This window comes from Pauljensenia sp. UMB3104 (assembly GCF_030217285.1).
In the GTDB taxonomy this organism is placed as follows: domain Bacteria; phylum Actinomycetota; class Actinomycetes; order Actinomycetales; family Actinomycetaceae; genus Pauljensenia.
The window spans coordinates 1-57,671 of sequence record NZ_JASONN010000005.1; the positions used below are offsets into that span (position 1 = coordinate 1).

The 57,671-nt window shown below is 66.0% G+C and carries 44 protein-coding genes, 1 pseudogene and 1 riboswitch (1 of these 46 running past the window's edge); of the genes and pseudogenes, 11 read left to right on the forward strand and 34 right to left on the reverse strand.

Annotation, left to right across the window (positions count from 1 at the left end; all coding sequences use genetic code 11):
* The 8 genes from QP415_RS03895 to QP415_RS03930 all read right to left on the reverse strand — a co-directional run.
* The coding region (locus tag QP415_RS03895; RefSeq protein WP_285098847.1) for a S8 family serine peptidase at positions 1 to 539 on the reverse strand (539 nt) is incomplete at its 3' end.
* Between the two features lie 179 nt (positions 540 to 718).
* Complete coding sequence (locus QP415_RS03900) at positions 719 to 2,350, reverse strand: hypothetical protein (protein ID WP_285098849.1); 1,632 nt, start codon at positions 2,348 to 2,350, stop codon at positions 719 to 721.
* A gap of 140 nt (positions 2,351 to 2,490) precedes the next feature.
* The gene (locus tag QP415_RS03905) at positions 2,491 to 2,889 is read right to left on the reverse strand and encodes a hypothetical protein (RefSeq protein ID WP_285098850.1); all 399 of its coding nucleotides are present in this window, start codon (positions 2,887 to 2,889) and stop codon (positions 2,491 to 2,493) included.
* 55 nt (positions 2,890 to 2,944) lie between these two features.
* Positions 2,945 to 3,487: a hypothetical protein gene (locus tag QP415_RS03910; RefSeq protein ID WP_285098852.1), complete on the reverse strand. Its 543-nt coding sequence runs from the start codon at positions 3,485 to 3,487 to the stop codon at positions 2,945 to 2,947.
* 200 nt (positions 3,488 to 3,687) lie between these two features.
* Positions 3,688 to 5,235: a DUF2079 domain-containing protein gene (locus QP415_RS03915; RefSeq protein ID WP_285098853.1), complete on the reverse strand. Its 1,548-nt coding sequence runs from the start codon at positions 5,233 to 5,235 to the stop codon at positions 3,688 to 3,690.
* Complete coding sequence (locus QP415_RS03920; protein WP_285098855.1) at positions 5,232 to 6,080, reverse strand: glycosyltransferase; 849 nt, start codon at positions 6,078 to 6,080, stop codon at positions 5,232 to 5,234. The genes QP415_RS03915 and QP415_RS03920 overlap by 4 nt, the downstream gene beginning before the upstream one ends.
* 91 nt (positions 6,081 to 6,171) lie before the next feature.
* The gene (locus QP415_RS03925; RefSeq protein ID WP_285098857.1) at positions 6,172 to 7,053 is read right to left on the reverse strand and encodes a DUF5926 family protein; all 882 of its coding nucleotides are present in this window, start codon (positions 7,051 to 7,053) and stop codon (positions 6,172 to 6,174) included.
* A 340-nt stretch (positions 7,054 to 7,393) separates the two neighbouring features.
* Positions 7,394 to 8,992 carry a xylulokinase gene (locus tag QP415_RS03930; protein ID WP_285098859.1) on the reverse strand — a complete coding sequence of 533 codons (1,599 nt, stop codon included), beginning with the start codon at positions 8,990 to 8,992 and terminating at the stop codon, positions 7,394 to 7,396.
* A gap of 255 nt (positions 8,993 to 9,247) precedes the next feature.
* Here QP415_RS03930 and relB point away from each other — a divergent pair, with 255 nt between their 5' ends.
* Both relB and QP415_RS03940 read left to right on the forward strand, forming a co-directional pair.
* The gene (gene relB / locus QP415_RS03935; RefSeq protein ID WP_048677697.1) at positions 9,248 to 9,490 is read left to right on the forward strand and encodes a type II toxin-antitoxin system RelB family antitoxin; all 243 of its coding nucleotides are present in this window, start codon (positions 9,248 to 9,250) and stop codon (positions 9,488 to 9,490) included.
* Positions 9,474 to 9,737 carry a type II toxin-antitoxin system RelE family toxin gene (locus tag QP415_RS03940; protein WP_082157776.1) on the forward strand — a complete coding sequence of 88 codons (264 nt, stop codon included), beginning with the start codon at positions 9,474 to 9,476 and terminating at the stop codon, positions 9,735 to 9,737. Before relB ends, QP415_RS03940 begins: the two co-directional genes overlap by 17 nt.
* A 1-nt stretch (position 9,738) precedes the next feature.
* On the opposite strand, the gene QP415_RS03945 is transcribed toward QP415_RS03940, so the two are convergent.
* The gene (locus tag QP415_RS03945; protein ID WP_048677698.1) at positions 9,739 to 10,338 is read right to left on the reverse strand and encodes a TetR/AcrR family transcriptional regulator; all 600 of its coding nucleotides are present in this window, start codon (positions 10,336 to 10,338) and stop codon (positions 9,739 to 9,741) included.
* A 127-nt stretch (positions 10,339 to 10,465) separates the two neighbouring features.
* Here QP415_RS03945 and QP415_RS03950 point away from each other — a divergent pair, with 127 nt between their 5' ends.
* The 3 genes from QP415_RS03950 to QP415_RS13750 all read left to right on the forward strand — a co-directional run bounded on the left by QP415_RS03950 (position 10,466) and on the right by QP415_RS13750 (position 13,607).
* Entirely contained in the window at positions 10,466 to 11,626 is a 1,161-nt protein-coding gene (locus QP415_RS03950) for an alpha/beta fold hydrolase (protein ID WP_285098863.1), read from the forward strand.
* A gap of 85 nt (positions 11,627 to 11,711) precedes the next feature.
* The gene (locus tag QP415_RS03955; protein ID WP_285098865.1) at positions 11,712 to 13,016 is read left to right on the forward strand and encodes an AAA family ATPase; all 1,305 of its coding nucleotides are present in this window, start codon (positions 11,712 to 11,714) and stop codon (positions 13,014 to 13,016) included.
* 180 nt (positions 13,017 to 13,196) lie between these two features.
* Positions 13,197 to 13,607, forward strand: coding sequence for an RloB family protein (locus tag QP415_RS13750; RefSeq protein WP_442953463.1), 411 nt, complete (start codon positions 13,197 to 13,199; stop codon positions 13,605 to 13,607).
* Between the two features lies 1 nt (position 13,608).
* On the opposite strand, the gene QP415_RS03960 is transcribed toward QP415_RS13750, so the two are convergent.
* Complete coding sequence (locus QP415_RS03960; RefSeq protein WP_285098866.1) at positions 13,609 to 14,526, reverse strand: HAD-IIB family hydrolase; 918 nt, start codon at positions 14,524 to 14,526, stop codon at positions 13,609 to 13,611.
* A complete protein-coding gene (gene serS, locus QP415_RS03965; RefSeq protein ID WP_048677705.1) occupies positions 14,523 to 15,800 on the reverse strand; it encodes a serine--tRNA ligase in 1,278 nt (425 codons plus the stop codon). The genes QP415_RS03960 and serS overlap by 4 nt, the downstream gene beginning before the upstream one ends.
* Positions 15,801 to 16,054: 254 nt before the next feature.
* Between serS and QP415_RS03970 the strand changes: the two genes are divergently transcribed.
* Positions 16,055 to 17,350 carry a diacylglycerol/lipid kinase family protein gene (locus QP415_RS03970; protein WP_285098868.1) on the forward strand — a complete coding sequence of 432 codons (1,296 nt, stop codon included), beginning with the start codon at positions 16,055 to 16,057 and terminating at the stop codon, positions 17,348 to 17,350.
* A 675-nt stretch (positions 17,351 to 18,025) separates the two neighbouring features.
* Here QP415_RS03970 and pheA read toward each other — a convergent pair.
* The 3 genes from pheA to QP415_RS03985 all read right to left on the reverse strand — a co-directional run bounded on the left by pheA (position 18,026) and on the right by QP415_RS03985 (position 22,088).
* Complete coding sequence (gene pheA / locus QP415_RS03975; RefSeq protein ID WP_285098869.1) at positions 18,026 to 19,033, reverse strand: prephenate dehydratase; 1,008 nt, start codon at positions 19,031 to 19,033, stop codon at positions 18,026 to 18,028.
* Positions 19,034 to 19,202: 169 nt separating this feature from the next.
* Complete coding sequence (locus tag QP415_RS03980; protein ID WP_285098871.1) at positions 19,203 to 21,458, reverse strand: DUF6541 family protein; 2,256 nt, start codon at positions 21,456 to 21,458, stop codon at positions 19,203 to 19,205.
* Between the two features lie 3 nt (positions 21,459 to 21,461).
* Positions 21,462 to 22,088 carry a DedA family protein gene (locus QP415_RS03985; RefSeq protein WP_048677730.1) on the reverse strand — a complete coding sequence of 209 codons (627 nt, stop codon included), beginning with the start codon at positions 22,086 to 22,088 and terminating at the stop codon, positions 21,462 to 21,464.
* Between the two features lie 113 nt (positions 22,089 to 22,201).
* Here QP415_RS03985 and QP415_RS03990 point away from each other — a divergent pair, with 113 nt between their 5' ends.
* The gene (locus tag QP415_RS03990) at positions 22,202 to 25,243 is read left to right on the forward strand and encodes a flippase-like domain-containing protein (protein ID WP_285098872.1); all 3,042 of its coding nucleotides are present in this window, start codon (positions 22,202 to 22,204) and stop codon (positions 25,241 to 25,243) included.
* 162 nt (positions 25,244 to 25,405) lie between these two features.
* Here QP415_RS03990 and QP415_RS03995 read toward each other — a convergent pair whose 3' ends face one another.
* The 6 genes from QP415_RS03995 to QP415_RS04020 all read right to left on the reverse strand — a co-directional run bounded on the left by QP415_RS03995 (position 25,406) and on the right by QP415_RS04020 (position 39,605).
* Complete coding sequence (locus QP415_RS03995; RefSeq protein ID WP_285098874.1) at positions 25,406 to 26,788, reverse strand: Fic family protein; 1,383 nt, start codon at positions 26,786 to 26,788, stop codon at positions 25,406 to 25,408.
* Positions 26,789 to 26,942: 154 nt separating this feature from the next.
* The gene (locus tag QP415_RS04000; protein ID WP_285098876.1) at positions 26,943 to 27,410 is read right to left on the reverse strand and encodes a protease inhibitor I9 family protein; all 468 of its coding nucleotides are present in this window, start codon (positions 27,408 to 27,410) and stop codon (positions 26,943 to 26,945) included.
* A gap of 154 nt (positions 27,411 to 27,564) precedes the next feature.
* The gene (locus QP415_RS04005; RefSeq protein WP_285098878.1) at positions 27,565 to 31,389 is read right to left on the reverse strand and encodes a S8 family serine peptidase; all 3,825 of its coding nucleotides are present in this window, start codon (positions 31,387 to 31,389) and stop codon (positions 27,565 to 27,567) included.
* 232 nt (positions 31,390 to 31,621) lie between these two features.
* Positions 31,622 to 35,431: a S8 family serine peptidase gene (locus QP415_RS04010; RefSeq protein ID WP_285098880.1), complete on the reverse strand. Its 3,810-nt coding sequence runs from the start codon at positions 35,429 to 35,431 to the stop codon at positions 31,622 to 31,624.
* A gap of 225 nt (positions 35,432 to 35,656) precedes the next feature.
* Positions 35,657 to 37,492: a hypothetical protein gene (locus QP415_RS04015; RefSeq protein ID WP_285098881.1), complete on the reverse strand. Its 1,836-nt coding sequence runs from the start codon at positions 37,490 to 37,492 to the stop codon at positions 35,657 to 35,659.
* A 382-nt stretch (positions 37,493 to 37,874) separates the two neighbouring features.
* Entirely contained in the window at positions 37,875 to 39,605 is a 1,731-nt protein-coding gene (locus QP415_RS04020; RefSeq protein WP_285099010.1) for an alpha/beta hydrolase, read from the reverse strand.
* Positions 39,606 to 39,806: 201 nt separating this feature from the next.
* On the opposite strand from QP415_RS04020, the gene QP415_RS04025 reads away from it, so the two are divergent.
* Positions 39,807 to 40,139 carry a DUF2185 domain-containing protein gene (locus QP415_RS04025; protein WP_285098882.1) on the forward strand — a complete coding sequence of 111 codons (333 nt, stop codon included), beginning with the start codon at positions 39,807 to 39,809 and terminating at the stop codon, positions 40,137 to 40,139.
* Positions 40,140 to 40,159: 20 nt separating this feature from the next.
* Here the strand turns inward: QP415_RS04025 and QP415_RS13755 are convergent.
* Positions 40,160 to 40,291: pseudogene (locus QP415_RS13755) on the reverse strand (class I SAM-dependent methyltransferase); the annotation flags it as partial.
* Positions 40,292 to 40,360: 69 nt separating this feature from the next.
* Here QP415_RS13755 and QP415_RS04030 point away from each other — a divergent pair.
* Complete coding sequence (locus QP415_RS04030) at positions 40,361 to 40,693, forward strand: immunity protein Imm33 domain-containing protein (RefSeq protein WP_285098884.1); 333 nt, start codon at positions 40,361 to 40,363, stop codon at positions 40,691 to 40,693.
* A 20-nt stretch (positions 40,694 to 40,713) separates the two neighbouring features.
* Here the strand turns inward: QP415_RS04030 and QP415_RS04035 are convergent, their stop codons facing one another.
* The 6 genes from QP415_RS04035 to QP415_RS04060 all read right to left on the reverse strand — a co-directional run bounded on the left by QP415_RS04035 (position 40,714) and on the right by QP415_RS04060 (position 48,349).
* Positions 40,714 to 41,544 carry a class I SAM-dependent methyltransferase gene (locus QP415_RS04035; RefSeq protein WP_285098885.1) on the reverse strand — a complete coding sequence of 277 codons (831 nt, stop codon included), beginning with the start codon at positions 41,542 to 41,544 and terminating at the stop codon, positions 40,714 to 40,716.
* Complete coding sequence (locus QP415_RS04040; RefSeq protein WP_285098886.1) at positions 41,541 to 43,064, reverse strand: phospholipase D-like domain-containing protein; 1,524 nt, start codon at positions 43,062 to 43,064, stop codon at positions 41,541 to 41,543. The genes QP415_RS04035 and QP415_RS04040 overlap by 4 nt, the downstream gene beginning before the upstream one ends.
* Positions 43,065 to 43,068: 4 nt before the next feature.
* Positions 43,069 to 43,668: a hypothetical protein gene (locus QP415_RS04045; protein WP_285098887.1), complete on the reverse strand. Its 600-nt coding sequence runs from the start codon at positions 43,666 to 43,668 to the stop codon at positions 43,069 to 43,071.
* A complete protein-coding gene (locus tag QP415_RS04050; RefSeq protein ID WP_285099012.1) occupies positions 43,665 to 46,109 on the reverse strand; it encodes an ATP-binding cassette domain-containing protein in 2,445 nt (814 codons plus the stop codon). The genes QP415_RS04045 and QP415_RS04050 overlap by 4 nt, the downstream gene beginning before the upstream one ends.
* 10 nt (positions 46,110 to 46,119) lie before the next feature.
* Positions 46,120 to 46,719: an ECF transporter S component gene (locus QP415_RS04055; RefSeq protein WP_285098888.1), complete on the reverse strand. Its 600-nt coding sequence runs from the start codon at positions 46,717 to 46,719 to the stop codon at positions 46,120 to 46,122.
* Positions 46,720 to 46,749: 30 nt separating this feature from the next.
* Positions 46,750 to 46,851, reverse strand: a riboswitch (TPP riboswitch).
* A 28-nt stretch (positions 46,852 to 46,879) separates the two neighbouring features.
* Positions 46,880 to 48,349 carry an amino acid permease gene (locus QP415_RS04060; protein ID WP_285098889.1) on the reverse strand — a complete coding sequence of 490 codons (1,470 nt, stop codon included), beginning with the start codon at positions 48,347 to 48,349 and terminating at the stop codon, positions 46,880 to 46,882.
* 163 nt (positions 48,350 to 48,512) lie between these two features.
* Here QP415_RS04060 and QP415_RS04065 point away from each other — a divergent pair, with 163 nt between their 5' ends.
* Positions 48,513 to 49,079: a DUF2218 domain-containing protein gene (locus QP415_RS04065; protein WP_285098890.1), complete on the forward strand. Its 567-nt coding sequence runs from the start codon at positions 48,513 to 48,515 to the stop codon at positions 49,077 to 49,079.
* 697 nt (positions 49,080 to 49,776) lie between these two features.
* Here the strand turns inward: QP415_RS04065 and QP415_RS04070 are convergent.
* The 7 genes from QP415_RS04070 to QP415_RS04100 form a co-directional block, all read right to left on the reverse strand.
* Entirely contained in the window at positions 49,777 to 50,466 is a 690-nt protein-coding gene (locus QP415_RS04070) for a hypothetical protein (RefSeq protein ID WP_016460629.1), read from the reverse strand.
* Between the two features lie 331 nt (positions 50,467 to 50,797).
* Complete coding sequence (locus QP415_RS04075; protein WP_285098892.1) at positions 50,798 to 51,277, reverse strand: toxin; 480 nt, start codon at positions 51,275 to 51,277, stop codon at positions 50,798 to 50,800.
* Between the two features lie 238 nt (positions 51,278 to 51,515).
* Positions 51,516 to 52,106 (reverse strand): DUF2249 domain-containing protein, encoded by a 591-nt coding sequence (locus QP415_RS04080; RefSeq protein ID WP_285098893.1) that lies wholly within the window; start codon positions 52,104 to 52,106, stop codon positions 51,516 to 51,518.
* An 82-nt stretch (positions 52,107 to 52,188) separates the two neighbouring features.
* Positions 52,189 to 52,644 carry a RidA family protein gene (locus QP415_RS04085; protein ID WP_003791248.1) on the reverse strand — a complete coding sequence of 152 codons (456 nt, stop codon included), beginning with the start codon at positions 52,642 to 52,644 and terminating at the stop codon, positions 52,189 to 52,191.
* A 195-nt stretch (positions 52,645 to 52,839) separates the two neighbouring features.
* Positions 52,840 to 54,771, reverse strand: a complete 1,932-nt coding sequence (locus QP415_RS04090) for a carbohydrate-binding domain-containing protein (protein WP_285098897.1) — start codon at positions 54,769 to 54,771, stop codon at positions 52,840 to 52,842.
* A gap of 97 nt (positions 54,772 to 54,868) precedes the next feature.
* Positions 54,869 to 55,690, reverse strand: a complete 822-nt coding sequence (locus QP415_RS04095) for a polyphosphate polymerase domain-containing protein (protein ID WP_285098899.1) — start codon at positions 55,688 to 55,690, stop codon at positions 54,869 to 54,871.
* Positions 55,691 to 55,790: 100 nt separating this feature from the next.
* Complete coding sequence (locus tag QP415_RS04100; protein WP_048670814.1) at positions 55,791 to 56,333, reverse strand: DUF4956 domain-containing protein; 543 nt, start codon at positions 56,331 to 56,333, stop codon at positions 55,791 to 55,793.
* A 689-nt stretch (positions 56,334 to 57,022) separates the two neighbouring features.
* Here QP415_RS04100 and QP415_RS04105 point away from each other — a divergent pair.
* Positions 57,023 to 57,671 carry the 5' portion of an SDR family oxidoreductase gene (locus tag QP415_RS04105; protein ID WP_285098903.1) on the forward strand. The gene runs 260 nt beyond the window's last position, so 649 of the gene's 909 nt are visible here — the first part of the coding sequence; its start codon is at positions 57,023 to 57,025; its stop codon lies beyond the right edge, outside the window.

A 57,671-nucleotide genomic window follows, 5' to 3' on the forward strand; every position in this document is an offset into this window, starting at 1 on the left:
CCAATACCAGCAGCAACAACACCCTGACCCCACGACGAATAACTCGCCAACTGTCCACTGGCATCAATCGCAGACACGCCTACAGTCCCAGACCACCGAGCGTAGGACGCATCATTCTCGTCCTTCGCATCATTACCCGCCGGCCCCACGATGATGACACCCTGGGCCATCGCCCGGGTAATCGCCCACTTCTGGTGCTTTGAATCCTTACTGTTGTCGGACCGCGAGATTGAAATGATCTGTGCCCCATCGTTGATTGCCATCTCAATGGCACCATATGGAGTACCTTTACGGCTGGACGTGTCCTGTTTACACTCGTCTGACTTCGTTGTTTGCTTTGTCGGTACTGAGTACGCAATAAGAGTGGCATCAGGGGCCACCCCATAGTTTTTGGACACCAGGATGGACGCGATGGCAGTCGCGTGAGTCTTCGAGGCATTGTCCTCTTTATACGCGCATGGAGTTTTGACCGTGATGTTAGTCCCCGCCAGCTCAGGAGCGCTGGTATCGACAGTGCCGTCGATCATCGCGATGGTCACGCCCTGACCCGTGTACCCCTTCGCACGCGCCTGATCCAGCTTGTAATACGAGACATAATCCTGCGTCGTAATCGTGTCATCAGCCCGAGCCGAAGACGGAGACACAGCCACAGCACCCGCGCTCAACGCAAGAGCACAGGCAGCGGTGATCAGGGCACGCGCAGACTTGTGAGAAGTGGTTACCACTGGCGCAGGTCCCATCCGTCGTCCTCACGCTTGACGGGAGTAATCGTGCGGTCCGTCCCATAGGTCTGAGACAAGGGATTGACATAACCGGCGGGCAGATCATCCTCATCATCATCCACCGTGAAAGCCACATACTTACGCTTGCGGCCCTTCTTATCATCCTTACCCATACCAGCACCCGCGCCAGCACCACCCATGAAGCCGCCACCAGCACCAGCACCTCCACGACCGGCAGCACCAGCCGCACCAGCCGCGCCACTACCACCGGCGCCGGTCGTGCCGGTCACGCCAGAGGCACCCGCACCGGACGCACCATTAGCACCAGCCACAGAGGCGGGGGGAGTGTAAGAACCAAAACCCGAACCCGAGTAGGACCCCACGCGCAGGTTCGAAGCGCCCATGGCGCCCGCCGAACCCGTCGTGCCGGTAATACCACGCAGACCGGCCGCACCCATGCCACCAGCAGAACCAGACGCGCCGCCAAAGCCCGAGCCCATGCGAGCCGCGCCGCCCAGGCCACCAAAACCTGAGCCCATGCGGGCCGCGCCGCGCATACCCAGTGCGCCCGCGCCCAGCACGCCAGCACCACCCAGACGACCAGCCGTCGCCGCGTCAGCGGCAGCGCTGCTGTTCAGGCGCCACAGGGGGTGACCGGAGTCCGCAGCGGGAGCGGGGGTGTGTCCGCCCACGACGCCGTTGCGATACGTCGTACCGTTAACCCGCGTGTGCAGCAGGTCAGTGTCCATGAGGTCCTGCGGGTCAGTGATCGGGTTCGTGCGCGATCCCAACTCACCGTACGGGAGCTCCTTGGTGGGGACAGTACCCGAGGCGATCACGCGGTTACGAGCCGCAGCAGCGTCGGCCTCGCTCCACCACGGCTTATCAAAGCCACCCGGATAACCCTCACCATTACGACCACCCGCACGACCAAAACCATTCTCCGGCGAATAACCACCGCCACCATAGCCGTGGCCGCCACCACCGGTATTACCGGTGCCACCGCCGCCGTGAGTGCCGTCGTCGCCGTCCCCGTGCTTATCCTTGTCCTTGGTGGGGTCTTCAAATCTATTGCCATCGTCAGGATCACCCATGTCACCGAGTTTCCCGTCAAGCTCGCCATTCAGCGTGTCAAGAATGCGCTTGCAGGCCTCCTCGCGTTGGGCGTTGTTCTGCGCCTCGACGCCCTCCACGTACGCTGCACCCGTCGTGAAGCGAACCGGTCCGACGGAAAAGCCGCCGCCGGGCTGGCTGGAGGGGACGGAGACGACGGGCAGATACCCCATCGCCGCGGTGACCGGATCCACCAGAGTGTCGGACACGTTTCCCGCCTCGTCGAGGGCCTTCGCCATGACCTCGCGGCCGCCCTGGTAGGTGTCATACTTCGCCTCGTAGCGGGCGCGGTAGCCCTCGATACGATCGATCGACTCGTTCACCCACTTCTCCATAGCCTTAGCGGCCTCCCCCTGGAAGCCGTGGCCGTCGCGGTAGGCCTTCAGGCGCTCGACGGCCTGATCGAAGCCCTTGATCGCCTTCTCGTGCTCGTCGTTCCACGCGTCGAGATTCTTGTTCTCCTCGGCGGCCTTCATGAATTCCTTGAGGCGCTGATAGTACGGAGACGAAACCATGAGTGATTCCTTTCTACCTGCCGCGGGGCGGACGCGGCTTTCGACCCACTCACCGTGGGGATTGTATGTACGGCATTCTGCGTGAACGGAGACTGCCCGTTGATTGTGGGAGGCGAAGACGCCAGCTGCTACGCCACGTCCTACAAGTACTTTTTCTTCTTCAGCTGCTCTTTGAGCGCTTCCGCTTCGTTGGATCCGGCGACCTTCCCCAGCATGTCGTTGACCTTGCTCAGGGACTGCTCGTTGTCCCACTCCGCGTTCTCGGCCTCTTTCATGGTCTCGCGCATGTTGGTATCGAAGGTCGAGATCAGATCGTTCTCCTTGCGCAGGATATCGGAGATCTCCTCGAACATGTCGGTCACGGATTCCCGGAAGGTCGAGGGGCCGCTCTCGTCACCCCATGCGGAGCGCGTCTGGGCCGCGCCCTGGGCGTAGGACGCATCCGCCGTACTGCTCACCGCCTCGGAGCTCTCCGGAACGTTGGAGGCCGCAGCTTCCTGAGCCGACTGGTCGTAGCCGTAGTCCGTAGACCCTGACATGCTGATCTCCTTGCACTGATGGGATGGTGAGGCGCCTGCGCGCGCGGGATGCTTGTTACTTGACGGTGAAGCGGCGGACCAGGGGCTGGTCGGTAATCTCGGGATTATCGATCTTGAGGGTCCACACGTAGACGAGGTTGGAGCCGCTGCCTTCGATATCGATCGTCCAGGACGAGTAGTACTCGCAGCCCTGATCGACGCACAGGTCGTAGCTATCCTGCCCCAGGCGCCAGTAGTCGGCGGCCGACATCATCCCGTAGACGCGGTCGTCCTTGTTGACCACGACGGTGCCCTTGGGGTCCAGCTTGAACTTTTGCAGGCCGATGACGGCGGGCTCGGAGCCGATGAGATCCCGGCCGACCATGTTGTTCAGCGCGTTGGCCTTCTCGAGGATCTTGCTCTTCTCAGAGTCGGAGGCGGAGCTCATCTGGCTGATGAGGTCCTGCTTGATGCCTTCGGGGATGTTCTTCATCGAACCAATGTCCGAGGAGTTGGAGCCTCCGCCACCGGGCAGGGTGATACAGCCGGTGAGACCAACGGCTGCCAGCAGCAGGGACGAGGCCGCTGCGAGCGTGCGGCGGGACGCGAGAGGGGACATGGTTTTTCTCCTACTTTCAGACTGGTCAATCATAAGCGAGGTGCGGGCGTCCGTGTCAACAATTGATCACACCTGGAGGGCGGGTGGTGGCGTCACCGGCGCCCACCGTGGATTTATAACCCACAGTTAAAATTGGATGATCATTCGATGCCGGGGCGAGCCGCGAGGCACCACGATGCCGCATCACGAGGTGTGCCGCATCACGAGGTGCGCCGCGCGACGCGGAAACCCTGCTTGGCGTAGACGGTCTCGTAGCTGTGGCCCGGGTGGGCGCTACTCCCCCATGACTCGGCGTCGACCTGCACGCCGCCCCACGCGTAGGAGCGCGTGTCAATGACGACATACTCCGGAGGGGTATCCATCTGCCCGGTCGTGCCCACCCAGTAGACGTCGCGCCCGGGCACGAGTCGCGCGAGCAGCGTCGTGTCCGTCTCGACGCTCGCCCCCTCGGGCACCGCGTCGAGCGCACCTTGGGCCGCCGCCATGCGCGGATCCTCCGTGAGCGAGGGCAGCTTCCACAGAGGCAGGGACGAGGCCGTGAGCACCAGCGACACAGCGGGCACGCACGCGGCGACCCACGCGGCCACGCGCCACCCCCGCCTCGGCGATGCAAAAGCCCCCTGGTCGGCGCGGAGGTCACGCAGCGCGTCCTCTCCCACCGCCTCCGCGAGCGCCGAGGCAGCCGCCGACCGAGAGGGACGCTCCGGCGCGAGCCACTGGTTCATGACGTCGAGCAGAGAGCACGCAGCGATGGGCACGAGGACCGCGTTGTAGTGCCAGGAGTCCCAGCCGTAGTAGGCCTCGACGGAGCCCGCGAAGCGCCACGCGAGCGTCGGGAGGACCAGCGCGAACCAGGGCGAGGCGCTGCCCACGACGCCGGCCCCCGCGAGAAGAACGAGGAGCGTCACAAGCTTGACAGAGGGGGTCGTCAGGATGTCCCACAGGGAGGGGATGGCGCGCGCGGCGGTGGTTCCCGCAGTCGGCGTGCCCGCCCCGGTCGCGGCCCCATCGAGCGAATAGGCCCACGTGCCCGCCGGGTTCATCGCCGGAAGGAGCACCTTCACCGTCACCACGAACGCGACAATGCCGAACAGGGCGTACGCGAGCGAACGCAGCACGCCGGAGCGTCCCTCACCCCGCCGCCGCCACGCGAGAGCGAGGCCCGCGACGAATATCGTCAGCCCCAAATCCTCCTTGACAAGGACGAGGGGCGCCAGCCACGCCATGCACGCGCCCCAGCGCCGCTCGACGAAGGCGACGCCTCCGAACGCCAACAGCGGGACGGCCAGGCAGACCTCGTGAAACTGAGCGGCGACCGCACCCTGCAACCCCCACCCGAGCCCGTAGGCGAGCCCCACGAGGAGCGCGCCCCCTCGGCCGAGGAGACGCTGCGCGAGGCGCGCAATCGGCAGCACCGATACGGCGATCAACACATCCTGGACGACCAGGAGCGTCAGCGCGGAAGGAAAAAGACGAAAGATCGGCCCCAGCAAGGCCAGAAGCGGGTGGAAGTGATCGCCCAACAGGTTATAGCCCGGACCCTTAATGGGAACGATCGGCGCCTCGAAGCGCGAGTACGCCTGAACCGCCTCGGTGAAGATGCCCAGGTCCCAGGAGGGGGCGACGAGCGCACGCCACTGCGCCACCGAGTAGCAGACATAGAGCGCACCGACGGCGCAGGCGATGACGGTGGGTAGCCACCAGGTCGCGACCACGCGACCGACGGCTAATCGATCCGGGCCCTTCACCCGACCATCTCCGCAGGCCGCGCGGCGGGAGAGTCACCGGCCTCCGCCTCGTCGCGAGCCGAGGCCGGCGCCGGGTAGGGCACGCCGATCCCCTGCTCATGGTCGGCGCGGCGCTTCGAACGCGCGTCGGAGTGGAACAGCTGGCCGACCGTTGCGCGCACGGCGTCGAACATGCGCGCCGGGCGGTTGAGCGAGCCCAGCGAGCGGTCCGCGCCCGAGTGCGTGAAGTTGCAGGGCACCTCCATGACGGACAGCCCCGCGCGCAGCACGCTGATGGTCATCGCAGCCTCGAGCACGTAACGGCCCGCGAAAGGCATGGCGGCGTCGATGGCCTCACGCGTCAGGCAGCGCTGATAGCTGAGGGGGTAGTGGCAGTTCCACCCGGTCTTACGGCGGATGAGGCGGCGCGCCATGCCCGGCCCATAGCCGGAATACTCGCGCCCCGTCGCGGGGACGGCGATCGCCATGTCGGCCTGGCGGGCGAACACGGCCTCGACGAGGGCGGTGGCCTCGACCGCGGACTCCCCCAGATCGGGAGAGAGAAGCAGGATGTGGCGGGGCGGGCCGTCGGGGCGGTCGCGCATGGCGGCGACCTTCACGCCGGTTTCGATAGCCGAGGCGCGCCCGCGCTCGACGGAGTGACGCACGACGACGGCGCCCGCGGCTCGCGCGGCACGTCCGGTGTCGTCCGTGGACCCATCGTCGACGACAATGAGGAGGTCAACGCTGGGTATGGCGCGGCACGCGCGCACGGTGGCCGCAACGGCGCGACCGACGTTGTGTGCGGCGATGACTGCAGCGACGCGCTGCGGGTGGGAACCTCGTGATCCTGCGGGATAGTTCACGACTAACAGTCTACGGGCGGCGGGGCGCATGTGCGCTCCACCGCCCGTAATGTGAGCGACAAGCCGATCTAAACGGCAGGTAAAATTGTGCTCAGCGGATCGTTACGGCTCGGGAGACGAGGCCCTGGCGTGCGCGGCGCTCCTTGTCGTCCAGGCGCTCGGTGACCGTCAGGGCCTCCGCGAGTGCCTTGGCAAGGGCCTGCGTGCCGGGCGCAACGTCGGAGGCGCTGGCACCCTCGGGCAGCTCGAAGACCGGGACGATCAGGCCGCACGCGCGGAAGGAACCCACGTAGCGCGACCCCTCACCGACGTTGGCCTCGCCGCGCGCAGCCAGGCGGGCGAGCGCGTCGAAGAGCTTGGCCTCGTCGTTGTCCGTCAGGAAACGCACGAAGTTACGGTTCATCTCGCACCAGTACGCACCGGGGACGCCGGGCACGGGCTCGGTCGGGATGATCTCGTCGCGGTTCTGCTCGAGGGCGCGACGCGTCTGGTCGTCGATCTCCTCGGCCGGGTCGAACCAGAAGGAGAAGTCCTCCTCGAGCTTCATGTCCGTGAAGCTGTCGAGGTCGAGGATGTCCTGGAGACGCTCGGACGGCTCGCGCACGTCGATCGAGATGACGCCCTCGTCGCCCGCTTCCTTCGCGGCGATGGCCGCGAGCAGCGCGGCGCCCGCGTCGTGGCTCAGGTCCGCGGAGTTCGAGCGGGTCTGCAGCGCAACGAGGATGCGGCCGTCGGGGCGCACCATCGCGGGGTGCCCCTCGGGCAGGAGAGTAACAAAGTCGAATTCGACGGCGCCGTGGTCGGCGTCGGTGCGTGCGGTCAGCGTGGCCGCCGGGATGAGCTCGCGCATGGCGACCAACTCGATCTCCTTCGGCAGACCCTCGTAGGGGCGCGCGACGAAGGGAATCGGCGGGCGATACGCCTTGAGCTTGGCGGGATCGGTGACCTTCTTACGGCGGCTAGCTTTACCCATGGGAGTAATCGTAGCGGGTTTCCCACAAACGACGAGGCGCAGGCTGGGCGAGCCGGTCCGCTCACGTCGCCCCACCCTCCCCTCACTTGGCCCCTCCCCCCTAAATGTCGCATGCAATTTGGTTCCCCTACCTTTTATTAGGTATCGAGAATTGCCCGGAATTCCAACGATCTGATTTCAATGTTTGAAATAGGTCGAGGGGAATTGCATGCGACATTTTTGGGTAAACATGTGTCCGGGCAGCACCTGGGCAGCGTTAGGGCAGCGTTCGGGCAGCATCTGGCAGCGCGGGGCGCGGGAACTCGGGCGCGGGGCGCCTCGTCAGCGGTCCCGCGCCTCGTCAGCGGCCCCGGGCGATGACCTCCACGCCGGGCAGAGACGCGCGGTAGGCATCGAGGAAGCGCTCGTAGCCGGCCACGCCCTCGGCGGTGGGTTCGAGGGTGGAGACCGAGGCGCCGGCGAAGACGCGCTCGGAGAGGTAGTCCGGCAGGGCGGGCACGGCCTCGTCCCCAGCGACGACCGCACGGTAGCGCGCGAGGACCGCGATGCCCCACGCTCCACCCTCGCCCGCGGTGTCACCGACGGACACGGGGATGTTCAGCGAGTCGGCGAGGATCTGCTGGGCGACGCCGGGCGTCTTAAAGAGGCCGCCGTGCGCAAACAACGAGTCGAGGCGCACGCCCTCGGCGCTCAGGATGTCGACGCCGATGCGCACGGCCGCGAAAATGCTCATGAGCTGGGCGCGCACCGCGTTCGCCAGGGTCACGCGCGCGTCGGCCGTGTGCGTGAATACCGGCTGCGCGGCCTCCTGGCCGACGAGCGGCTCGGCCGACAGCGTGTTGTAGGCCATGACGCCGCCCGCGTCGGCCTCGCCCGTGAGCGCGTGGTTGTAGAGCGCGTCGTAGATCGCCGAGACACTCACGTCGGCGCCGACGAGGCGCGCAAAGTCCGCGAACCAGCCCACCCACGCGTCGATCTCGGATGCGCCGTTGTTCGAGTGAACCATCGCCACGGGTGATCCATCGGGCGTGGTCACCATGTCGATCTCGGTGTGCAGCTCGGTGAGGGAGCGCTCGAGGACAGCCATGAGGAACACCGAGGTACCGCACGAGATGTTGCCGGTGCGCTGCGCGATCGCGTTCGTGGCAATCATGCCGGTGCCCGCGTCACCCTCCGGCGGACACATCGCGATCCCGGGCTCGAGCGTCCCGGTCGGGTCGATGACCGCGGCACCCTCGGGGGTGAGCGCGCCCGCGTCCTCACCCGCGCTCAGCACGGTCGGCAGCACGTCGCGCAGGCGCCACGGGACCCGGCCGGCGAGCAGGGCCTCGTACTGATCGAGGTAGGACTCCACGTACGTGCCCGTCGTCGAATCAATCGGGAACATGCCCGAGGCGTCGCCGATACCGAGGACGTGGTGGCCCGTCAGCTGGTGATGGACCCAGCCGGCCAGGGTCGTCAGGCGGGCGACGCGCGGGGCGTGCTCCTCGGAGTCGAGGACCGCCTGGTGCAGGTGGGCGATCGACCAGCGCAGGGGGATATTGAACCCGAAGAGGCGGGTGAGTTCGTCGGCCGCGCGGCCCGTGTTCGTGTTGCGCCACGTGCGGAAGGGAGCGAGCAGATTATCGTCGGCGTCGAAGGCGAGGTAGCCGTGCATCATGCCCGAGATTCCGATCGAGCCGTAAGACGTCGGGGTGACGTCGTAGCGCTCGCGCACGTCGGCGACCAGGGACGCGTAGGCGCTCTGCAAACCGGCGACGACCTCGTCGAGGCTGTAGGACCACAGGCCTCCCTCCAGGTGATTCTCCCAGCCGTGGCCGCCGGTGGCGATCACCTCGTGGTCGGGGCCGATGAGGACGGCCTTGATGCGGGTCGAACCGAATTCGATGCCGAGCGCAGTGTCGGCGGCGGCGATGGCGGCGCGGGGGTCAGTGCTCACGGATGCTCCTTGGGTCTTCATTGACGAGGCGGGGGCCGGGAATGCGTTAACGGTAACACTTTCGCGCACGCACCGACGGGGACGTACGACCGTTTATCGGACACTCTGCACGATATTTACAGATTTATGCCTTGTTGACAGCGTTGCTATCCCATCAGCCTGATGCTCCCACCCACCCATCTCCCTCACCAATAAGCCCTTCCAACTGCCGCCTCAGGGGAGTAGACTACGCGTAGTCACATTTGAGGAGGACACATGTCTACCGCACGGGTTGCACGCTCCGTCAAACTCGATCCCGAGATCGACGCCCGCCTCACGGCCCTCGCCCAGCGGACCGGCCGAACGAAGTCGTTCTACATGAATCGCGCCATCGAGTCAGCACTCGAAGAGATCGAGCTGGCCTACTCACTGCAGGCGGAACTTGAGGACATTCGCGCCGGACGAGTCGCATCGGTGAGCCTCGACGAGGCGGTGAAGACCCTTGGCCTGGAGGGCTGAGCTGTCACCGCGCGCGCTGAAACAGCTCAGCAAGCTCGACAAGCCGACCGCGAGACGCATCATCGACTACCTCCGCGAGACCGCGAGCGGCGAAGATCCCCGCTCACGCGGGAAGGGACTGACCGGCAACCTTTCAGGCTTTTGGCGATACCGTGTTGGCAACTATCGAATCATTGCGTCCATCGAAGATGATGAGCTATTGATCCTCGCCATCAATATCGATCACCGGTCACGCATCTACCGCTGACCTACTGAGCACCGAAACCCTCGATGAAGAGCTCTCGGGCGCGGTCGATCGCAGCGAGCTCCTTGTCCGTCAGGGGCTTCGTAGCGCTGCGCTCGATGAAGGTCAGGACAACGGAAGCGTAGACGTCGGCGGCGAGCGGCAGCACCTCGTCATCCACGCGACCACGCGCCCAATCGGTAAATACCGAACAGCACGTGCGATAAAGCTGCTCGTGCAGGTCACCATCGCCGCCCACGCGGATAGCGAGCAGGGTCGTCAGGGCGTGGCCGTTGCGCGCGTAGACATCGGCAAGGTGGCGGGCGACGGCGCGGGCGTCGCGCCCCTCGCCGAACCACAGGCCCTCGAGCGCCGGGGTGATCTCGTCGAGGAGGAAGGACACAACCTCCGCGAGCAGCGCGTCCTTGTCGGTGTAGTGATCGTAGAAGGTCGTGCGCGACACCATCGACGCGGCACAAATGTCGGTGACGCTCACGTGCGCGTACGGCTTGGCCTGACACGCCTTGACAAGGCCGGAGCGGATCGCCCGACGCGTCTTGCGAATGCGCAGGTCCAGGTTCTTCTCTGCCTCGCGCCCGTGCTTTTCCGTGCCCCGCAGGAACATGTCTCTCCGATCAATTTTCCACTATCAATGCGCTTATCCTACGTATAGCGGTCGCCCCGTCCGGTATCCAACACTCCGTTTGTTATTGTTCAGTCCACCGCACCCGGGCAGCGGATACGGTCGAGACATGTTCACCGAATACACCGGCAATCGCCAATTCGACCTGCAGCTCAACCGGACCTTCGCAACGATCCTCGACCGTGCGGGTATGGAGACGATCGCAGCCACCACACTCCCCCGCCTGCGAACGACGAGCCAGATCACGAAGCTCGCCCAAGGCCTCGCCGAGCGCTTCTCCTCCGAGGGCGACGCGGATGCCGCGTGGCACCTCTACGAGCTCGCGGCCTTCTACCTCGGTGCGGACGACCCGCGCAAGCGGCGCTTCATCGACGCCATGTCGGCCTCCTTCGACGAGGCCCACCGAGGCCTCGCACTCACCCGTCACGCAGTGCCCTATCGTGGCGGGGAGCTGACCGCGATGCGCTGGGAGGCGGACCCGACGGACCGTGCGCAGGCCTCGGCAGGTACCCCAACCACGCTCATCATGATGAACGGTTTCGACGGATACGCGGAGGAGATCATCGACTTCGCGTCCCACTTCCCCACCCGCCCATTCGACATCATCGCCTTCGATGGTCCAGGCCAGGGGCACACGGTCCTGGCGGGCATGCCGCTCGAGCCACAGTGGGAGCGCCCAACGAACACGGTGTTGGACTACTTCGGCATCGAGAGCGCCGCGGCGCTCGGCGTGTCCTTCGGCGGGTATCTCGTCACGCGGGCGGCCGCCCACTGCCCGCGCATCAGCCACGTCATCGCCTTCGACATGATGTACCGGCTCCTTGACGGCCTGACGGTGCCACTGCCTCGTCCCCTGCGCCCCATCGCGGACGCGGTCGTCGCGAACCCGAGGCCCGCGTGGCTCATCGACGCCGCGCTGAGGACTGCCTCACGGCTCAGCGCGGACCTGTCGTGGAAACTGCAGCAGGCCTCGCATCTGACCGGGCTGAGCAGGCCGAGCGAAGTCCTGCGGGCGTTTGACGACTACACGATGGAACCCCTCGAAGGCCGGATCACTCAGCCGTGCCTTGTGTTTGCTGGCGACGCGGACCAGTACGTGCCCTTCGAGCGCCTGGGCGACGTGCGCCGAGCCTTGGAAAACTCGGCGTCCCTGGACGTGCGCGCATTCCGCCACGCGCAGGACCCGGACATGGCGCAGCACTGCCAGATCGGGGACCTTGACCGCGCCTTCGCGATGATGGGCGACTGGCTCAGCGGGCAGCACCAATGAAATCACTCCGCAATTCAATTAGGGTATGAGCACTTCATTTTCGATAACTTTTATCGAAATCGGATCGATGATGTAGCATATCCCTATGCATCTCCTACGATTCACGTTTGAGAACCATCGGTCGTTCCGCGATGAGGCCACCCTCGACCTGACACGGCCCACACTCAAGACGCTCCGCCCCTCCAAGGGCACAGAGTGGACCGACCACATCCACCACGTTGACGGCATCTACGGCGCAAACGCTTCCGGCAAGACTAACGTTCTCGATGCGCTCCATTACATGCTTGGAGTCATCGGCTCCTCGGCAACATCGTGGCTCGATGAGCCACAGTTCCCTCGAGCCCCCTTTGCGCTTATCCCGGAACAGATGACAGCTCCCGCTACCTTTGAACTCGAGTTCATCTACTCCGGGCAACGGTACGACTATCGCTTTGCGACGGACAGTGACGGCATCACCGAAGAGTCACTGCATGTCGTGAGTACTCGATGGAAAGAAGTGTACTCCCGCAACACTGACGGGCGTGTGAAGGGCCTGAAGGGGATCACTCGAGTTGCGAGACGCGAACTCGCACTTTCCCGCGCCGCCCAGTTCAACCATGCATCAGTAACGCCAATCTGGGAAGCTCTCATGCGTGGATTCGACCTTTATCACGTCGGAGACGGGGAAGTTAACGCACGCATTGATCGCATCGCTCGACAACTGAAAGAACGGAGTTTAAACCTCAGCGCCCTCGTTACCCTCGCGCAAATCGCAGACACAGGCATCACGCATGTCGAGGTGGAGGAACACGCAATTCCCCCGCGGTTCGCCCAGCTAGTCGCCCAGATGCTGGCGCCTGCCTCCGACGACAGTCAGGAACAGGCTAGTGATAGCTCGTCAGACGAAGTAGAAGACATCAGCAACTACATTGCACGCAACCTCCTATTTCGGCACGGAGAAAGCAGCGGAAGACTCAGAAGCTCCGATGAATCAACCGGCACCATGGCATGGCTCGCACTCGGGACAGCTGTCGTTAATGCCCTACGAAAAGGCTGTGTACTTGTTGTTGACGAACTTGGTTCAAGCCTTCACCCTCAACTTTCCCGCCTCATCATCGACTGGTTCGATGACCCTGAGGTAAACACAACAGGCGCACAGCTCATCTTCACCAGCCACGATATGACCCTGCTCGATGCGGGCCGTGGCAGCAGAGCCAAGCGCGAGCAAGTGTGGTTTGTTGAGAAGGGCAGCAACGGAGCAAGCGAGCTCTTTAACCTTGATGACTTCACACTCCAGAAGGGCAGCAATATCGTCAAACAATACCTGGAGGGGCAGTTCGGAGGCGTGCCTTACACAGCGCCCTCCCTGATTCACAACCTACTGAACAGAAACACCGAGGAAATACGGTGAGACCTCATGGGACGGCCCGGTACACGCAAAACACGTAATCCTAAGAATGTGAAGATCCGCTACGCAGTATTTACCGAAGGTCTCGTCACCGAACGGCAGTACCTGGAGCTTCTATACCAACAGATTCGCCCTAAGCACGCGACAATCAAAATTCACGCCATCGGCGGATAACCGTCACGAGTGCTCAAGGAATGCAATAAAGCACTGCGAAAAGACGATTTCGACCATGCAATCCTTATCGTCGATGTTGACCAACACCAGAGACTCGATGAAGTATTGACTAGTTGCAGAAATTCATCTGAAGTTGACGCTATCGTCTCCAACCCTTGCTTTGAGCTCTGGCTCCTCTGGCACACACAAAATCAAACGGGGTACATCGAATCACGGGGTTGCGTCAATCTTGCTCACCGCGCCAAAGTGACGGACGAGAAGGCTCTCACTACCCAGTTCCCTCACGCCAACTACGAAGCAGCCATAGAACGGGCGCGCAAAGCGTGGCCAGGCCTTACCCCCAACGAAAAAGGACCCAATCCTTCCTCTGCTATGCCATGGTTCATCGATCTGCTGGTATCTCCCCCGAAGGAGAAGTAGCTCAGCGGGCAGTGACCCCGCAGCGACGCATGATCGCGTGCATGACGGCGGCGGCGCCGTCGTTTTCGACGGCGGCCGTCACATGATCGGCGTGGGAGCGCACCTCGTCGGAGGCGCCCCCCATGGCGACACCGAAGGCCGCCCATTCGATCATCGCAATGTCGTTCGTACCGTCCCCGACGGCGACGGTCCCCGCCGCGGGAACGCCCAGTCGCGCCCGCAGGGACTCCAGCCCGGTCGCCTTGGTCACGCCAAGGGGCTCGATGTCCGCCCACGACGTCCAGCCGACGAACACCTCGTGCGTGCGCGACACGTCGAGGGACGACAAAATCCGATCGAACTCCTCGCGATCCACGTCGGCGGCGCGCACGACGATCTTCGGGGTCGGCGTGGAGGCCAGCTCCTCCATCGACACGATGCGATGCTCGGTGCCCTCGATCTCATTGTTCGGGAACGGGGCGGAGAGCAGAATGTCGGGGTGCGGCATCGACGCGAACACGGCACCCGGAATGGCAGAGGCAATCTCCTCCAGGCACGCCCCCGGAACGAAGGTGCGCTCCTCGACGATTTCGCACTTCCCGCCGTTCACGCGCACGAGCGTCGCGCCGTTATTACACAGCGCCCACCCGTCCGTGAAGTCGAGGGCCCCCAGGACCGGGATGACGCCCTCGAGCGCACGCCCCGACGCGATGAGCACGTGGGCGCCCGCGGCGGCGAGGCCGTGGATCCCCTCGAGCACACGCGGCGTCGCCCCCGCGGGGGTCAGGATCGTGCCATCGATGTCGAGCGCGACCAGCACCTGGCCCGCCGACGTCGGAAAGTCGGCGGGCAGGGCGGCCGAGGCCTCGTCGAGGAGAACCTCGAAGGGGCGAGCGACTTCCCCGGTGGAGGGGACCGTCAGGAAGCGCTCTTGGCTCATCGAGCGACCGGGGTCAGGACCTCGAGTCCACCCAGGTAGGGGCGCAGGGCCTCGGGCACGTAGATCGAGCCGTCCGCCTGCTGGTGGTTCTCGAGGAAGGCGACGATCCAGCGGGTCGTGGCCAGCGTGCCGTTGAGCGTGGCGACCGCAGCCATGCCATCCTCGCGGCGCTCGCGAATGCCGAGGCGGCGCGCCTGGAACGTCGTGCAGTTCGAGGTCGAGGTGACCTCCATGTAGCGCTCCTGGGTGGGCAGCCAGGCCTCGCAGTCGAACTTGCGGGCGGCCGAGGTGCCCAGGTCGCCGGCGGCCGTGTCGATGACGCGGTAGGGCAGCTCGACCTTGGCCAGCATCTCCTCTTCCCACGCGAGGAAACGCTGGTGCTCCTCGGCGGCGTCCTCGGGGCGGCAGTAGCTGAACATCTCAGCCTTGTTGAACTGGTGGACGCGGATGATGCCGCGCGTGTCCTTGCCCGCAGAGCCGGCCTCGCGGCGGTAGCAGGTGGACCAGCCCATGTAGCGCTTGGGGCCGGCGCTCAGGTCGAGGATCTCGTCGGCGTGGTAGCCGGCGAGGGCCACCTCGGAGGTGCCCGTCAGGTACAGGTCGTCGGCGGGCAGGTAGTAGATCTCGTCGGAGTGCTCGTTGAGGAAGCCGGTGCCGCCCATGATCTGCGGGGTGACCAGCGTCGGGGTCATCATCGGCACGAAGCCGTTGGCGAGCGCCTGATCCATCGCCATCGTCATAATGGCCAGCTCGAGGCGGGCGCCGATGCCCTTGAGGTAGTAGAAGCGGGCGCCGGAGACCTTCGCGCCGCGCTTGGTGTCGATCGCGTCCAGGCCCTCGCCAAGCGCGAGGTGATCCTGGGGCTCAAAGCCTTCGGCCACGAAGTCGCGGGGAGCGGGTCCCTCGTGGCGCAGGACCACGAAGTCGTCCTCACCGCCGACGGGCACACCGTCGAGAACGAGGTTCGGCAGGAGGCGGGCGAGGCGGTCGGCCTCGGCGTCGGCGGCGTTCGCGGCGGCCTCGGCGGCCTTCACCTGCTCGGCGAGTTCCTTGGCCTTGGCCAGGATCGCCGGGCGCTCCTCCTTGGAGGCGCGACCCACGGACTTAGAGACCTCTTTCTGGGTGGCTCGCAGCGTCTCGAAGGCCTGGAGGGCCTCGCGACGGGCGGCGTCGGCCTCGATGATTTCATCGACGAGGCCGGGGTTGGCTCCGCGGGCGCGCTGGGAGGCGCGGGCGGGTTCGGGGTTTTCACGCAGGGCACGCACATCAATCATGCGTCCCATCCTATGCCAGGTGGCATCCCGTGTCCCATATCGGGCCAGCTATGAATTCAACACACCAGGTCAGGGTTATGCACAAACCACATGCCTGATATCCTCAAAACCCTGAAAGTTATCCACCTTTGGTGCATAACCGTGTGGACAAGATGATGCTAGGCGCACACCAGGCAGGCGCTTATGACACGAAGTACAACGAAAAGCCACTTAACAGTCCGTCCACAGGGCACCCGCAGGCTACGCTTGTGGATATGGACGCAACACCCTGGGTACTCGCCGCGGTCGCCGGAGCCGGAGCGATCGGAGTCGCGCGCCTAGCAACCGCCCTCAGCCGTCGGCGCCGCCGCCGCCAAGCCCTCGAAGTCCCCGCCTCCGTGGACGACCCCACACGCGGACGGCCGCGTCCCTGGATCATCATGAACCCCTCCAAGCACGAGGATCCCCAGGCCTTCAAAGACCGCATCAACCGCAAGGCCAAGGAACTGGGCATCGACCACGTGCACTGGCGCGAAACCACCCGCGAGGACCCAGGCACCGGCCAGGCCGTGCGCGCCCTTGAGGAGGGTGCCACCGTCGTCATCGCCGCCGGCGGAGACGGAACCGTCCGCGCCGTCGCGGCCGGCATGGCCGGATCCGGCGTACGCATGGGCATCATCCCCGTGGGCACGGGCAACGTCCTGGCCGGCAACCTGTCCATCCCCGACAATCCCGCGCAGGCCCTCGCCGTCGCACTCGACCGCAACCACCGCGCCGTCGACCTGGCATGGGTACGCGTCGAAGACACCACGCAGGAATCCGATCAGCCCGCCGAAGGCGGCCTCCGCCTCGCCGCGCACGCCGCGCTGCACCCCGAGGACACTCTTCAGGACGAGGCTGCCCCGGCCTCGTCGAACGAGCCGCGCGCGGACGAGTACGCGTGCCTCGTCGTCGCGGGGATGGGCTACGACGGCGAAACGATGGCCGACACGGATCCCGAGCTGAAGAAGCGCATCGGGTGGATCGCCTACGTGTGGGCGGGCCTGGGAGCGATGGGCGCCCCGCGCATGAAGGCGCGCCTGACCCTGCGCTCCCCCGCCGCGGCCGCTCCGGACCCCCTCGGGATCGGCGACCAGATCTCCGGTTCCATCGTCCACGAGGCCGGGGACGTCGCAGACGAGGTCACCAAGATCGAGGCGCGTTCCGTCATGTTCGCCAACGCCGGCGAGATGAAGATGCTCATCCTGGCGCCCGACGCGAACCTGTCGGACGGCCTCATCGACGTGATCGCCGTCGACGCACAGGCTGGCCTGCTCGGATGGGCGGACGTGACCTGGAAGATGCTCGGTCAGCTGATCGGGCTTCGCCCCGTGAACCTGCCCGTCGCGACGGGCACGGTCGCCTTCCGCCAAGCGAAGGGCGCATCAGTGACGAGCAAGGAAGCCCAGGTGTGCCAGGTGGACGGGGACGCAATCGGCGTCGCCCGCACCATGCACGTTCGCATGCAGGCGGGCGCCCTCGACATCGCCGTTCCCGCCGAGCGCACGTGGATGGAGCTGCTGCCCAGCTGAGCCCGCTTCCTTACGCGATGCGCGCCGCGCACGAGCTTGTTACCAAGTAGCAGTGCACTACTGAGCGCAGCGTTGCACTACTTGGCATGGCATTCCACTAGATAGGAAGCAGTGCAATGCCCCCACAACTAGTGCATTGCTGCTGCATCTAGTGCAGCGCTGCAGGATCTGCGCCCTTTGGACGCCGGCAGGAGGTATGCCGGCGATAAATTCCACGACGACGCTTGTGACCGATGAGGTGTTACACCCGATCGGGAAGATTCAACCCCTTCTGATCGGGTGGAATCTTCCCGATCAGGTTGAATCTCCCCAAAACGGGTTGAATCCCGACGATGGGACGCTAGATTTCTCGTTGTACCTCGACCAGGTATCTAGTGACGCCTCGATGCGGAGCCTCGAGGCTAAGGCTCGCACATCTCCAACACCAACCCACTGCACATCTCCACGATCTGCCTTGTTTCTCAGTGGTGTTACACCACTTAACGGGGTATTACACCAGCTCGGAGGTGGTGTAATACTCCCTAACTGGTGTAATACTCCCTAAGTGGTGCAGACCTGCCCGATACAGCTCGGTTGACAGTTCGTTGGAGCGGCAGATGCTGTGACCCGGCTTATCCCTCAGCACTGCAGACCTGCCGGGGCGGCACCTATTGGATCCGCGCGGCAACCCGAGCGTCAGGCCAGCGGCCAGGACGGCGCGCTGCCCGCAGCCTCGCCCGTGCCATCCCCGCCGTGCAGCAGGTCCGCGACCCACGCGCGGCCCGCGCGGAAGGCCTCGTCCGTGGTGCCCGGAGCCACCGCCGCGCGCACACCATCAACGCGCGGGTAGGACCCCATGAAGCGAACCTCCGGCGAATAGCGGTGCAGGCCAACGAGGGCCGCCTGGACGCGCTCCTCGCGGATGTGGCCGACGATGTCGATGCTGAACGTGTAGTTGCCGAGGCCGTCGCCGCTCGGGCGCGACTCGATGCGCGACAGGTCGACGCCACGCGCCGAGAACTGCTCGAGGAGGGTCAGCAGCGCGCCCGACTCGTTGACGGGCAGGGCCACCTGGATGGTCGTCTTATCCGCGCCGGTCGGCGGAGGCACCACGCCGGGGCGGGCCACCAGGACGAAGCGGGTGATCGCACCCGGGTTGTCGGCGACGTCGGTGAACAGGGCCTCCAGGCCGTAGGTGTTGACCGAGACCGCGTTGCACAGGGCAGCATCGAAGGAGGCATCGCCGTCCGAGAGCAGCTCGGCGGCGGCGGCCGTCGACGTGGCGGGCACGTGAATCGCGCCGGGGAACGTCTCTTCGACCCAGCCGCGGCACTGCGCCCACGCGTGCGGGTGGGTACCAATGCGGCGAATATCCTCGGCGCGCGTGCCCGGCAGGACGGCCAGCTGGAAGACGACATGCACGTGCATCTCGGCAACAATGACGAGGGGATCGCCGTGCGAGAGGGAATCCAGCGTCGCGTTGACGCCGCCCTCGATGGAGTTTTCGATCGGGACGACGGCGCGGTCGGCCTCGCCGCGACGCACGGCCGCGAGCGCCTGCGGGGCGCTCGTCATCGGCATGAGGACCGCGCCGGCGGGAGCAACCTGGTGGACGGCCTGTTCGGTAAACGTGCCGAAGGGGCCGAGGAAGGCGATACGAAGCTTGTCACCGAGGGGCGCGGGGCCGGGAATGTTCGTCGTCATGGTGTCAAGGGTAACGAGAGCATCGCGCGCGGCGCCGCCTCGTTTCAGCGCCGGGGGCGCATTGTGGCCAATCGCGCGGGATTCGAGGGGCGCGCGGGCATCGTGCGAGCACGCCCCGGGGACAAGCACGCCCCGGGAACGAGCACGCCCCCGAGCAAACGTCACCGTCTCAGTTGCCGCTCCCGGGGACACCGGTCGCGAAGGCCTCGCGTCCGCCGCCCGGCGTGATGTCGCCGCACGCGGTGATCTTCCACAGCTTCGCGGTGCCGCCCGCGTCGACAAGCTCAAACCCGCTGGACGTGTCGACGCCGTAGAGACCCGGGTTACGGGTGGAGCGCATGAAGTTGTAGTAGGCGCCGTCTTCTTCCTCGTAGAAGTGCGTGATGCCGAGCTTGCGCACGACCTCGCAGACCTCGGGGTCGGTCGCGATGTCGTGGAAGCGCTGGGTGAGGACTTTCTGCGAGGCGCCGTCCGCGTTGACTGTGCTCAGCTGCGGGAAGACGGCCTTGCGTCCGCCGAGCATCTCGGAGTAGGCGGCACCCGCGATCGGGTCGCCGAGGATGAGAGCGTTGGGCGCGGTCGTGTACTTCATGCGGCGCGCCATGGCGAGTTCGCCGGTGGTGGCCATGCCGGGCTTGCCCAGGTGCGCGGGGTCGTACACGTAGGCGACCGCGGTATTGCGGGCGTCGATCGCTCCGAAGCCGGATAGGACGAGGATGAGGAGGCCGACGCCCACCTGGATCGGCCAGCGCGGCGCTTCGATCTCGTCGTCGACGCCGCGTTCGGCGAGGATGCGCTGCAGGGACCTGGTCCACGCGGCGTGCAGAGCGTGGATGATCGCAGCGGCGCCGACGGCCATGAGGACCGTCAGCGCAATGTCTTCGACGCCCATGATGCGGCGGGCGTCCTTGTACCAGGGGGCCAGCAGGTACGTGCGCAGCGCCGAGTTGGGCGCGTACGCGAGGCCGGTCAGGCCCGCGAGGATCAGGTAGGAGACGAGCGGCCAGCACGGCAGGGGCAGCGCCTCTTCCTCGTCGGACGAGGCCGGGGCCCCCTCGTCCGCGCCCGTCTCCTGCGTGAGTCCGGCCTGTTCGGCGGCGCGCTCGAGGGGGTCGGGGCGGCGCCAGAGCGTGTGCAGGCGGGCGGTCGCGGCGATGCCGGCGATGAGGAGGAGCAGCTGGATGAGGGTCCAGTAGGTGGTGCTGGGCGTGCTCGTGAAGGGCGGGTAGGGCAGGAACGCGTGGGCGAAGGCCTCGCCCCAGCCGTTTCCGTTGCGCGGGTATTTGCCCATCGCCTGGATCTTCGACGACGACAGCGCAAGGAGCGGGGCCGCGACGACGCCGAGCGCGAGGGCACCCCACGCGAGGGCGGCGAGCTGGCCTCGGCCATCGCGCTCGTAGGCCCGGCGGGCGAAGGAGAGAATCGACGCCAGGAGCGGGGCGATGAGGAGGGCGAGGAGGGAGAAGGCGGCGCTCGGGTGGGCGCCGACGAGGCCGAGGGCGCCGATCAGCAGGAAAACACCCTGGGGGATGCGGCGCATGAACGCGCGTACCCCGTCTCCGGCGCGCAGATCCGTGGTAAAGCGTCGACCGACGACGATCGCGGCCGCGGCGAGCCCGGGAACCAGCGCGGTGCCGGTCGAGTTGGGCCACTGGTTGTACATGGTGAGCGCGTCGGCCGGCATGTTGAGCAGCATGCCGCCGATGACCGGCGCGGCGAGGAGAGCGCTGCGCGAGGCGGTGAGCACCGAGACGAGCGCTGCCAGGCCGATCACCCACACGGCCATGAGTGCCAGCGAGGAGACGTTGGCGGTCTGGACAACCGAGTCGTAGCGCGCAAAAAGCGCGACGAAAGCGTGCCAGCCCGTGGGGTAGTAGACGCTCCTGCCGCCGTAGAGCTCGTGGAGGCCACCGAAGGGGCTCGCATCCTTTCCGTACAGGATCGCGTGCACGCCGTTCTGGTGGAACGTCGGGTCCCACTGCTGGACGGGGTTGGCCGGGTCCGCGCCCGCAAGAAGCGGCCACGCGGCCACGAGGAAGCCGACGAGGATCGCTCCCCACGTGGAGGCGCGGACCGCAGCCTGCGCGCCGCCGATGGGAACGCGTACGCCGATGGCCTCGCGCAGGGGAACTCCCCGCAGTGAGAAACCGCCGTTACTGCGGTGGAAGAAGCTCAATGCCCACGCGGCGGCGCCACCGATGGCGCTCAGGCCGAGGACTGGCAGGGCGGTGGAGGGTTCCCACTCAATGTCGAGGGCCGGGTAGGCCGCTGACAGGGCCGTGACGAGGCCGAAGGTGAACGCGGGTGCCGCACCGATCGCGACGAGCGACGAGCGCCCCCCGGCCCGCAGCCACATGAAGCCCGGCAGCACCAGGGCGACCATCATGGCCAGCAGGGTCGGAAGCAGCATCCACCAGGCCAGCACGGCTTACTCCTCCTCGGATGCGGCGCGGCGCTTACCGATCATCTCGATGATGACGGGCAGGACCGACGCGAGGATGATGACGCCGAGGATGAGCGTCAGGTTGTCGTGCACGAAGGGAACGTTGCCCAGGAGCGCACCCACGAGGATGAAGCCCGCGCCCCAGATGACAGAACCGAGCGTGTTGAAGACCAGGAACTTCGCGTAGGGGTAGCGGGCCATGCCCGCGGCGATCGGGATGAACGTGCGCACGAAGGGAATAAAACGGCCGATGACCAGCGAGCGGCCTCCGTAGTTCGTGAAGTAGTGCTCCGCCTTCTCCAGGTGCTCCGTCTTGAGGATGCGGGCGTCCGGCTTGAAGAAGCGCCGTCCCCACTTGGCGCCCAGGAAGTAGCCGATTTGCGCGCCGATGAAAGCTGCGACGACGACGAGGAGGATCAGGGTCGGCAGGTGCAGGCCGAGGCGGTCGTGGAGCAGGCCCGCGGTGAACAACAGGGACTCACCGGGCAGGACCGGGAACAGGACACCGGACTCGATGAGGACGATGAGCATCGTTCCCCACAGCACCCACGGCCCCATGGCAACGAGCAGGGTCTCGGGATTTTTAAACCACTCGATAACGGTGTGCAGCATCGACGGATCTGATGCGGTCACGAGTGTCGACCAGGTCACGATAGGGCCCTTTTCTGCCGGGAATGTATCACCCTAACCCTACCTTTGTTGACCGCGATTATAGGATAGGCAACATGAGGAAGCGCAAGGATTCACACGACGGCTCGCCGGTCGCTGACACAAACCTCCTCTTCGTCCCATCATCATCTGACGATTCCGCAGAGAACGGGGTCGACGCCCTCATGGGAATGATCGACGAGGCAGGGGCTCAGCCCGCGCCACCGCCACCCCCCGAGGTGCCCGCATCGGAGGCACGCACGGAGGTCATGGCGCCCGTCGTCGTGCCGAACGCGACCACCGCCCCGGTCACCATGCCCCCCAGCATTCCTCCCAGCCACGCAGATTCCGACCAGGGCACCCCGGCCTCGTCGATGATCGCCGACAGCGGCGTCACAGTGCCTCCCCCGCCCGCCACCACCGATTCCGATAGCGCCGCCGACACGCACGAGCCCGCCCCGGCCTCGTCCACGCCCGTAGCCACGGACACCACCAACACCACCAACACCGCGGATGCGCACGGCGCCGAGGAAGACGCAGCCACCCCCGCGAGCGCGTCCGAGGAGTCGGAGAAGACCCCCTCCCCAGCCACCGGCGAGATCGCGGCGAACCTGCCGGTGCGCCGCATGCGCCTGCCCCGCCCCGTCTACATCGCCGACCGCATCACGAGCGTGCGACGCCGCCGCGAGGACGCCGTCGACGTCGTCATCTCCCTCGTCGCGATTTTCTTCATCTGGACGATCGGCGCGCTCGCCAGCGCGACCACGCGCGGCGTCACCATGGACGTCCTCAGCTTCCAGCTGGTCCGCAAGATCCTCATCCTGCCGGTGAGCATCACCGAGGGCCTCATCATTTTGACCACGCCGATCCTCGTGATCGTCTCGCTCGCGCTGCGCAGACGCCTCCAGGCGATCATCCAGGTCCTGGCCACGAGCCTCGTGGCGGCAGTCGGCGGCTGGATCATCATCCTGCTGACGGGACTGCTCCCCTCGGAACTGACCGCGCCGCTGAGCGTGGACCGCGCGCTCGCCACCCAAGGCTCCCAAACCGGTATCGCGATTGCGATCAACCTGGTCATCGTCACCCTGTGCGCCCTGTTCACCTCCGCGGGCGAGGCCCAGTCGATGAAGGCCATTAAGTGGGGCTGGACCGGCCTGTGGATCATCCTCATCCTGGGCGTGCTGCGCTCCTCCATGACGCTGCCCGTCGCCTTCATCTCCGTCTTCCTGGGCCGCGCGTTCGGCTCGGGCTCGCGGTGGATCATGGGCTACGACGACCAGCGGGCCAAGGGCGCGAAACTCGTCGAGGCGCTCCTCGGCATCGGCATCACACCCTCGCGGATCGTGCGCACCGACCTCGACACCACCGAGGAACCCCTAGCGACCTGGGCCGTCGCCGAAGACTCGCGCGGCCACCTGACGCAGATGCCCGCCGACCTGGGCGACATGGGCGTCACGGTCACGCGCCACCCGGGCCAGGATCACTACCGCCACTACCAGGCGTGGAGCGACACGGGCCTCGCCTACGAGCTCATCGCCATGGATCCCGGCCAGGAACTGACCGGCACCCTCCTCGAAATGTGGAACAACCTGCGTCTGCGCGGTATCAGCCGGTGGGTCTCCCCCTCGCTCAAGGCGCAGGCCGAGCGCTCCTCGTTCACGACCCTGCAGGCGCTGCGTGCGGGCGTGTTCACGCAGGAGCCGATCGGGATCGCCTCGGCCTCCGACTCGATCATTCTGGTCATGTCCGCGCTGCCGCCGACGACGCCGCTGACGGAGCTCGGCGAGGCCGCGACGGACGAGGTCTTGGACCGCGCGTGGGAGCAGCTGCACTTCGCGCACGCGCGCGGCATTTCGCACCGCGCCCTCACTCCCGAGGCCGTGGTCGTCGACTCGTCCTCGGACGTGTGGCTCCTCGACTGGGATTCCGGCGAGGTTGCGACCACCGAGCTCAACCAGTCGATCGACATCGCGCAGATGCTGGTTCTCACGGCCCTGGCCGTGGGGCCGCAGCGCGCGCTCGAGGCCGGACGGCGCTGCGTCGGGGAGGAGACGCTGATCGCGTGCGCCCCCGTCATCCAGAAGCCTGTTCTTCCCGCATCCATCAACCAGCGCCTGCGCCGTTCCGACCTGCTCAGTGAGCTGCGCGCGGCCCTCGTGGGCGACTCCGAGGCGGAGACAGCGCCGACGGCTGACCTGCAGCGCTTCCGCCCGCGCACGATCTTCACGATCGCGGTGGCGTTCATCGCCGTCTTCATCGTCGTGGGCTCGCTGAACTTCAGCGACATCGTGACCACGGTCAAGAGCGCGAACCCGTGGTGGATGCTCGCTTCCGCGGTGCTCGCCTGCCTCATCTGGGTCGGGTCCGCGGTCCCGCTTGTTGCCCTGTCGCCTGAGAAGCTGAGCCTGCGAGAGACCCTCATCGCCCAGGTCGCGGCCTCGATCATTACGATCGTGGCCCCCGCCGGCGTGGGCCCCGCTGCCCTGAACCTGCGCTACCTGCGCAAGCGCCGCGTCCCCACCGCGATGGCGGTGACGACCGTGACCCTCATGCAGATCTCGCAGGCGCTCATCACGATCATCCTGCTGCTGCTCGTCATGGTGATCGCGGGTTCGTCGCTGTCCGTGTCGGTCCCCTACGGCACCATCCTGGGTGTCGTCGCGGTCGTCATGGTCGCGGTCGGCGTCATCGTCGCGGTGCCGAAGGTGCGCCGCTGGATCTGGTCGAAGATTCAGCCGACCTGGCAGCAGGTCTACCCGCGCCTCCTGTGGATCATCGGCCAGCCGCGTCGCCTCGCAGCGGTCGTGGGCGGCAACCTGCTGATGAACATCGGCTACGTGGGCGCGTTCTGGACGGCGCTGCTCGCCATGGGTGGTTCGCTGAACTTCTCCACGGTGTCGATCACCTACCTGACGGCGAACGCGGCCGGCTCGTTCATCCCGTCGCCGGGCGGTATCGGTACCGTCGAAACGGCGCTGACCTCGGGCCTGACGGTCGCGGGCATCTCCTCGTCGGTGGCGATCGCGACGGCCCTGCTCTACCGTCTCGTCACCTTCTACGGCCGCATCCCCTTCGGCTGGCTGGCCATGAAGTACATGGAAAAGAAGGACATGATCTAGGGCGCGGACAGACGCGCGCGGATCCGTCACACTATCCATTTACTTCAAATTAAGTCTCAATTTGAAGTAAATGGAAGCAATGCCTTCTCGACGAACATATCCACAGTCGCACCCTGACGACTGCCACCGCATCGCGGCAACCCTCGACCCCCTCCCCTCTTGTCAGTCACCGTCCCCTTCAAGGGCACAATCAACCCGACGCTGAAGATCTGACACCGGATACCACTCGAAGCTCCGGCCGCGCCGAACACGTCTCAAATAGCCCTCATCCTCGAGTCCACGCAGGTCGGCGTGCGCAGTCTGAGGAGTGACCCTGTATTTGTTGGCATGCGCCGCTGCTGTCACTGTCATCATGGGATCACGCAAGGCTTCTTCGATGACGCCGATCTGACGGTTCGTGAGTGTCGTGGCGCGCAGGCGATGCTTCACCTGATCCAGCTCCTTGGATTTCTTTGCCAGATAATCGTGCAGCTCGCGGATTCCACGCAGAATTATCCGCGCATGCCAGATCAGGAAGTAGGTAAGGTCGCCCTCATCCTGCTCGACTTCAAGGAATGAGCGAGCGTACTGTGCGGGCGCTCTATGCAGTAGTCGGGACACCGGAACAAAGTCCATCAGAAAGAAGCCCTCACGCAGCATCACCCACTGCGCAATGACGCGGGCCGTGCGACCGTTACCATCAACGAAGTAGTGGTCGTATCCCATCATGAAGTGAACAATGAGCGCCCTGACGAGGGGCGGCACATATTGCGTCGCATACTCACCTTCACCATTCACGAAGGAACACAGACGCTCCAGGCGCTCGGGCAGCTCCGATGCGGACGGCGGAACATGGAGCGGCTGCTCCTCGCTTTCCGTCCCGTAGATGCGAACCCTACCCTCCCCCTCCCGCTGGAGGCGGCCAGCATCGTCCGGATCATCGAGCGTCCCCTCAGTCACGATCCGATGAACCTCACAGATAAACTCTGGAGTGAGCTTATCCGTGAGACGCCCCCGCACAAATTCGAGGGCGAGAAAATTGTTTCGGATCATCCGCTCCGACCGCGTCTGCGGGCGCCTCCCCTCCCGGAGCATCTTTTTCGCATCGCGCCTCGACGTGGAGGCTCCCTCCATCTGGGAGGATGTGATCGCCTCCTCGTACAGGGAGTTGATGAGGTACCTGTCTCGCGCAACCTCCGTTGCTACCTCCCCGGGGAGCTCGACCTGACCTCGCGCCTGAGCGGTAATATCCTCATTCAGGCTCAACAGCACATCGGGCAGATTAAAGGTCAAGGGTGTTGCGTCCTTCATCGTGAAGGGCGTCGGTCTAGCAGTGGTCGCTCGAGCACTGCGAACCGCGCACCACCAGGCCTCGCGGGTGAGTCCCTCGGGCACCGGCTCGGCCCGGAAGTAATACTCCCACGGCCGATACTCCGGATCATCAAGTCCGCCAGCTAGCGCGCGAATAACAGACGAACGATGATCCTCATCCATATCCCTGAGGCTATTGAGAACACTGTCATAGAGTTCAGCCAGGCGACAGGGCGGAGGGGTCGGCTTCTTCATGACTGCTCCGTTCACGCTTATTTCAAATTACTTCTAATATTATCTTAATTTGAAGTAATTAGAAATACTCTCACCCCAAGTCCTGGATCCCATCTATGCGCAAGAGAGCGCACCCCACCTGCCTCACTCCGGCACGAGGCAGCCGACCGTTCGCTTACTGGAGGCTGTTGTTGCCGTCCGGGTATGCCGCCTGGACGCCGCTGACCGCGCGGATCGTCTCCAGCGAACCGGCGGGCACGCGCAGGGCGTAGCCGCGCAGCGCGTTGCGATACTCGCGCTCCACGGTCACGGACGCGCCCGGGAAGGACGCGGCCACGGCCTCGTTAATCGAGGTGAGGGTCGCCTCCCCGTCGGCGCCTTCCGCGAGCTGGACGATCACGACGACGGAGGTGTCGGCGTCCTCGCTGCCGGATTGCGCGCTCGGTCCGCTTTGCCCGTTCTTTGAGGTCAGCGCGGTATCGGGGTCGACACTCGACGAGGCCGTGGCCCCCGGAGCGGACTGGGAGGAGTCTGCGGGAGCGCCGGACTGCGGCGCGGGCGTCGGCGACGTCGCGGTGGAACAGCTGGCAACCGCAAGCGCGCACGTGCCCACCCCGGCCAGGAAAACGGCTGGTTTCTTCATGGTTATCTGCTCCTTGCTGCGTGCGTGCACTGTCGCGCTGACGCCTCCAACATAGCGCAGATAGAGGGCCCGGGAGCGCTCGCAGTGAGCGTTCCCGGGCCCCGGCCTCGTGAATCGAGAATCAGTGAATCAGCGATTCAGAACAGCGCGCACATCAGTGCACCCAGACTCCGTTCGCGTCGAACACGTAGGTGCGTCCATTGATGACCTGCGTGCCGGTGAGCATGGCACCGGAGGGTGCCAGGTAGTACCAAGAGCCACCCACGTTGACCCAACCGGTCGCCATCTTTCCGGAGGCCGTCAGGTAGTACCAGGAACCGCCGTCATTCACCCAGCCGGTAGCCATCGCACCGTTGCCGGTGAGGTAGTACCAGGAGCCGCCGTCGGCGACCCAACCGGTGGCCATGACCTTCGTGGTGGGGTCGAGGTAGTACCAGGAGCCGGCATCATTCACCCAGCCACCCACGAGGGCGCCGGACTCGTTCGCGTAGACCCACTGGCCGTCGGCGCGCTTAAGGAAGCCGGTCGCCATGTAACCGGAGGGGCCGAACAGGTAGTCCGAACCGTTGATCGTGAACCAGCCGTTCTTCAGGTAGCTCGCGCCGTCGGCACAGGCGTACCACCAGCCGGCCGCGTCCTTCACCCAGTGGCCGCCCGCGGGGTCGGTGCAGGGCGTGGGAATACCCATGTTGTCGCTGGGCAGGTTGAGGGTCGCGGCCTCGGAGTGGTTGAGGCCGTAGTCCCATGCCAGCAGGTACGGGTGGGCGATGACGTTGCCGGAGCCACCCTGGTCGGTCCACGCGGAGTTGATGTCCTTGAAGGGGATCTCAACGTGGTAGGCGCGCGAGCCGTCAGCCGCGATGGTTGCCTCATTGTCGGTGAAGATGTGGCGGTAGAACCACAGGCCGTCGGCCGGGTCGTGCAGGTCGATCGCAGCCAGCGGCGACGCATCCGTCACGTCGAAGGACAGGACGGTGTCGGCACCCTCACCCTTGTACTCCAGGTTGGAGACGACGGGTGCGACCGTGTCGATGCGGAACTCGTAGGAGATCGACTGCTCGGCCTGCGAGGGGCCGTCGTTGTGCGCGGAGAGCGTCAGCTTGTACTGACCATCAGGCAGGTTCTTGTATGCGTCGGCGCGCGCATCCAGGGACATCGGATCGTGTCCCTGCTCGAGCCACGTCATCTTGCCGGTGGAGGAATCCACCGCGGACTTCCAGTTCATGAATCGCGTGAAGGACGCGACCTTCTCCCCGGCGGCGTTCGTGTACGCGGCGTTGACCGTGTGGACGCTGCGCAGCGTGCCGGTGCGGGGCTGGAGAACCGTGGGAGCGCCCGAGGCGTCCGAGCGGGAGATGATGTTCTGGCTCGGGTTGGGCGCTCCGATACGATCGGCGTCCTTGACCAGGGGGTTGTATCCCAGCTGCTGGCCCGTGGTGCCGTTGTAGACCCAGGAGGCGAGCGTGTGAGCGCCATCCTGCGAGGCGAGCGCGTCGAAGATGGGAGCCTTGCCCCAGTCGCCGTAGAAGCCCAGGTAGGGCACGGTCAGGTCGGGCTGAGACGCGGTCTTCGAGGTGAAGCGCACGAAGCCATCGAGGAAGGTGCCGTTGGGCGTGTTCTGTGCGACGTAGGAGTCGAACGCGGCGCGAGGCGTGACGTCCACGCCCACGGTCGCCTCACCGTTCGCGGGGACGGTGATGGTCGCACCCTCGCCGGTGCCGCTCACGGCCGCGCCGGAGTAGGCGATGTCCACGCCCTTGCCGCGCCAGTCGGAGGTGTGTCCGGTGAAGAACCCGCCGTCAACGATCTCGGAGAGCGCCTGCGTGTTCAGGGCGTAGGTGGCCTCGGCGCCGGAGAGGTTGTGCAGCGTGACGTCGAAGTGCCATCCCTTCGTGCCATCGCCCAGGTCGGCCTTGGGTCGGGACTGCTCGGGGGCGCCCACCACGGTCGGGTACACGGACGAGGTCGTGGCAGCCAGGACGTTCGTCAGACCCGAGCCCTGCTTGCGCGGGGAGTACGGGGCTCCGGAGTCCTCGAGCGGGTCGGCGATGGGGGCCGCCGTGCCCATGATGAGGTTCTGGACGACGTCAACCTTTTGGCTCACGCTCATGGACGCGAACAGCGGATCGTTCTGGACGCGCTCCAGAACGACCGCGCTGACGCCCGCCATCTGCGGGGTGGCCATGGACGTGCCGGACATGAACTCGTAGTTGCCGCCGGGCACGGACGAGTAGATGTTGCCGCCGGGGGCGCTGACCTCGGGCTTGAGGCGCAGGTCGGGGGTGACGCCCCAGGAGGAGAAGCTCGACATGGAGTACTTCGTGCTGGGGGGGACGACCTTGCCGGGCGCGACGTTCATGTGGTGGTCGGCGGCGGCCAGCATGGCCTCGCCGTCCGCCTGCGAGATGAACGCGGCGGGCACGCCGTCGGTCGCCAGGCTCATGACGACGAGCGAGTCACCGGGCACGTTGTTGTAGACGATGAAACCGGCGGGCTTGGAGCCTGCGATGTTGTTGAACTTGTCCTGGAAGGTGAGGGAGCCACGCTTGACCAGCACGATCTTGCCGGCGAGGCCCTCGGGGTACTTGGCCTTGAGCGCAGCGCCGTCCTCGGGCGAACCGATGCCGCCGTCGACGTACTCGAAGGGGCCGCCGGTCAGGTCGGACAGGTCGGGCATCTTCTGACCGTTGGCGCCACCAGCGCGCTGGTAGGGGATGTCGCGGTCGCCGACACTGAAGGCGCTGTGCGCCAGCGAGTTATCGACCGAGGCCACGGACACGACGGAGGAGTAGGACGCCGGCTCGCACAGGACCGAGGAGTCGGGGTCCGACGCGTAGGGCAGGTTCTTGCCGGACAGGTTGCCGTATCCGGCGGTGTACTCGTTGCCCGCGGCCGCGTTCACGGTGACGCCCGCGGCCTGCAGGTTCTTGAAGACGGTGGCGTACATGGAGTCGGCTTCGTTGTCCATGCCGCCGGTCTGTCCGAGGGACAGGTTCACGACGTCGGGGTGCAGGATCACCATGTCGTCGAGTGCAGCGAGCAGCGCCGAGTCCGGGATGCCACCGTTGCTGCTACGGGCGACCTTGGCGACGATGATCTGGGCGTCGGGCGCAATGCCGACGATTTCGCCCGCGTTGCCCGCGGTGATGCCGGCGACGTGCGTGCCGTGCGATCCGGCTTCGCCGGTCGGCGAGGGGTCGGGGTCGTTATCCGCGTAGTCGTAGGCGAAGGGGAACTTTTCCGACACGTAGGTGCCGGTCTTTCCGTCACCCAGCTGGGGGGTCAGGGATGCGACCTTGTCCGCTGAGAGCGCGGGGGTGCCGTGCAGGGCGCCCGCGAACGCCGGGTGCGTCATGTCCACGCCGGTGTCGATGACGGCGACGACCTTGCCCTCACCCTTCTGGGTGATCTGGTCGGCGTGCATCATCAGCTGGGGGCTAAGGTTGGCGGGGTCCTGGGCGGCGGTGCGGGCGGAGTTCGTCGCACCCTCGCCAGCGACCTGGTCGTCGGCGCCTTCAACGTGGGTCTCGCGGTCGAGGAACGCGGCCTTGACGCCGCTCACCGCGCGGATCGCGTCGAGGGAGCCGGCGGGGGCGCTGAGCGCGAAGCCCTTCAGGGCGTTGTCGTACTCGCGCTCCACCTGGGCGGAGGCGCCGGGGAATGCGCCGGCCACGGCCTCGTTGATGGAGGCGAGAGCGGCCGCGCGGTCCGCACCGTCGTCGAGCTGGACGACGATGCTCACGACGGAGGCGGGGTCCACCTCGTCGGTCGACTGGGCCTGATCGGTCTGGGTGGTCTGCCCGCTCTTCGAGGTGAGCGCGGTATCGACGTTACCGACGGGCAGGGACGAGGCCGTGGCGCCCGCGTCGGGTTGGCTGTCCGCGCCGGTGGGCGGGGATGCGAGGGTCGCGGGGCCAGCAACCACGAGCGCCGCGGTGCCGGCCAGCGCGAGGAGCGTCGCTGGTTTCTTCGTTGTCATCTACCTACTCCAATGTGTTGACAGGCGGTCGCGTAAGAACGAGGAGAGGACCGCGTCTATTGGCCGCCATCATCAACATAACCGCAGACAAGTCTTGTGACAAGCTTTGTTTCACCTAGAGAAACACCTGACGATTATTTTACCCAGTAACGGATTCCGGGCCCGAGAACGCTTACACAACAACGTTCTCGGGCCCGGAAGGGAATGTTGACAGATTCAGGAAGCTCGGCGCTTATCGCACCCAGGCGCCAGAATCGTCAAACATGTAGGTGCGCCCGTTGATCACGTGCGTGCCCGTCAGCATCGCACCGGAGGGTGCCAGGTAGTACCAGGTGCCCCGATCCTTGACCCAGCCGGTCGCCATCTTTCCGGAGGCGTTCAGGAAGTACCAGGTACCGCCGTCATTCACCCACCCGATGGCCATCGCACCGTTGCCCGTCAGGTAGTACCAGGAGCCGCGGTCGGCCACCCATCCGGTCGCCATGACGTGAGAGGCGGGGTCGAGGTAGTACCACTGACCGCCATCCTTCACCCAACCGCTCACGAGGGCGCCGTCGGAGTCGGCGTAAACCCACTGGCCGTTCATGCGCTTGAGGAAGCCGGTCGCCATGTAGCCCGACGGCCCGAACTGGTAGTCACGGCCGTTGATGGTGAACCAGCCGCCCTTGAGGTAGCTGGCCCCATCGGCGCAGGCGTACCACCAGCCGACGCTATCCTTCACCCAGTGACCGCCCTCGGGGTTCACGCACGGGCTGGGTGTGCCCGGGTTGCCGCTGGGCAGGTTGATCGGGAAGACCTCGGAGGGGTTGAGGCCGTAGTCCCACGCGAGGATGTAGGGATTGGCGATGACGCCGCCGGTGCCGCCCTGGTCGGTCCACGCCTGCTCGATGACGCTGAGCGGGATCTCGACGTGGTACGTGTACCGGCCGTCGGCACCGACGCTGCCTTCATCTTCGGTGAAGACGTGGCGGTAGAACCACAGGCCATCGGCCGGGTCGTGCAGGTCGACAGCTGCCAGCGGCGAGTCGTCGGTAACGTCGAAGGTGACGACGAAGCCCTCATCCTTGCCGGAGTACACCAGATCGGAGATGACCGGGGCCTTCGTGTCCAGGCGGAAGTTGTAAGAGATCGACTGCTCGGCGCGCGACGGACCGTCGTTGGATGCGGCGATTCGCAGCGTGTAGGCGCCGTCGGGCATCTGCGCGAATTTCTCCGCGTTCGCGTCGAAGGCCGTGGACTCGTGGTAGGCCTCGACCCAGGTGTTCTCCTCGGTGCTGGTCAGGTAGACGGACTTCCAGTTCTGGTGGTTGGTTACGGACAAGACCGTCTCCCCGGCCTCGTTCGTGTAGGTGCTGGTCAGCGAGTGGACGCTGCGCAGCGTGCCCGTGCGCGGTTCGAGGATCGTCGGGGCGCCCGAGGCCGTGGACCGCGAGATCACGTAGCGCTGCGGATTCGGGTTGCCGGTGCGGTCGGCCACCTTGACGAGCGGGTTGTAGCCGAGGGAAGCGCCGGTCTGGCCGTTGACGATATCCGAGGCCCGGGTGTGCGCCCCGCCCACAGAGGCGAGCGCGTCGAAGATGGGGGCCTTGCCCCAGTCGCCGTAGAAGCCCAGGTAAGGCACGGCGAGGTCGGGCTGACCGTCCGTCTTCGAGGCGAAGCGCACGAAACCATCCAAGAACGTGCCGTTGGGCGTATTGTCCGCAACGTAGGAGGCGAACTCACTCCCCGGCGCAATGTCGATGCCGACCGTGGCCTCGCCACTCGCCGGAACCGTCACCATCGCACCCTCAGCCGAGGCCGACGCGGCGCCCGAGTAGGTGATCTCCACGCCCTTGCCTCGCCAATCCGAGGAATGCTCCGTGAAGAAACCACCATCGACAATCTCCGACAGCGCCTGCGAGCTCAGCTCATAGGTCGCAGCCGTACCGGACAGGTTATGCAGCGTGACATCAAAGTGCCAGCCCTTCGTGCCATCGCCCAGGTCCGCCTTGGGACGAGACTGCTCCGCAGCACCCACCACGGTCGGATACACCGACGAGGTCGTCGCCGCCAAAGCGTCCACCAGGCCCGCACCCTGCTTACGCGGAGAATAGAGCGCACCCGTCGTCTGAGCCGCATCCGTCAACGGGCGGGCGGTGCCCATGATGAGGTTCTGCACCACATCAGCCTGCTGGCGCGCGCTCATCGACGCAAACAACGGATCAGACTGGACATGCTGCAGGACGATCGCGCTGATGCCAGCCATCTGGGGCGTGGCCATCGAGGTGCCCGAGGTCTGCTCGTACGCACCGTTCGGTATCGATGAGAAAACGTTGCCACCGGGCGCCGCGATCTCAGGCTTGAGACGCAGGTCCGGGGACACGCCCCACGAGGAGAACTCCGAGGCCTCGTAGATGGAGGACTGCGGCAGGACCTGCCCCTCGGCGATCGAAAGCTTGTGCTCGGGGGCGTCCAGCATGGCCTGGCCGTCAGCCTGGGAGATGAACGCGGCGGGCAGGTCCTGCGTCGTCAGGTTCATGATGATGAGCGAGCCGACGGACACGTTGTTGTAGACGAGGATGCCGGCCGGATGCAGGTCGTAGAGGTTCTCGACCTTCTTCTGGTAGGTCATCTTGCCGCGCGAGACCAGGGCGATCTTGCCGCCGAGGCCGTCCGGGTACTTCTCCTTGAGGGCGGCGACGTCCTCCTCGGAGGCGAACCCGGCATCCACGTACTCGTAGGTGCCGGCAGGCAGGTCGGAGAAGTAGGCGACCTTCTCGCCATTCATGCCGCGCGAGCGCTGGTAGCCGATGTCCTTCCCGTTGACGCTAAAGGCGTTACGGATGAGCGCGTTCTCGACGGAGGCGACGGCGACCACGGAGGAGTAGGTCGCGGGCTCGTCGATGACTGAGGAGTCGGGGTCCGAGGCGTAGGGCAGGCCCTTGCCGGAGTTGTTGCCATACCCGGTGGAGAAGGCGTTGCCCGCGGCCGCGTTCACGGTGATGCCCGCGTCCTGGAGCTTCTTGTACACGGTCGCGTAGACCGTGTCGGCCTCGTTATCCATGCCGGCCGTCCAGCCGAGTGACAGGTTGATGACGTCGGGATGCAGCACCAGCATGTCGTCGAGGGAGGCGAGCAGCGCCGAGTCCAGCAGCGCGTCGTCCTCGCTGCGCGTCACCTTCGCGACGATCACCTGCGCGTTGGGGGCGGTGCCGACGATCTTGTCGGCGTTGCCCGCGGCGATGCCGGCGACGTGGGTGCCGTGGAAGCCGGAGCCTCCCTCGCGCGGTGACGCGTCGTTGTCACCGTCCGCGTAGTCGTAGGCGAAGGGGAACTTCTGCGAGATGTAAACGCCGGTCTTACCCTCACCCAGCTGCGAAGTCAGCGCGGCAACCTTCTGCGGGGTGAGCGGAGGCGTTCCCGCAAGCTCGCCCGTAAACGCCTGGTGGGTCGTGTCGACGCCCGTGTCGATGACGGCGATAACCTTACCCTCACCCTTCTGCGCGACCTGGTCGGTGCGCATCATCAGCTGGGCGCTCAGGTTGGCGGGGTCCTGCCCACCGTTGCGCGCAGCCTCGAGGCCTCCCTCTGAGTCGAGGGTCGCGCCATCGTTCACGTGCCCCTCGCGCTCGAGGAACGCTGCGCGCACGCCCGGGGCACGACGGATCGCGTCGAGCGCACCTGCGGGAGCCTTGAGGGCAAAGCCCGTCAGGACGTTGTCATACTCGCGCTCTACCTGGGCCGAGGCCCCGGGGAATTGAGCGGCCACAGCCCGGTTGATCTCGTTGATCGCGCCCTCGCGGGATGCGCCGTCCTCGAGCTGGACGATGACGCCGACGACGCGCGCCAGATCCTCATCGTCGGCACTCGAGGCGGGCGCGGACTGCCCGCTCTTCGATGTCAGCGCCGTATCAATATCGCCCGCAGGCAGGGATGCCGCTGCGCCATCGCGGGCGCCGGACGGGCCCGCGGACAGGGGCGAGGCCAGGGTGGCCGGCCCGGTGACCGCGAGCGCGCAGGCGCCGACGAAGGCGAGGAGGGCAGCCGGTTTCTTCGTTGACATAAGCCTTCTCCAAATGTGTGGGGGGACGGCGTGCCGGTGGCATCCGGTACATCGGTGTACCAGCCGTCTCCTCACAAAATACCGCACATAGCACGAGTGACAATCACGGTATTGCTTATTGTTACGTGAAGCGGAGCTGAAGCGTCTAACGAGAAGCCGGGCCCGGGAGCGCGTTGCTGCGTTCCCGGGCCCGGACTGTTACCTGTCGGCGAGGCCTCGATCAGATCACGGGATCCACACGCCCGAGGCGTTGAAGGTGTAGCTGCGGCCGTTGATGGTGTGCGTGCCGGTCACCATGGCTCCCGAGGGAGACAGGTAGTACCAGGCGCCGCCCAGGTTGATCCAACCGGTGGCCATCGCACCGGAGCCGTCCAGGTAGTACCAGGAGCCGCCGTCCATGACCCAACCGGTGCGCATCGCGCCGTTGTCACCCAGGAAGTACCAGGAACCGCCGATCATCTGCCAGCCGGTGAGCATCGCGCCCGAGCCGTGCAGGTAGTACCACGTGCCGCCCAGGTTGATCCAACCGGTGGCCATCGCACCGGAACCGTGGAGGTAGTACCAGGTGCCGCCGTCCATGACCCAACCGGTGCGCATCGCGCCGTTGTCACCCAGGAAGTACCAGGAACCGCGGACGATCTGCCAGCCGGTGAGCTGCGCGCCGGAGCCATCGTGGTAGTACCAGGCGCCCCCGTCCATGACCCAACCAGTGCGCATGTAGCCGCGTCCATCGAAGCGGTAGGTGCGTCCGTCGATCACCATCGAGGTATTCGCCGGGTAGGTGCCGTCAGCGTTGCGGTACCACCAGCCGATCGAGTCCAGCATCCAGGCGCCCGAGGGGGCAGGCTGGGGCTGGGGATCCGGCGCAGGCTGCGGGTCAGGCTGCGGCTGAGGCTCGGGCTGAGGCTGGGGATCCGGAGCAGGCTGGGGATCCGGAGCGGGCTGCGGGTCAGGCTGCGGCTGAGGCTCGGGCTGCGGCTGGGGATCCGGCGCAGGCTGGGGGTCAGGCTGCGGCTGCGGCGCCGGGTCAACCCACGGCGCGGGCGCAGTCGCATCGTGCTTCACGGACTTGACAACGGCGATCGTCGTCGCACTTGCCTCGGTTCCGTCGGGCAGGGTGGCGGTCAGGTTCACCTGATTCCAATCGACGACGTTACCGCCGGTGATCGTCGCGCTCTTGCCGTCCTCGGCCACCTTCAGGATGACCACACCGTCATACTCGAGGCTCCAGGACAGGGTGGCATCCTTGAACTTCTCGGGCAGCAGCGGCTTGAGGGTGACAGTCTCGCCCTCCTCGAAGTCCACGCGAAGGAAATTGACCGCAATCTCGTCCTTGCCCAGCTCACTGGCGCAGACCTGGACGGTAGCCATCACCGGGTCGAAGGCCGTGGGATCCATGTAGTCAGCGACGGCTCGGACGTCCGAGCAGCCCTCCTTCAGGGCAGTCACGCGGCCCGAGCGATCATCGACATTCAGGACGTCGATATCGTCACCAGTCCAGTTGACTTTCGTCATGTTGGCGTTGTCCGGCTTGTGCGTGACGCCGATGTACGTCTGCTGACCGACAGTCATGTTCAGCTGACCGGACTCGATACCGAAGTCGAGGGAGCTCATGGCGATGGGTTCGATCGCGACATCGGCGCGCTTGGACGGCAGACCGTCACTGCCCCAGGCAACGAGCCTGACGGTCGCCGGGAGGGCATCGGTGTGGCCAGCCTGGGACCAGGCCGCCTGAATGTCGGAGAACTTGATAGTGAAGAGGTAGTGATGAAGGCCATCGTCGGTGACATTGCCGGGGAAGTCGACGACACGATGGTAGAAGATCGCGTCGGTCGCGGGGTCACGCAGGTCAATGCTGGACAGCCCGGGATTGTCGGTGACGGAGAAGGTGACCTGACCGCCGATGCCCTCGCTCGTGGTGGCGAGGTTGGAGATCATTGGCCCATCCGCGTCGGGTGCGGGGGTTGCTGCCAGGGCAGGAGCACCGAAGGCGACACCAGACGCTGCCATTGCGCCGGTCGCCAGGGCTGCGATCAACGCCCTGTGAAATGTGTATGACATGCTCACTCCAATGTTGATTCGTGCGAGCCATACCGACCGGTTAGGTTCATCGGCTCACTATCCGCACGATACTGCGCAACCAGATACCTAGCAACGGCTTACTCACTTACCATTCAGTAGCTACAAGGCATTATGAGGGGAAATGAGGGCGCCCTGAACGCTCTGGCCAGCAAAGTTTCAACACGTTCACTGACCACTGCACATATGTTCGTTTGACAAAGCACGTTTTCCCACAACTCAAACGCTGACATTCCTGAAATAACGGGCATAGAGAGCGGTTACTTGCCACGGCAAATACCGAGAGAGAACGCAACGAAGTAGCACGTTGTCACACGTCAGTCCTGACAAAGTGCCGCGCCGGGCACCAAGGCGCGGTCAGACCCTACTGGCGGTCTGACAGCTCCAGGTTCGCCCGCACCACGATGCCGATACGCCGAACCATTGCCTCGTCCACCCAGGACCCGTCGAGGGCCGCCAGACGCGGGTGGGTCGGCGCCTCGTCGAAGAGGCGATCAAAGCCGAGGATCGCCCTCCACAGGGGGATCAGCTCCTCGTTATAGGTATGGCCGTGGCCGCCGGGGGCCGTACCCGCGACAGGCAGGTCGGCAAGCACCTGAATGAAGGTGACGAAGCGCGTGAACTCGACGAAGCGGGACACGTCGCGCCCCGCACGCTCACGCAGCCAATCCGGCTGGTTCCACAGGAGCTTGCGATTCCACCACACGACCGGGTCGGAGGGATGCTGAGCGTAGACGAGGCGCGGGAATCCCCACGGACCCAGCTCGCGGCCGTACAGGTCGGTGCGCAGGTCGGAGGGCTCGTTCACGAAGCGCACGCGCCGCCCGTTGTAGACGACGGGCGCCACCTCGGGGCTGCCCTTGTGGCGGGCCGCCGTGAGCTCGGCGTGCATCGGCGTGAACGCCGGCGTGCCCACCCACAGGGCACCGTCCACCTGGTCCAGCGCCTCCTCGACCGAGGAAAACACCGACTGCGAGGCAAAGGCACCCAGGGACTCTCCGCACACGAAGAGCGCGGGTCGGTCGGCCTCGTCCATCGTGTCGAGCTCGGCGCGCACGGCGCGGAAGAGCGCGGCTGACGCCTCCTGCGCGGGCTCGAGGCCGGTCAGCCAGTTGAGGGCCGAGGGCACGTAGGAGTACTGCAACGAGGCGGTCGCACAGTTGCCGCGCGTGAGGAACTCGAGGGGCTGGACCTGCCACTCGTCGACCCAGCCGGACCCGGTTGACGCGGCAATAAGAATGACAGCGCGATCGAATGCGCCCGTGCGACGCAGCTCGGCGACGACGGTCGCCGCGGCCACCTCGATGCCCGCCCCGCCCGTGGGCATGCCGGAATAGACGCGGATGGGTTCCATGGCCTCGCCGCCGCTGACCTGGGCGATATCGAGGCGCGAGGGGCCTCGGCCGAGGAAGACGCGCCCCTGCCCTCCGACCGACTCCCAGGTGACGGGCGAGGCCGGGGAGGCGGAGCGCTCGGGGACGAAGGGCTTGTAGATGCCGCGCGCGGTGCGCATGTTCATCTGCTCGGCGTGATGACGGAAGAAGCCGATGCCGCCGCGCAGGATCACGTTCGAGGTCAGGAAGAAGACGATGACGGTCAGAATCGCCACGCCGACAACGACGGCAATGGGGTGCGGCATGTAGTCACCGAGCGCAGCGATAAGCATGCGTCCGAGACTGTTCAGGGCACCGACGATCGCGATGAGGCACCATGCGACGACGACGGTTCCGGCGGTTCCCAGGAGGTATTCTCCGAAGGTCTCTCCCGGCATGCTCACGAGTCTGGCGGCGACGCGGGCCCGGCGATACGACTGGATGACGGCGTAGAGCCACCACATCGCAAAAAGAACTGCCGCGCAGACGCGGAAGCCGATCTCGACGGGCTCGGATGCGCGGATGGTCAGGCCCGTCATCGCGATGATGCGGGCACCCACGTTCTGGACAATGACGCCACCGACGTACCCGCAGGAGACGAGGACGCCCGAGGCGACCGCGTGCCACGCCCAGGAGCGCGCCATCAGCGACGGCGCCACGCTCACCGCATACATGGCGAGGGCAGCGATCACTCCCAGAAACGACAGACCCATGGTCCCCATTGTGCCAGGGGTGGCCTCGCGCTTCAGGAGGGGCACGAGGCCCGGAAGAGCAGGTGGAGCAGCGACGTCTCGCGGACTCCGCCTTCGCCCCCGGAACAGTCGGGACGCCGCCGGAAGCAATCGTCTTTTCTCGGCGGCAACAATCGGATAAGTTGGGTACAACGTTCCCCGCCCCACGCACACCCACCGACAGGAGCACTGATGCACACCACCTACATTCAAGGCGCCGGAGCCGCCATCGTCTCTCGCAAGATTGTTGAGCGCACAGGCAACATCAAGTGGCTGACCCGAGAGGAACCCTTCGCCCCTCAGGACTCCGGCTGGCGCGTGCTATCCGACCGCGACACCGCCGAGTACCTGGATGATCCAAAAAACATGACCGTCGTTGACTTTAACGATCTGTGTGACATTGAGCCCGCCTGCATCGGCATCTACGACCTGCCGATCGGCTCCGACATTCAACTGGTCGTCGAACCTGACGGACGTCGGCGATGGTTCGATAACAAGACCGAGAAGGAGATTTCCTTCCGCTGACTCACGCAGCAGCCACGCCCTCACAGGCGAGCGAGCCACACGAGCGTCGTGTACGGGATGGTCACCGTCTCCCCCGGCGCGTACCCGCGGTGCTCGCAGAGGTACCAGCGCAGGTTCGCCTGCATGCGCGCCCGCACCGCCTCCGAGGACCGGCAAGTCCTCGCAGACCGTATCGACACCTACCTGCGCGCGCAGGATGACACCCACCGACAGGAGCACTGATGCACACCACCTACATTCGCGACGCCGGGTACGCCTTCGTCTCGCGCAAGATCGCCGAACGGACCGGCAACATCAAGTGGCTCATCCGCGAGACACCAATTGCGTTGGATGATTCCGGATGGCGCGTCCTCTCCGACCGCGACACCGTCGAGTACATCCGCGACTCGAAGAATCTCTTCCTGGCAGATTTTAACGACATCTGCAATCTCGAGCCCGCCTGCATCGCCATCTACGACCTGCCGATCGGCTCCAACATCCAACTGGTCGTTGAGCCTGACGGACGTCGGCGATGGTTCGATAACAAGACCGAGAAGGAGATTTCCTTCCGCTGACTCACGCAGCGGCCACGCCCTCACAGGCGAGCGAGCCACACGAGCGTCGTGTACGGGATGGTCACCGTCTCCCCCGGCGCGTAGCCAAGGTGCTCGTAAAGGTACCAGCGCAGGTTTTCCTGCATGCGCGCCCGTCCCGCTTCCGAGGAGCGAATGTACGAGGAGCGCGTCGTCCCCAGGGTGAGGATCTGCTCGGGAGTCATCCGATCCTCCCAGGCGACCTGGGTGAGGGTCATCGGCGCGAAGCCGCCGCCCGGCGTGGGCCGCTTGTCGGGGCGGTGCACGTCGCCCGAGCGCATGATGCGCGTCAGCCTGTGCACCCACGGGATCGACACGTCCATCTGGTTCCAGACGATCCCGAGCGCGCCGCCCGGGGCAAGGATGCGCTCCACTTCGAGGCCCGCACGCTCGGAATCCACCCAATGCCAGGACTGCGCAAACACAACGATGTCGTACAGGTCGTTCGGCAACCCCGTCTGCTCGGCGACGCCATCGTGCCACGTCACGCCCTCGATCGACGAGGCCTGGGTGCGCATCGCCGCGGAAGGCTCGACCGCGTCCACGAGGAGACCGCCGCGAGCCAAGAGCTCGCTCATCTTGCCGGTCCCGGCACCGATGTCGGCGGCGCGCAACGGCCCACCCCGCCCCGATGCGTCGGCACCCCGAGCGCACCACGCGGCATCGACCAACGCGGCCACGGCCTCGTCCGGGTAGGCGGGGCGCACGGAGCCGTACGCACCCCCCTCCCCGACGAAGGGGTTCGTATCGAGTACGCCTGACAGTGCGTTCGACAAAGCTTCCTTTTCCCTCTCAGTGGAGCGATTGATACCCGGACCATCGCGACCGTTCACAGGAGTGAGCTCCCCAGTCGGCACACGTTGTCGACGTAGTGCACGTGCCACGGCTGACCCTTCCACTCCTCGTACGTGAGCTCGCGGGATTGCCCGCGCGTGCGCTCGTCGTTGCCGTGCAGCATCTCGACCAGGCGCGCACTGTCGGCGACGAGCACGATCTCGTAGTTGAGGCCGAAGGAGCGCACGTCCATGTTGGACGAGCCGATGATGCACAGGCTCCCGTCGACGATCATGTACTTCGAGTGGAGCATCCGCGGCTTGTGGTACAGGTGAATGCGTACGCCCGCCTTCAGGAGCGGCCCGTAGTAGGAGCGCTGCGCGTGGCCGACCAGGAACTGGTCGAATTGCTCGGAGACGAAGAGCTCGACCGTCACGCCGGACAGCGCGGCGTTCGTCAGCGCGGTCATGAGGGCCTCGTCGGGGATGAAGTAGGGGCTTGTGATCGACACGTGCGTGCGCGCCGAGGAGATCATGTGCACGAATGCGCGCAGGTTCGGCTCGCCCTTGTATGCGGGACCCGACGGGATGATCTGCATGGCCGAGGCCTGCTCCTCCTCACGCTCTCCCGTTTCCTGAGCGGCGGGCGGGGCGAGAACCTCGGGCGTGAGGACCTCCTTGCACGCGTAGTACCAGTCGACGGCGAAGACCGCCTGGATCTGGGCGACGATGGGGCCGGTGACGGACACGCTCGTGTCGTCATAGTGCATGCCGGCCTTCTGATACGAGGGGGTGTCATAGTCGGGGGCCACGAGGTTGTGAGACCCGATGTAGGCCTCGCGCCCGTCGATGACCAGAATCTTGCGGTGGTTGCGCAGGTCGGGGCGGCGAATCTGGCCGCGCAGCGGCGCAAAAGGCAGCATCTCGTGCCACTGGACGCCCATAGCGTTCAGGCGGCGACGGAAGTCCCTGTGTCCGGGGATCGTGCGCATGCCGTGGTGGTCGACGAGCAGGCGGACGGTGACGCCGCGGGCGACGGCGCGTTGGAGGGCCTCGTAGAAGGGGGCCGTGTACTCGTCCCAGGACGTCTGGTAGTACAGGGCGTTCACGTGGTGGGTGGCCGCGTCGATGCTGGCGGCCATGGCTAGGAAGGTTTCGGCCGTGTCGTTGTAGAGGCGGCCGACGCGCCCCGCCGAGGCCGGGAATCCGCTCAGGTTTCCGGACAGGCGCATGATCGAGGCCGTGTCGCCGTCCGAGCCGAAGGGCAGCCCATCCGGCCCGGTGGGAACCTCATAGGACTCGGGCTGCAGCGCGGTCGAGTCCGCCACGATGGCGTCGACGAGCGCTCTGGCCTCCGGGTCGTCGTCGAGGCGTCGGCCCATCGCCCACCATGAACCGAAGATGATGTACAGCGGCACGCCGAGGAGGGGCCACAGGAAGATCAGCAGCAGCCACGCTGTCGAGGTCGACGCGCGCCGATGCTTGGGCACAACCCCCAGCGCGACAACGCGGATCACGAAATCGATGGCCCCGACAAGGAGCCACGCCCACAGCGGGGGTTCGGGAGGCGGCGGCAGCATGCGCCTAGTCTATCGAGCGCCCCAGATCCTGCTCGGCCCAGCGCCGCCAGTGTGGCGCGTAGGTCTGCCCGTCGCGCGCAAGCGCGCGAGCGCGGCGTTCGTCCTCGCCGGGGTCGGCGATCCAGATAGCAAGGTCGGCCTCGGCCTCGATGGTGCCACAGCCCTCGATGATCGTCGGGGCGAGGGGGACGCGGATCGTCGCCCCGGTTTCGCTGGCCTCCCAGTCCCAGGCCTTGTAGGAGGAGGCGCGCCCTCCCCGCAGGTCGGCAGCGAGTCGCCGGGCGATGTCAGAACCCGCCGCGAGGCCGTCCCAGCCCGGGTACCAGTCGTCGAGGTGCAGCACCTGCCAGCCCGGTAGGAGGGACGCGAGGGCGGCGGCCAGCGTGGACTTGCCCGACCCGGAGTAGCCATCGATCGTGACGACGGGGACGCCTTGTGATACGCGCGCGTACTCACCGTGGGACGAGGCCGTGGCCCGCTCCCCCGCCAGGGCACTCAGGCGGGGGGCGAGCTCGCGGGCGGCCTCATCGGGGCTCATCACGACGGGGACGATGATCCGCCGACCCCCTCCGCGGCGCGCGTCCTCCCAGGTCAGGCCACTCATCGACCCACCAGGGCAAAGGTGCCCGCCATCACGCTGACGGTCAGAGCGATGGCCGGAAGGACAACGGCGACAATCATGAGAACCGCGTCGGCGGCGCGCAGGCGCGAGACGCGCGCCCACGTGCGCTTGCCCGCAGCACCGAAGCCCCGGGCCTCCATCGTCGTCGCCAGCTTGCCGGACCGACGCAGCGCGAACACCAGCAGCGAGAAGGCACCACGCAGGAAGGAACGGATGCGCGAGGCATCACCCACGCCTCGGGCACGCCGCGCACGCTCAAGGGCCTTCCAGTCTGCCGCCATCAGCGACGTCATGCGCGCACCCGCGAGCGCGGCGAGGACCGGGCGCGCGGGCAGGTGCAGGATCTGCGCGAGGCCGTCGCCCATGTCGGTGGGGTCGATGCGGTCGAGCAGGGCGATCGCGGGCATGACGATCGCGCACATGCGCAGGCCGATGCCCAGCGCCAGCCACATGGAGTGGTCCGAAATCGCTGCGGGTCCGAGCTGCCAGTACACGGTCCCGCCCGGGGTCGCGTAGAGCAGCATGGACAGCGCGCCGAGCGGCGCGGCCACGAGCAGCGGCGTGGCCTTGAGGAAGAAGCTGCGTGCCGACACTCCCGATAGGGGCATGAGCGCGAGCTCGAGGGCGAGAGCCACGCCCGCGCTCACCGGGTCAATCGTGATCAGCAGGGGCGTCGTGGCCACCAGGAGGGCGAGCACGCGGGCGACCGGGTTCGTGCGGGCGAGCAGGCCACGGACGCCAGGCTTCGTGCCGGTTTGCGCGCCCGGCTGCTCTGCGGTCTGCGCGCCGCGCGCGGGCGCGGGAGCCACATTCGTCGCCGACTGCGCACCCTCATCGTGAGCGTGACCGGTGGGGGCTGCCCCGGCCTCATCCGCGGAATCCGTGGGCACCCCGCCACGTGTTCCGACCTGGCCGAGGTCGACGACGCGCTGGCCCATCGCAGCCACGAACGCGGGGTCGTGCGTGATCGAGACCAGGGTGACGCCGCGCGCGAGGGCGGCGCGCAGCAGGCGCACGAGGCCCAGCCACGTGCCGCGATCCTGGCCGAAGGTCGGCTCGTCGAGGATCAGCAGTTCGGGGGCGCTGATGAGCGCGGTCGCCACCGACAGGCGACGCTTCTCGCCGCCCGACAGCGTCATGGGGTTGGCGCGCGCGAGTGTGGTCAGGCCCAGGGCCTCGAGGTGCTCGTCGACGAGGGGGGCGATCTCATCATCGGTCATGCCGGCTGCGCGCGGGCCGATCGCGAGCTCCTCGGCGACGGTGGAGGCCAGGAACTGGTATTCGGGCTCCTGGAAGACCATCGACATGCGGCCGAGCAGCTGCTTGCTGGACCACTCGTGCGGGTCGCCGCGCGTGCCGTCGGATGTTTGAACCTCGACCGAGCCTGAGATGGGCGGTAGGAGGCCCGCCAGCGTCAGCGCAAATGTTGATTTTCCAGCGCCGTTAGCGCCAACGATGCAGGTGGAAACCCCGCGCTCGATCGTCAGGTCGATGCCAGATCGCACGGGGGCGGCCTTGTCGTAGCCAATCGTCAGGTCCGCGACGCGGGCAATCGGGGTGGTACCGGACGAGGCCGGGGCGACCTCGGGGGCGGGGCCGACCTCGACTGCGACGTCGTCGCCGGGCAGCCAGATGCCTCGCTCGCGCAGGGCATCGCCCTGCTGCTCGAGCACCTCGTTGAGGGGGCCGTCGGCGGCGATCGCGCCGTCAGCGACCACGATGACGCGATCCACGAGGGAGGCCCACACGTCGACGCGGTGCTCGACGACGACCATGGTCGCGCCCGTGCGCTCCACGACGGCCTCGACGGCGCCACGCACCTCGGCGACGCCGCTCGGGTCCAGGTTCGCGGTGGGCTCGTCCAAGAGCAGCAGGCCCGGGCCCATCGCCAGAATCGACGCGAGCGCCAGGCGCTGCTTCTGCCCGCCCGACAGCTCCGTCGTCGAATGATCCAGGGGGACGCTCAGGCCCACAGCCTCGAGCGAGTTCTCCACGCGCGGCCAGATCTCCTCGCGCGCAACCCCCAAGTTTTCCATGCCGAAGGCCACGTCGTCGCCCACGCGGGCGAGGACCACCTGGGCCTCGGGGTCCTGCATGAGCAGGCCCACGCGTCCCCTGGCCTCGGCCGGGGCGACGCCGTCCACGGTGAGCGTGCCGGTGGCCTCACCCTCCTCGGCGCCGCCCAGCAGGCCGGCCAAGCCGCCCATGAGCGTCGACTTGCCCGACCCGGACGGGCCCAACACGAGCACGCGCTCGCCCGGCGCGATATCGAGATCAACGCCCGACAGCGCGGGGTTCTTGCGCCCAGCGTGACGCCACCCCCAGTCGCGCGCGCACACGCGCGCACCCGCCCCCTCACCCAGCGGCACCTGGCCGTCCGGGGAGGAAACGGGGCGGGGGGAGGCGGAGTGGGCCTCGTCCATGGATCGGGAATCAGACAAGTTCACGCGCCCCGCGTCCCGAGGCAAAGCGGTCGAGCGCGCCCGTCTTCGCGAGCGCGCTCGTCAGCGCCCACGCGAGCAGGCCCGCCAGGACGACGCCCGAGAGCGCGCCACACACCAGGTAGATCGCGTTGTAGAGCACGCCCTTCTCAAGGTGACCGGCGATGAAAAGCTCCAGGACCCACTCGAAGGCGAAGGACACGGCGCCCGCAGCGGAGACGATCACCGCGTTGAAGCGACGGTAGGCGACCAGAGCGAAGACGACCTCGGCACCGATGCCCTGCGCGAGGCCCGAGTAAATGGTCTCGACGGCCCACTGGGAACCCAGGGCCATGGAGACGGTCGCGGCCATGAGCTCAACAAAGAACGCGGCGCCGGGCTTGCGGATGACGTAGCCGCCGAGCGTGCCGCCCAGCAGCCAGACACCCGTCACCAGGCCACCCAGGCCGGGGGCAACGGCCTTCAGGACCTCGTAGCCCGCACCGCCCACCTGGTTCCAAACGACGAAAATGAGGCCGCATGCGACGCCCAGGACGGCGGCGGTGACGATGTCAATGACCCTCCAGCGGAGGGATGGAGAAGTGGATGCCATGCGAAAATACTCCCTTCGTGTTGCACGGCGGCCACGAGGGAAGAGCCTTCCTACGCCGGTATGATCCGGATCAGGTTCTACGGTCGGGGGTGGTCCCCTCTCAGCTCGCGTCGAGCTCCCGTGGCACTCTGGTGAGCATAGTCACTTAGTATTCGTCGCGCTACTCATGCAGGTGAGGGCCCTGATGGGGACCCTCGCCCGTTCCGCCGTCACCGAGCACACCGCGCGACGCCCGGCGCAGCAGGAAGTGACGGTTCGCGAATGCCGCGGCCACAATGAACACGATCCAAATCAGGGAGTAGACGAGGCCGGGGCGGGTGTCGTCCCACATCGCCAGAATGACGCCCATGCACCCCATGAACGCCAGCACGACCCACGCGCTCACCGCGCCACCGGGGGCCTTGAAAGCCGAGGCCTCGTGCAGCTCCGGGTGCTTGTGGAGGTACACCAGGTAGGACACAACGATGACCACCCACACGCCCATGAACAGCGTCGCCGACACCGAGGTCACCAGCGTGAACGCCGCCGAGATCGAGCCACCCATGCCCATGATGGCGATGCCCGACAGCAGGCACACGCACGACAGGAACAGGGCGTTGAGGGGCACGTGGTGGCTGGAGAGGCGGGCGAAGACGCCGGGTGCCTGCTCCTGACGCGCCAGGCCGTAGAGCATGCGCGACGTGGAGTAGATGCCGGAGTTCGCACTCGACGCGGCCGAGGAGAGGACCACGAGGTTGACGATCGTCGCCGCTGCGCCCAGGCCGGTGAGCGAGAACATCGTGACGAAGGGTGATTTCTCGGGGCTCACCTGATCCCACGGGGTCACCATCATGATGGCCGCGAGCGCCGCCACGTAGAAGAGCATGATGCGAACGGGGATGGAGTTGACGGCCTTCGGGAGGGTGTTGTCCGGGTCGTCGGTCTCGGCGACGGTCGTACCCACCATCTCGATGCCGATGAACGCGAAGAGGGCGATCTGGAAGCCGCCGAGGAAGCCGGTGAATCCGGTCGGGAAGAAGCCGCCGTGGCTCCAGAGGTTGGAGACCGCAGCCGCAGTGCCCTCAGTGTCGACGGTGCCCATGGCGACCATGGCGAAACCGACGACGACCAGAGCGATGATCGCGACGATCTTGATGAGCGCGAACCAGAACTCCGTCTCGCCGAAGGCCTTGACCGTCATCGCGTTGAGGGCGAAGAGCAGCAGGGTCGTCGCGCCGATCGGGATCCACGCGGGCAAGTCCGGCCACCAGAAGTGCGTGTAGCCGGTAATCGCGATCATGTCGGCGACGCCGGTGACCACCCAGCACGCCCAGTACGTCCACCCGGTGACGAAGCCGGCCCACGGGCCGATCAGATCGCGCGCGATGTCCGCGAAGGTCGCGTACTTATGGTTGGAGAGCAGCAGCTCACCCAGGGTGCGCATGAACAGGAAGAGAACCGCGCCGATGATCATGTAGACCAGCAGGATCGAGGGGCCCGCGACGGAAATCGTCTTACCCGAGCCCATGAACAGGCCCGTACCGATCGCGCCACCAATGGCGATCAGCTGAATGTGGCGGTTTTTCAGCGTGCGCTGAAGCTTTTCGCCGCCCTGCTGATGGTCGCCGTGTTCGACTTTCTCACTGGTCATCGTTGTTCCTTCCGCCTGCTCCCGCCCCACCTGGGACGTTTTGCGCGGTCTTTGCACGCTCTCGCGAAGTGCTTGACTCTCCAACGCTACCGCACGGGCACGCTCATGACCGAATCTAGATCCCCACATGGCAGAAGGGGCGCATTCAAGTTAGGTTTGCCTTATGACGCAGACTTCGACGCCTTCGACGGGCCACACCGAGGTGCCCGCAGGCGCCCACTCCCCCGCTTCCCCCCTGGGCACCCCCGACGCCTCGACCCCGGCCTCGACGCACGCCGCACCCGACCCGTCGACCGCCCCGGCCTCGTACCCCCTGATCTCCGTGGCCACGATTCCGACCGAGCGGGCGGCGCGCTACGGCAAGCAGCTCGTCAGCCACATGGGACACAAGATCACCGGCTTCTGGGACGAGGAGGCGAGCAGCGGCCACCTGCTGTTCGACCGCGAGGGCCCGGTCCTGGGGCGCTTCGACGTCGTCGCGTCGGCATCTGATCTGAGGCTTGAGCTGCGCACGGAGCCCGAGCGCGCCGACCGCCTCGAATTCATCGTCGGCATCCACCTGGCGCGCTTCGGCGCGCGCGACAGCCTCGCCGTCGTGTGGGAGCGCACCGACGGCAGCGACGGTTCGACGCAGGGCCCCCTCACCCCCGAAGAGGTCGAGGCCCGCGCCCGCGCCAAGAAGGCCGCCCGCGAGGCGGCGGCGCAGAGCGCAGCACTCACGGCGGACTGACGGCGGCGGGCACGCGGCGAAATGGGCGCGACGAGGCACGCGGCATCCGGGGATGCAGCAGCGTCGCCGCACGCAGCATCCGCACACACAGCAGCGTCGGTGAGGCGTCCGCTATCAATTCCGCACGTAATTCCCTGGTGACCACACCTTGCAGCACCCAAGCAACCTCCGCCGAAGCCCATACCCACTCCCAGCAAGCAAAGATTCAACCAGAACGGGAAGATTCCACCTCATCGGGTAGATTCCACCCGATCAGAAAGGGTTGAATCTTGCCGATCGGGTGTCACACCACTGAGGAACAAGCTCCACCACGGTTCACGCATCAACTCCTACATCCGACACTGCACCCGTTACGGGACACTGCACCTCTTACGGGACGCTACACCCGATCAGAACGGGTGCACTGCCTACGTATCGGGTGTAGCACCGACATTTACAAGCACAACCGCGGACCAAACCACCACGCACGCCAACTTCAGCGCAACGACAGCAGACCCAGCACAACAAAACGATCACAGCGCCAGCACGCGTGGCAGACAATACCCCATGCCACGCCACTTCTCCGAACTACCCGATAGAGGGCTCAACTCCTTTCGAATCTAACGCCCCATCGGGCACAAGCGCAGACTCGGAAGCGCACCCCTGCTCACACGACCCCACACCATCAGGCAAGCAATACTGCAGATGCCAGCACCGACTAATCCCAGTCCACAACTGCCCGTAGTCGCGCACAGGAAACCACAGAAGATCGACTCTCCACGGCCGACCTAGACCTACCTGCAAGTAATGGACGAACCAACCGAAGCGTAGAAAGCTGCTCTCCATAATCATCCCGCTCTTTCACAGAATGATTCCAGAGCAATTCCAGTGGAGAATTCAAAAAAGAAATACATGCCATTGCAACAAGAACACCAATTAAAGCTAGTGTAAAACGGTTAGCCACAGAATCCAGAGTTGAGAGGAAACCAAACATCGTCAAAATTATAGAAAATACGACTCCCGATAGACTGCGAAGAATTTTACCAAAAGGAACAAGTAGCTTCTGCATGAACATAAGACAAACTATCTCAATAGTCATCAACACCCCGAGCACAAGTATTCCCGCTGAAAAACCATACCAACCTGTCGCACGAAAACTCGCATAGAAGAAATATGGAACAATGATCCATATTACCAGAATAATAATCCCCAAAGGTTTACGATCCGGCTTGAAATCGACTGTTGAAGCTTTTTCACCGAGCCAGGTTTCATTTGCGCGCCAGATATCCAGCGGACTCTTTCCAGTCTTCTCCGAAATAGCGTGAATAGCCCGTTCACATTCAGTCATCGATCGCAGCTGATCAGGCTTAAGACACTCTTCTTGAGGGAGATCGGTCATCTTGTGCATGCCCTTCTGCTGGAACCTAGATTCATCATGCAAACAGATCTATCACCTTTGACACACGCGCTGATGATACGACACGCTTATAGACACTCACACTTCCATAGCGCAAGGGTGAGATCACATATTGGCTAGATTAGAGTCATTACCACTTGCGCACACCTAGGCTACAGAGCTTTACAGACCTTACATGTAACGCTGCACTAACCCGCCGCAAGCAGCTCGAGCAGACATGCCCAATGCGACGATGAGCTACTTACAACGCGCGCACCGCACCTACAACAAACCCCCGCAGCCGTGAGGCTGCGGGGGTTTGTCATTCAGCTTGTTTCAGCGTTCAGCGGCCCTCGAGGTAGCTCTTCGCTGCGGCCAGGACCTGTTCCCACATGCCGATCGCATCTTCATACGCCTGGCGGGCCTCGGCCTCGTCGTCGGAGACCGACGCCAGACCCGACTCCTCCACGTGGATTGCGACGCCGCCGCGCTCCTCGGACAGGGAAACCTCGACGCGGGTCGCGTACTCGTCCGGCAGCTCGTCGTCGGCCAGCGGATACCAGCGGAAGGCGACGACATCCATCGGATCCTCGTCGGCCTTCTCGATCAGCCAGTCGCCGGCGTCCGGGTCGCTCACGCGATAGATGCCGTCGTCCCCGAGGCTCACCTCGTGGTCACCCAGCGGGCCATCGTTGACCCACCAGCCCGGCTCGGACACGAGCGCCCACGCGGCCTCAATGTCGCAGTCCACGACCACGTCGGTCTCGACGCGATCCAGATCGTCCTCAACATCGTCGTCAGAAGTCATGCCAAAGAAGCTCATGCATCAACGGTACCGGCTCGGGCGCTCCCCGGCACGCGAATGGACACCCGAACGGGAGCACATTTGCGCACGTCGGCAAGCACCTCAACAGACACGGGACCAGACCCACCCGCGCACGTCAACAGGCGTGCACACATGCACGAGGCATTGGGACGCCGCGCTCTCACGCACACGACGAGGCCGTGGCCAGCCCGCCGGACAGCGGGAGTGGGCCACGGCCTCGTTGAAGGGAGGGCGATCAGCCGAGACGCGTGATGCGGTAGCGCCAATCCACGGGGCCGACCTCGAGGGTCTCCACGCGGTAGTGCTGCTCGGAGTCCTGCAGGTGCGCGAACAGCGGCTCGGGCTGGTGGGGCGCGCAGATCTGGATGTTCTCGCCGACGGGCAGGTTGTCGACCGCCGCGAAGAGGACCGCGTGGCGCACGACGCGGGGGATCGAGTTGATGACCAGCTCGTCCGCGCCCGGGCGGTGAATGACGCCGGCGCCGCCAGCGTGCACATTGCCCGCCGAGGGGGCACCGTCACCGCAGCCGCAGCCGCCCGCGGTGGAGGTCAGGGGCTCGGCAGCCATCTCGTGGGGGCGCTCGGCGGGGGCGTCGTGGCCACCGCAGCCGCAGCCCGCGTGCTCGGCAGGAGCCTGCTCGGCGGGGGCGTCAGCGGCGTGGCCGTGTCCGCCGCAGCCGCAGCCGCCCTGCTCGGGGGCCTGCTCGACGGCGGCCTGCTCGGCGCGTGCCTTCTTACCCTCGCCACCGCAGCCGCAACCGCAGCCGCCGTCCGTGGACGGGACGGTGTTGGCGTCGACCAGCTTGAACATCTGACGGTCAGTCATGTCTTTTCCTTATCCTTCGGCCCGACGGGCCATTTCAGCGAACCTTACCCAGTGTAGTCATGCCTCAGCCACGCCCGCGCGTTCACTTAATGAGGAACTCGGCCTCGACCTCGACGCTCACGTTGAGGGGCAGCGCGGCGACGCCCACGGCGCTGCGCGCGTGCTGGCTGCCGAAGATCTCGCCGAACAGCTCGGATGCGCCGTTGATGACGCCGGCCTGGCCGTAGAAGTCGGGGCGCGAGGACACGAAGCCGACGACCTTCACGACGCCCGCGAGGTTGTCGATGCCGCCCGCAACGGAGGCCGCCGCGGCCAGGGCGTTGAGGGCGCACACGCGCGCCGCGTCCTTGGCGTCCTCGGGGTCCGCGCCGTCCTCGCCGACCGCGCCGATGCACACGGGCTCGCCGTTCACGACGGGGATCTGGCCGGAGGTGCGCACGACGCCGCGGTCGATGACGGCCGGCACGTAGGCGGCGACGGGGGTGGCGACGGCGGGCAGTTCGAGGCCGAGTTCGGCGAGCTTCTCGGAGGGGAGCATGAGGGGTCCTTTCGTTCTTATTGACGAGGCCGGGGCCTCGTCCTCCTGTTCCAGTTTAGTTGCGCTGTTCCCGGGGGTGGTGAGCGAGGGTGCTGGCGTGAGATACCGGGTGGGGCCTCGGCGAAAAAGACGTGATGCGGGCATGCGTGCGCCCCGCGTGTCGACAATCACGCGGGGCGCACTATTCAGGAGGCCTCAGCCCTGGGGTGCGGCCGGGGGCTGACCGCCCTGACCCGGACCGCCCGCCGGGGGCTGACCGCCAGCCGGCGGCTGGCCACCCTGTTCCGGACCGCCGGCCGGGGGCTGACCGCCCTGACCCGGACCGCCCTGACCGGCGGTCGCTTCGGTGGCGGTGCCGTCGACGCTCACCGTGTAGGTGGAGCCGTTGGTCATGCCGGAGGTCGAGTAGATGACGTTACCGAAGGCCTTGAGCGAGGTGTAGGTGCCCAGGACGGAACCGTTGGCGTCGGTGATCGTCACTGTGGATCCGGCGGAGCCGGTCGCGGCGGCCGAAATCCAGCCCTGACCGTCGGTCGTGGTCGGCGTCTCCACCATCTCGTTGGTGGCGAAGGCAATGACCGTGCCGCCCGTGATGCTCATGGCACCGTTGCTATCCAGGGCGCCGTTCGCGCCGGACGCCGGGCCGTAGACGGTCGTCGTGCCGCCGCTGATGGTCAGCGAGCCGTTGGAGTCAAGGCCGTCGCCGTTCGCGTTGACGGTCACGGTGCCGCCGCTAATGGTGAGCTGCTCGCCGGTGTCCTCCATCGAGCCGCCACCGTCAGCCATGCCACCGGGGCCCATCTGCTGGGTGGTCGCGGTGGCCGTCGAATCGGAGGACGTCGTGTTAGAGCTGGACTCGGCGACTGCGGCCAGGCCGGCCTCGACCGTGATCGAGCCCGAGGCGTTGATGCCGTCGTCGCTCGAGGTCAAGTCGACGGTGCCGTCGGAGATCGTGATGAGGCCACCCTCGAGGGCCTCGTTCGACTGCGTGACGGTCACGGTTGCGCCGTCCAGGACGGCCGCGACCTCGGTGTGCACGCCATCGTCGCCGGAGGCGGCGGTGATCGTGCCGGAGCTCAAGCGCAGGGCGCCATTGGAGTGGATGGCGTCATCCCCGGCGTCGATGGTGGTCGTGCCGCCGTCGACGATGATGTAGGTCTGAGCCTTGATGCCCTTGGTCGAGTCCGTGGAGGGCTTGCCGGCCGAGGCGCCACCGCCCGAGGTGATCGACAGGGTGCCGCCGGTGACGATCGCGTCTGTGTACGCGTCGATGCCGTCGCCGCCCGAGGTCAGGGTGACGGTGCCGTCCGCGATGTTGACGTAGCCCTTGGTGTCGTCGTTGTCCTGGTCGGACTTGAGGGCGTCGCCGCCGGAGTTCACGGTGACGGTGCCGCCCGCAATCGTCAGGGAGTCCTTGCCGCGCAGGCCGTCGTCCGAGGCGGTGGCGTTGATCGTGCCGCTCAGGACGTACAGGTCGTCCTTGGAGGTGATCGCGTCCGAGGCGCCGGAGGTCACGGTGAGCGTGCCCGACCCGGTGATCGTCAGGTCCATGTCGGCGTAGATGGCGGCGTTCGCGTCCTCCGTGCCGGTGTAGGTGCCGTCGGTGATCGTCGAGGCGCCCTCGAGAGACAGAACGAGGTCGTCACCGCTGGTCGCCTCGATCGCGGCACCCGTCGAGGAGGTGATGGTCGCGTTGTCGAGAATCAGGACAACCTGGTCCTCCGCTCCGGCGGCCACGACGACCTTGCCGGTGAAGGAGCCGCTGAGCTTGTAGACGCCGGCCTTGGAGATGGTCAGCACGCCGTCGCTCACGCTCACGGCGTCGGACGAGGAGGTCGCGGTCGTGCCGCTCAGCGTCACGTCGACGGCGTCCGAGGCCTTCCAGTCGCTGTCCTTCACGTAGGAGGCCTTCGCGTTCGAGGCCAGGGCGTCGGCCGCGGTGGGCGGCGCGGTCGTGTCGCCGTTGGTTCCGGCGGCCGCGACGGCAGCGGTCGCGCTCGTCGCGGTGGAGGCGGTACCGGAGGAGGTCGCGCCCGAGGCGCCGCATGCGCCCAGCGCGAGGGTTCCGACGAGGGCGATCGCGCCGATCGTCCGGGCGGGGGTCCAGAATTTCTGAAGGGTTTTCATGTGTCTGTTTCTTTCGTGTGGTTAAAGCTTGTGTTTCTTATGCTCAGCGCTTACGTTTCGCGTGCTGTCGAAACCGCGGGCGCCGTTATGAGGTCTGTCAGGCCGCCATCGTGAGGGGCGTGGAGTGCGCGAGTTCGGGGACCTCGACGTATTCGGGGAAGTAGCGGCGCAGAGTGCGATTCCACTTGTTCGCCGGCAGGTCGTGCATGGCGGCCATCGTGGTCCCGTACTTGGAGATCTTCACGGGGCGCACGCCGCTCTCCCACAGCAGGTGGTCAACGACCGAGGGGGTCGCACCCGACTTCGTTTCGATGATGACCAGGTCAGGGCGAGCGACCTCAGTGCCGTCCGTGCGCAGCGAGCGCCACGTCAGCTTCGTGTCCACCGTCGCGCGGCCCTGCCCACCAGGCAGGAGTAGAGTGTTGCGCTCATAGGACCCAGCCAGGACCGGCTCAAGGGCGGGCACCAGGTGACCGTACCCCGTCTTCTCGACCTTCCCGGCCACCCACGCGCGGCGCTCACCCGCGAGAGGAGCCCCGGCCTCGTCCCAGGAGATCGACATGCGCTTCTTGACGGTCACGCCGCGCGGGCCGCGGGTCTTCACCTCCAGGAAGGACGCGCCCGACGAGAGGTAGGAGCGGGTACGGACCTTGAAGCGGCGGCGGCGCTTGAGCGCGGTCAGCAGGTACGAATCCATGTCGGGCGTGTCGTAGTAGGTGGACGCGTAGCCCTGGGACACCTGGCCGTCAATCTTCAGGACCAACGCGTCCTCGGGGAGGCTGCTCAGAATCGCCGAGGCCGTGGCCTCGTCCAGCGCGTACTTGCGGTCCACTCGGGTCAGCATCGCCGCGCGCTTATTCAGTTCATCAAGGCCGATCCAGTCGAGGTCGGCGAGAATCGCATTCAGGGTGGCATTCATGAGTCGTGTCCTTCGTAGAGGTTGGCTGCTGGGAATCGGCGAGGCCGGTGTGGTGTAGCCGGCCTGCTGCGCGGCCGGGTTTGTGTGGCGGGCCGGCGGGTCAGGCGACCTTCGAGCGGACGTCCACCAGAGTCAGGTCGTTCACGAGGTCGAGCTTGACGACATTCACCGAGGCGACGGACGCGCCCAGGCGCTGCTCGAGGGCCGCCTTCAGCTCGGCCGGGTCGGCGATCGCACGGTCCAGCTGCACGGTCTGTGAGGTGTAGCGGCCGAAGACCAGCTTCGAATCACCGAAGGCCAGGGCCACGAGGATCAGGGCGATCAGGCCGCCCAGGAGCGGGGTCACCGCCGACGACATGCCCGTCAGCAGGCCGAGGGCCAGCGACGCGAAGTAGTAGGCGATTTCCGTCTGCGAGATCTGATCCGAACGCAGTCGGATGATCGACAGGACACCGAAGAGACCCAGGCCAAGGCCCGCGCTCACGGTCGAGTTCGCGAGGATGATCGTGACGGCGAGGACGCCGACATTCACACCGAGGAAAGCTGCGACCAGGTCAGCGCGGCGGTGCCGTGGGAAGTACAGGCCGAACACGAGGGCGGCCATGGCAACCAGGTCAATGGCGATCAGAATCAGGGCGGTCATTGGTGTCTCCTTTTGTCGATGCACCAATTTCCCCACGCGACCCTATGAAGAACCTATGAAGCTCTCATATTTCTCATATGACTTTGTGGAGTGTTGCTGTGAAGCTATGAAACCCGGTGTTTGTATGGGCCGTTTTCTTTGGGCCGGGCTGCGCCGTGGGCGGCGGCCCGCCCTGGCCCTGCCGCCGCCCACCGGCACCGCGACCAGGCCCCCTCACACCCCTCACCCCTGCGCCCACACCCAATTTCGCATGCAATTCCCCCACGACTATTTCAAACTTTGAATTCAGATCGTTGGAATTGCAACGTTTCTGGGCTTTGTTAAAACTTCACCCAATCGAATTGCATGCGAGTTTTTGGAGGCAACGCCGTGCTACCACCCACGGCACCGCAGCCTGGCCTCCCCATCCGCGTCTAGGCACCACAAGCGCGACAGAATTCGCCCTGCTCGCCTCTATCAGCGCCCACGCGCGAAAAAGTTCGCCCAGCACGCACAAAACACCCCAAAATCAGCGTTTTTTCGCCAGCAGGGCGAATTTTTTCGCGGTTTGGACCAGAATCCACTCCTGCTGGGCGAATTTTTTCGCGCCCATGAGCATCCCCGAGCTCACCCCCGACAGGCGCTACGCCCACAGCCCAAACCTCGCGTGGCGTGCGCACACGCCACAACGCCGGTGGCACACTGGCCACATGACTGACGCCCCCACTCCCGAAGCCCGCACGAACGAACCGGCCCAGGCCTCGTCCCTCCCATCCCTGGCGATCACCGGCGCGTCCGGGAACGTCGGAGGCACCACCGCCCGACTCCTGTCGGAGCGCGGCCTGCCCCTGCGCCTGCTCGCGAACACGCCGTCGCGCGCGCCCGAGCTGCCGGGAGCCATCGCGGTGAAGTGCTCGTACGAGGACACGCTCACGACGCGCGTCGCGCTGGCAGGCGTCGACGTCCTCTTCATGGTGTCCGCGCCCGAGAGCGAGGACCGCCTAGCCAAGCACCTCGCCTTCGTCGATGCGGCGGCTGCCTCCGGGGTGCGTCATATCGTGTACTTGTCGTTCATGAACGCGGCGCCCGACTCGACGTTTACGCTGGCGCGCACGCACTTCCACACGGAGGAGCGCATTAAGGCGTCGGGTATGACGTACACGTTCTTGCGCGATAACTTCTACGCTGACTTTTTCGTGGAGTTGCCGGACGAGGAGGGCCGCATCCTCGGACCCGCGGGCGACGGGCACGTGGGCGTGGTCGCGCGCGAGGACGCGGGGCGCGTGGCCGCGGGGGTCTTGGCGGATCCGGGGCGCTACGAGAATCAGACTCTCGACGTGACGGGCCCCGAGGCCCTCA

Coding starts and splice junctions, on each gene's coding strand:
- QP415_RS03900 (WP_285098849.1), bottom strand. CDS start 2,350: ATGGTTTCGTCTCCGTACTATCAGCGCCTCAAGGAATTCATGAAGGCC.
- QP415_RS03905 (WP_285098850.1), bottom strand. CDS start 2,889: ATGTCAGGGTCTACGGACTACGGCTACGACCAGTCGGCTCAGGAAGCT.
- QP415_RS03910 (WP_285098852.1), bottom strand. CDS start 3,487: ATGTCCCCTCTCGCGTCCCGCCGCACGCTCGCAGCGGCCTCGTCCCTG.
- QP415_RS03925 (WP_285098857.1), bottom strand. CDS start 7,053: ATGGGTAAAGCTAGCCGCCGTAAGAAGGTCACCGATCCCGCCAAGCTC.
- relB (WP_048677697.1), top strand. CDS start 9,248: ATGTCTACCGCACGGGTTGCACGCTCCGTCAAACTCGATCCCGAGATC.
- QP415_RS03945 (WP_048677698.1), bottom strand. CDS start 10,338: ATGTTCCTGCGGGGCACGGAAAAGCACGGGCGCGAGGCAGAGAAGAAC.
- QP415_RS03950 (WP_285098863.1), top strand. CDS start 10,466: ATGTTCACCGAATACACCGGCAATCGCCAATTCGACCTGCAGCTCAAC.
- QP415_RS03955 (WP_285098865.1), top strand. CDS start 11,712: ATGCATCTCCTACGATTCACGTTTGAGAACCATCGGTCGTTCCGCGAT.
- QP415_RS03960 (WP_285098866.1), bottom strand. CDS start 14,526: ATGAGCCAAGAGCGCTTCCTGACGGTCCCCTCCACCGGGGAAGTCGCT.
- serS (WP_048677705.1), bottom strand. CDS start 15,800: ATGATTGATGTGCGTGCCCTGCGTGAAAACCCCGAACCCGCCCGCGCC.
- QP415_RS03970 (WP_285098868.1), top strand. CDS start 16,055: ATGGACGCAACACCCTGGGTACTCGCCGCGGTCGCCGGAGCCGGAGCG.
- pheA (WP_285098869.1), bottom strand. CDS start 19,033: ATGACGACGAACATTCCCGGCCCCGCGCCCCTCGGTGACAAGCTTCGT.
- QP415_RS03985 (WP_048677730.1), bottom strand. CDS start 22,088: ATGCTGCACACCGTTATCGAGTGGTTTAAAAATCCCGAGACCCTGCTC.
- QP415_RS03990 (WP_285098872.1), top strand. CDS start 22,202: ATGAGGAAGCGCAAGGATTCACACGACGGCTCGCCGGTCGCTGACACA.
- QP415_RS03995 (WP_285098874.1), bottom strand. CDS start 26,788: ATGAAGAAGCCGACCCCTCCGCCCTGTCGCCTGGCTGAACTCTATGAC.
- QP415_RS04000 (WP_285098876.1), bottom strand. CDS start 27,410: ATGAAGAAACCAGCCGTTTTCCTGGCCGGGGTGGGCACGTGCGCGCTT.
- QP415_RS04005 (WP_285098878.1), bottom strand. CDS start 31,389: ATGACAACGAAGAAACCAGCGACGCTCCTCGCGCTGGCCGGCACCGCG.
- QP415_RS04010 (WP_285098880.1), bottom strand. CDS start 35,431: ATGTCAACGAAGAAACCGGCTGCCCTCCTCGCCTTCGTCGGCGCCTGC.
- QP415_RS04015 (WP_285098881.1), bottom strand. CDS start 37,492: ATGTCATACACATTTCACAGGGCGTTGATCGCAGCCCTGGCGACCGGC.
- QP415_RS04020 (WP_285099010.1), bottom strand. CDS start 39,605: ATGGGGACCATGGGTCTGTCGTTTCTGGGAGTGATCGCTGCCCTCGCC.
- QP415_RS04025 (WP_285098882.1), top strand. CDS start 39,807: ATGCACACCACCTACATTCAAGGCGCCGGAGCCGCCATCGTCTCTCGC.
- QP415_RS04030 (WP_285098884.1), top strand. CDS start 40,361: ATGCACACCACCTACATTCGCGACGCCGGGTACGCCTTCGTCTCGCGC.
- QP415_RS04040 (WP_285098886.1), bottom strand. CDS start 43,064: ATGCTGCCGCCGCCTCCCGAACCCCCGCTGTGGGCGTGGCTCCTTGTC.
- QP415_RS04045 (WP_285098887.1), bottom strand. CDS start 43,668: ATGAGTGGCCTGACCTGGGAGGACGCGCGCCGCGGAGGGGGTCGGCGG.
- QP415_RS04050 (WP_285099012.1), bottom strand. CDS start 46,109: ATGGACGAGGCCCACTCCGCCTCCCCCCGCCCCGTTTCCTCCCCGGAC.
- QP415_RS04055 (WP_285098888.1), bottom strand. CDS start 46,719: ATGGCATCCACTTCTCCATCCCTCCGCTGGAGGGTCATTGACATCGTC.
- QP415_RS04060 (WP_285098889.1), bottom strand. CDS start 48,349: ATGACCAGTGAGAAAGTCGAACACGGCGACCATCAGCAGGGCGGCGAA.
- QP415_RS04065 (WP_285098890.1), top strand. CDS start 48,513: ATGACGCAGACTTCGACGCCTTCGACGGGCCACACCGAGGTGCCCGCA.
- QP415_RS04070 (WP_016460629.1), bottom strand. CDS start 50,466: ATGCACAAGATGACCGATCTCCCTCAAGAAGAGTGTCTTAAGCCTGAT.
- QP415_RS04075 (WP_285098892.1), bottom strand. CDS start 51,277: ATGAGCTTCTTTGGCATGACTTCTGACGACGATGTTGAGGACGATCTG.
- QP415_RS04080 (WP_285098893.1), bottom strand. CDS start 52,106: ATGACTGACCGTCAGATGTTCAAGCTGGTCGACGCCAACACCGTCCCG.
- QP415_RS04085 (WP_003791248.1), bottom strand. CDS start 52,644: ATGCTCCCCTCCGAGAAGCTCGCCGAACTCGGCCTCGAACTGCCCGCC.
- QP415_RS04090 (WP_285098897.1), bottom strand. CDS start 54,771: ATGAAAACCCTTCAGAAATTCTGGACCCCCGCCCGGACGATCGGCGCG.
- QP415_RS04095 (WP_285098899.1), bottom strand. CDS start 55,690: ATGAATGCCACCCTGAATGCGATTCTCGCCGACCTCGACTGGATCGGC.
- QP415_RS04100 (WP_048670814.1), bottom strand. CDS start 56,333: ATGACCGCCCTGATTCTGATCGCCATTGACCTGGTTGCCATGGCCGCC.